The following is a 57168-nucleotide window of genomic DNA, read 5'->3' as shown; positions in this document are numbered from 1 at the left end:
GATCCCCGCCAAGGAGGAACCCGAGGTTCAACCCACACTCATGCCGCATATACCTCCAAATCCCGCGTGCAAGGAACAGCGCTGACTCAATGCCGCCCCGCCGTAACCCCACCATCCACCGGCAACACAACCCCGGTAATCCATGACGCCTCACTCGACGCCAAAAACAGAATCGCCTGAGCAATATCAGCCGGCTGACCATTACGCCCCAACGGATGAAACGCATTGAACGACGGTAAAACCTCCTTCACCTGCGACTCATCCATGAACGTCCCATAAACCGGCGTCTCCACCACCGCCGGAGCGACCGTGTTGATCCTAATATTGGACGCCGCCAACTCAATCGCCAGGTTGCGAGTCAACGCATGCACACCCGCATTGGCCGCCGAATAAGCCGCCGACGGCGTGGCACCGATTGCCTGAATCGCCCACAACGAACCGGTCTGCACAATGGCGCCACCGCCACGCAGCACCATCGCCTTGGCGGCAGCCTGCGCCATGAAAAACTTGCCCTTGAGAATAGTGTCGAGAAACCAGTCATATTCCTTGGCATCGACCTCGAGGAAAGGCTTCGGACGAAAAACCCCGGCGTTATTCACCAAAATATCGACACCTCCAAACGCCTTCACTGCTTCGTCGACCAGCGACTGAGCCGTCGCCGGATCGGCGATATCCCCGGCCAACGCACGCACATGGCGACCACTTGGATCGATCTGCTCGGCCGCCTGCTGCAACTTCACCGCGTCTCGGCCACCGATAACCACCGACGCACCCGCCTCGACAAAACGCCGGGCGACTTCTTTACCAATGCCCGATCCGCCACCGGTCACGATAACAACTTTGGAAGAAAAACTTTGCATAGCGATTGACTCCAGATGAGTGATCTACCAGCCTTGAATTAACGCATCGGACAAGCAGATTGCCTGCCGCTCTGCGTTTCGTACTGAACTGGTGGCCATTCTTCCCTTCCCGCCCGCGGCCAACAAATCAGATCTGCTTCGCGACCATTAAAGAAATTCTTTAACACATGAGCACACCGACCTACCTCAATGCCCTGCGCGCTTTTGAAGCGGCGGCCAGGCACCAAAGCTTCTCGGCCGCCGCCGAGGAGCTGAACGTAACCTCAGCCGCCGTTGGCCAACAGGTGCGCAGCCTCGAGTCATGGCTGGGCGTCACCCTGTTCACCCGCGCCAGCAGCGGCAACACCCGACTGGTGCTAACCGACGTCGCGCGCGCGGCCTTGCCCGACATCCGCGAAGGTTTTGATCGACTGCGAGTGGGTCTGGCGCGACTGCGCGAGGTGTCGGCCAGCGCCGAGCTGACGGTAACCGTTAGCCCGGCGTTCGCCGGCAAGTGGTTGTTGCCGCGCCTTGAGCGCTTTCAGCAGGCCTGTCCAGACATCGACGTACTGCTCAACACCAACCTCAAGACCCTGGATTTTCTCGCCGATAACATCGACATCGGCGTGCGCTACGGCGCCGGAAAATGGCAGGGGCTGACGGCGATCAAGTTAATGGAAGAGGAGCTGTTTCCGGTCTGCTCACCACAGCTCTCAACCTTGACGGCTGGGCAACTGAGTATGGACAGCCTTGCGCGCTGCACGCTCATCCACGATTTATCGATGGCTGGCGATCCGGGCTTCCCCACCTGGCGCACCTGGCTCGACGCCATGGGTCAGACGGCAATCGATGCCAGCCATGGCTTGCGCATCAACAACTCGGCGGCCGTGGTGCAGGCAGCGATCGAGGGCCAAGGCGTTGCGCTGGGCCGCAGTGTGATGGTGCGCGATGACTTGGCGTCGGGCCGGCTGATCCGGCCTTTTGCCCAGGTGAACAGCCCGTTGGCGCTGGCCTACTACGTGGTGTATCGGCCGGAATGTGAGGCGTTGGCCAAGGTCCGCGCGTTTCGCGACTGGCTGTTGCAGCAAGCAGCAACCGCCTAATGCCCGCTTAATCCATTCCTGCAAAATGGGTCAACAGTGTTTGTCCTGCGGGCCGCTATGTCTGAACGAGGCGGCTACTTACTATCTGTTTCACCCAGTGAGCAGATGAAAACCAACCCACCGGCTCTCAGGCAAACACACTTTTAACGATCCGGAGAACACCATGAAACTTTCAAACATCATGATGCTTGTTGCACTCAGTAGCGTTGGCATGCACGCCGTTGCCAGTGAGCACTCTTCAGCCGTCGCCACCACCAACGCAACAGTTGAAACCTACACCTACGATACAAAGCTGGATATTAAAAAGGTCATTGCCGTGACCGACACTTCCGATCAGTGCGGCCTGGTGCCGGTACAAATGACGTATGAAGATTCGCGAGGCCAGGCGCATATCATTCAGTACCAGGCCCTCGCCAGCGGTTGTTCCAACGGTTGAGTCGTGTGCGGACCGTGGAGGGTCGACACTCCATGCCTGCAAACCAGCGGCTTCACTCTTTGTTATTGTCTCTACGAGCATCGACAATCTTTTGATCCGCCGCCAACAACGCCGGAATCACTTGCTTGAGAAACTCGACCCAGGTTTTTATTTTCGCATCGACAAACTTGCGCGACGGATAAATTGCAAACAGGCTCAACTCTTCGAAATGATATTCCGGCAGTATGCGCACCAAGGTGCCTGCCCTTAGACCATCAACCGCCGACGCAACCGGTTGAATACCAATCCCCATTCCATTACTGATAGCCACGGTCATAGCGTCCGCCGTATTGACGTGAAAAGGCGATATTGGAATATTGATGGTCTCCTCCCCGTCCGGCCCCGCAAATACCCAATTCTCAACTGGCATCACTGTATTGACCAGCTTCAGACAGTCATGCGCGGCCAACTCGCCTGGCGACTCAGGTATTCCGCGCTTCTTCAGGTACGTGGGCGATGCGCAGAGAATACTGTAGGTAATGCCCAGACGTTGAGCGACAAAGCCCGAATCGGACAGGTCACGCGCCAACACAATCGACATGTCATAGCCTTCTTCCAGCAAGTCCGGAAGTCGGTTGGTGAGCGTCAAATCAAACATCACCGAGGGGTGCGCTTCCCGATAACGAGCAATGGCATCGATCACGTAATGATTGCCAATGGCCGACACCGAGTGAATTTTCAGCCTGCCGGAGGGCATGATCTGCGCAGTACCGGCTTCCTCATCGGCTTCACGAACCTCGCCCAGAATTTTTTCACAGCGCTGCAAATACCGCACACCGGCCTCGGTCAGCGCCAATCGCCGGGTAGTACGATTAATCAAGCGAGTTTGCAGCCTGCCTTCCAGACTGGAGATTACTTTGGAAACGTTAGTGGTGGTGGTTTCCAAGACCTCCGCCGCCGCTGTAAAAGTACCGCACTGAGCCACTGCAATGAAAAAACGCATGCCTTGGAAAATATCCATCGCTTCCGCCTCAGGGTTCAAGTGAAAATCAGATTAGCCGGTGCGCTATTTCAAGTCGGCGTTTGACAATAAAAAAAGGAGCGATCTTGCACACGATCGCTCCTTTTTTGACACGCCTTAGTTGTTGTGCGGAATAAACCCAAGCACACCGGTTTCGACGATCGAGTTAAATCGTACTCTCGTGCTGATACTTTCCCGAATCTCGTGCATGGCGCCGCCGGTCAGCGTGGAAATGTCGAAGTTTTCTTCGATATGTTGGCGTTTTACCGAGCTGGTCACAAACGCCACACCGCGCTGAACCGCCCAGGCCAGGGCAATTTGCGCCGGGGACTTTTTCCTGCGCTGAGCAATGCTGGTGATCACCGCGTCGTCCAGCACCTTGGGCTGCATACCATGCCCTAACGGGGCTAACGCAAGCACGACGATCCCATGTTCTTTACAGAAATCCAACAGATCCCATTCAGGAAGATAAGGGTGAGATTCGACCTGCACCACAGCAGGCTTGATCCGCGCCGCAGCGACGATTTCTTTGAGCGTATCCAACGAAATTTCAGACAGGCCAATCGACTTGCAGCGACCTTCATCCACCAGACGCTCCATTTCACGCCAGGTCTCAAGCAGGGTTACGCCGCCGTCATAGATGATGTGGCCCTGGAAATCCCGTGGGTCCTGATTTTCGCCAGCCCTGAAGGCGAAGGGTGTATGAATCAGGTAGCAATCGATGTAATCGACATGGAGTCGTTCGCAACTCGCTTCGAATGCGGGTTTCACCCGTTCGGGGCGATGGTTGGTATTCCACAGTTTGCTGGTAATGAACAGTTCTTCCCGACGCACCTTTCCGGCCGCGATGAAGGCCGAGAGTGCCGTCCCCACCTGCTCTTCATTGCCATAGCGCTCGGCACAATCGAAATGACGAAAGCCGACTTCCAGGGCATCGGTCACCGCTTGGGCAGTGGTGCCGAGATCGCGAACCCGCGTGCCAAATCCTACCGCCGGGATCTCACCCGATCCGTGTATAAGCGAAAATCGAGTATCGCGAAGTGTATCGTTGATGGTCATAACCTTACTCCACTACTTGCACTAATAACCGCCAACGCGGTCCGTCGTCACTCATTAACAGTCCGCACCTGAATAACAGCACTACTTTGTTCCACACCAACAAACAGACGCGCCACTCCCTGGCCAGAAACTCACATCACCCGATACTTTACGTCGCGGGATATCATGGAGTTTCGACTGACAACTGTAGGCAATCGTTAATTAACGGAGCGTGTACAACGGGCGCTGCTGCCCGTGACGTTGAAACACTGTCAACTTTTGCGCGCGTTAGCCCGTTGATCAAAGACACCGACCGAATTACCGCCCAGCACCACAAACAAGTGCACCGTATCCAGGTATTGCGCGGTCTTCACTTTGATTTGCCCGAGCAACGCCTGCTCGTAAGCGCGTTGTGCTTCCAGCACCTGCAGCACACTGTTTTCACCCTGGGTGTAGGCTTGCTGGTTCAAGCGCAAACTGGTTTGCGCCGCCTGCAATGCGTCGTTCTGCGCGAGGTTTCCTTCGGCGTCATGGTTGATCGCCTGCAACGTATCGGCCACTTGGCCGAACGAGCTGATGACCGTCTGCTGGTAGCCCGCATACGTCGCTTTGTAGCCCTCGACTGCAGCCTGGCGTTCCGCTTCAAGCGTGCCGCCGTTGAAGATTGGACCGGTCAGGCCGGCAGCGAAGCCCCACAGTGCCGCACCACCATTGCCCGACGCCGCTTGCGCCAACGAGGCCGAAAGCTCGATATGAGGGTAGAGATTCGCGGTCGCTACGCCTACTGCGGCGCTGGCAATGTGCATTTCCGACTCGGCTTGCAGAATATCCGGCCGGTCGTGGGCCATTTCCGACGGCAAACTGACCGGCACGTTCGACGGCAAGGCAAACTCGTCAAGGGTGAAGTCCGGCGGCACCCAGTCGCCCGGGCCTTTGCCGGTCAGAATCGACAGCGCGTGGCGTGCCGAATCGCGCTGCTGAGCCAAAGGTGGCAACAGCGTGCGGTCCTCGGCGAGCCGGGTCTCGGCCAACGAAACGTCGATCTGCGTGGTCGCGCCGCTGGCGTGCGCCCGGCGAACCAGGTCGAGGTTTTTCGCGTCATCGGCGAGCAGTCGTTGAACGGCTTCTATCTGCGCGTTTGCCGAGGCCATCAATATCGCCTGACTGGCGACGTTGCCGGTCAAGGTTAGGTAGGCAGCCTCGTATTTATGCTTCTGAAAGTCCGCGACCGCTTGTTGCTGTTCAATCTGGCGCTTGTTGCCGCCGAATACGTCAAGATCGAAGGCCACTCGTGGCCCAACCGCATAGAAATTATTGACGGTTGCCTGAGGCCCGTTTTTTACCCGCGTGCGGCCACCCGAGGCAGCAAAATCAACTTGCGGATACAGCACCCCTTCCGCCGCCGCGACCGAGGACGCCGCCTGGCGAATCGTGGCGTCGGCAGCTACCAATTCCAGGTTGCCGTCGATTGCGCGCTGTACCACTTTATCGAGCTTGGGCGAATGAAAGGCAGACCACCAATCACCGCTGACCTTTTTGCCCAGTTCAACGTGTTGCTCGCCGGGCTTGCCACCGGTCTGCCCAAGACGTTGCTCTGCTTGTTGGTCATAGTGTTCCGAGGTGCTGGCAGCGGGCTCTTTAAAGTCAGGGCCGACGGTGCAAGCAGACAAAAATACAGCAATGGACATTGCGCTGAGTGTGGTGAGCAATCGTTGTCTATTGATGTCGAAAGTATTGGATATCATTTGGCAGACTCCACGAAAACTAGTTGGCCGAAGCGGGTTTACGAAGAAAGACAACCAGTGGGCTCACCACTAGCATCACCACCAGCAAAATTTTGAACTGGTTGATCACTGCGACAAACGCCGCCTGACCGGTAACCATTTCATTCAGCCCCGCTAATGCTTGCAGGGATGGCGCGGCCGTCACGGCGTGAGCCGCGGCGCGATAAATCGTCAGGTTACTGGCCATTGCCTGGTGCATGGCTTGCGTATGGTTAAAGAAAAACAGTTGCACCACCGCCACACCGAGCATGCTGCCGTAGCCCCGGGTCAGGTTGAAAAAACCTGTTGCCTCAGGACGGAACTTGGGATCGAGGGTGCTGAACGCCATCTTCGGCACCGACGCCATCAACACCCCCAGACCCGCGCCCTGAATGAAGCCCGCAATGGCCACGGGCGTCCAATCCATCAAGGGCGAATAACCGAGCATTTGCCAATTGGCATACGCCACCAAGGCGATACCTGCCGCGACGAACAGTCGGACGTCGATCCGGCCGGAAACACGGCCCATCAACAGGAACGCACCGACCAACCCAACACCACGCGGAACCGTCATCAAGCCGGTAGTAATCGGTGGATAGCCGAGGATTTCATCCAGCATCGGCGAAGTCAGCGCCATGGTCGACAACAGCACGAAACCCACGGCAAAAAAGATGATCGTGGACAGCACGAAGTTGCGGTCGTTGAACAAGTCTTTGCTGAGAAAATGCGTCTTGCGGGTGAACATGTGGACGAAGAACAGATAGAACCCGCCGACACACATGATTGCTTCAGCCCAGATTGCCGGTGAGTCGAACCAATCGAGGCGCTCGCCGTTGTCGATCATCATCTGCAACCCGATCACGCCGAGAGTGAAGGTGCCAAACCCAAAGAAGTCGAACAACGGACGTTTCTCAGCCTTTTTTTCCGGGAGCAGAAGCATCATCACCAGGAAGATAAAGGCGGTCAGCGGAACGTCGGCGTAGTACATCGAATGCCAGCCGTAATACTCGCTGAGCAACGCGCCGATCGTCGGCCCTGTGGCAATGCCCAACAGCACCACGGCCGTCCACACTGCGCCAAATTTGACTCGCCGCTCAGGTGGCAATGTCTCCATGGTGATGCCCATCGACAACGGCCCCAATATGCCGCTTGCCGCGCCTTGTACAACGCGTGCGCCGACGAATTCCAATGGGGTCGTAGCCATCGCCAACAGCACTGAACTAAGGCCGAAGATAACCAGCGCGATTTGATACACCAACTTCAAGCCAAAGCGCCCGGCAAGCCACTGCGCCAAGGGCATCGTCAGCACACTGCCCGCGACGTAGGAGGTGAAGATCCAACCGGCTTCGTCATCGCTCATCGATAACCCGGCCTGAATAAACCGCAGTGACGAATTCGGTAACGGTAAGTTCGCAGACTGCATCCAGGTCGCCAGCAGAGCGGCGATCCTTAAACTGCGTGCGCCCCCTTCCCCCGGATTTCCCGCAACAGTCGCGTTCATTATGGGTTACCTGCAGTCATCAAGCTTTTGAGCGGCTGCCACCAAGGGCTGCGATGACCGGTATCCACCTTGACCGTGGCGCTGATGCCCGAGAACAAGGTCAATTCAGGGTCTACTTCGTCAAGCTCAAGCCGTACCGGTACCCGCTGTACAACCTTGACCCAGTTGCCCGTGGCGTTTTCCGGCGGCAACAAGGCGAAGTCGGAACCGGCGCCTGGGCTCATGCTGGTCACGTGCGCTTTGAAGACATGATCCGAATAGGTATCGAGTCTGATGGTTGCTTCCTGACCTGGACGCATATGCGTCACCTCGGTTTCACGGAAGTTGGCTTCGATCCAAATTCGGTGAGTGGACAGCAGTGAAAAGCCTGGAGTGCCGCTGTTGACGTAGTTGCCAACCTGCAAGTCGTCGACCTTGGCCACCACGCCGTCATCTGGCGCGTAAACCGTTGCATACGACAGGTAGAGCTGCGCTTCGTCGAGCTGAGTCTTGGCCTCGCGAACCGTCGGGTGGTTGTCGACGTTGATGTCCGGATTGCCGTTCAACGCAACCACGGTACTGGCGATCTGTTGCTCGACCGAGGCGATACGCTGACGAGAAACCTTGAGATCGGTATCTGCCCGATCGTAAGCGGCGCGTGAGACGAACTCGGTAGCAACCAACGCTTTCTTGCGGCCGAATTCCTTTTGATCGAAGTCGGCGGACTCTTTGGCCGATTGCAGATCAGCCAACTGCTGGCGGTAGGTTGCCTTGAGTCCGTCGATACGAAGGCGTGCAACGTTCAGTTGCGACTCCGCCCGATTGACCGCGATCTGGAACGGTTCCGGGTTGATCCGGTACAGGACATCGCCCTTGTGTACCTTCTGGTTGTCCTCGACGGCGATTTCAACGACTTGTCCGGAAACCCGTGCGTTGATCGATGTCTTGGCCACCCGGGCAAAGGCGTTATCAGTCGTCATGTAGGGTTCGCTCGCCAAATAGTGCGCCACGCCTACCGCTGCAAGAATAGCCGGGAAACCCACCATCAACAGCGGCCGCAACCGCTCTTTCATCGGTTTCCTGGCGCGCGTTTCACCGTCGGTCGGGCCTGGGTGCGCGGTGTTTTGTGTCGCTGTGCTATCGAACTGTTTAGTCATGATCCAATTCACCTTATTAGCCGGAAAATCGGGTCGACACCCGCGGAAATCGCCTGTCGCCCTATATGTCAATCATTGCTGTGAGGACTACAGCCCGGTGGGACAACACTTCGACTCCCAGCCAACCTTTCCCACAAAGAACAGCCACACGGTGCGCGGATCGGAGGGTGACTCCACCGCCTTGTTTCGTCGCCGCAACACTCAGTTCGAGGTACGTCGCAACAAAGCTGAAAAATTCGGAAATTCTGGTTCCTCATTTTTGTGCGATGGTGTAAGAATATACCTCGACCCAACCCTGATCAAGGATTTTATGCGAGATGGAACAAAATAAAGTTAGTGGTGCCACCCGTCGCGGCCGGCCCCGTGCGTATGACCCCCAAACCGCGCTGCAACAGGCGCTCGATGTGTTTTGGAACACCGGCTATTCAGGCGCTTCGCTAGACAGCATCGCCGCTGCAGCGGGCATGAATCGACCGAGCCTGTACGCCGCGTTTGGCGACAAACACGCGCTGTATATCAAGGCGCTTGAACGCTATTGGGAGATTGCCGCGGGCGCCATGCATGAGGCGTTGATGAACAAAGACCTGACGCTGGAACAGGCGTTGATGGGTTTTTACCAGGGACAGTTGTCGATCTATTTTTCCGGTGAAGGCCAACCACGCGGCTGCTTCACGATCGGCACCGCGCCGACTGAGGCCGTTGAAGATGCCGAGATACGCGAGGTGCTCGCGGACCGACTCAGTACGCTCGATGCCGATCTCGAAAAGCGTCTGCGGGTAGCAATCGATTCCGGCGAGCTGAAAACCGATGCCGATCCGTCGGCCCTTGCCGTACTTGCGTCAGCCTTGCTGCACAGCATCTCGATACGTGCGCGGGCAGGTGTATCCCGCCCTGAATTGACGGAGCTTGCACGCAAAGCAGTCAGCGTGATTTGCGGATGAGCGGACGGCTCGAAGACATCCTCAGCGAGCAGCTCGCCGTGATTTTTTGCGGGATCAATCCAGGGGTGATGGCGGCTACCCAAGGGCATCATTTTGCGGGGAGAGGCAATCGCTTTTGGCGCACGCTGCATCTCGCCGGTTTTACCCCGCATGAGGTCCGCCCGCAGGACGATCGAACGATCTTGCAGTATCAGTGTGGACTGACCGCAGTGGTAGAACGGCCTACGGCGAGTGCGGATCAGCTGTCGGCGGATGAGTTCAGCGCGGTTGCCGCAGATTTTGAACAAAAGATCGTGCGCCATGCGCCACGCTTCGTGGCGTTTCTCGGCAAGGCTGCGTATTGCGCGCTATCCGGCCAACAGCAGGTGCCGTGGGGGTTGCAAACAAAAACCTTTGGCGGGGCCTCGGTCTGGGTACTGCCCAACCCCAGCGGACGCAATCTTGCGTTCTCCCTGGAGCAACTGGTCGACGCGTATCGACAGCTTCACCTCGCTACCCGCGAGCGCGGGGATTCGAGCGCCCCGGACACCTCCGGCTGACCATAGATTATTTGCATCCTGCCGCCGATTTCATTGGGCAAAATCGTTCTAAAAACCACGGCCAGGACGTTGCCTGTTTTGCTATCCTGAAGCAGTAGGTGAAAACGCAGACTGATGCGCAAGTGGATAGCAAGGACACGTGGGGCGCGTTCCAAAGGGTACACGGTTAGAAAGATCTCCGCGCTGAGATCCAGCCCTTATGCCGTGTGAGGCAGAACAGTAAAATAATGCAAAACTGTAAAACTGTTTTGTGAGAGGCCTGATAAACCTTGTAAGCCGGAGACCAGCACCGGCCACCTACTAGAATTTCGAAGCCCGCCCTGTGCGGGCTTTTTCGTTTCTGCACGTCATGATCTGTAAACTGGCCGCCTCTACCCCTCCAATCATGAGTTTCTGATGGCCAACCACGACCTGACCTTCATCCCCGATCCCGATGCGCACTCCATTTCCTCCGACGTCGTCGGCTTCGCCGGTGTGCTGGTTTCCACCCAGATTCCGACCCGCGCCGACGGCAGCCTGGAGCTGGGCGATATCGTTGCGCAGAGCGAGTGCACGTTGCAGGCATTGAAAGTTGCGTTGGAGCGCGCCGGCAGTTCCATGGACCGCGTGATGCATCTGACCATCTACCTCACTGACATGGCCGACCGCGCGGCCTTCAACGAGGTGTACAAACGCTTCTTCGCCAAACCCTGGCCGGTTCGCGCCGCCGTGGGCGTGGCCGCACTGGCGGTGGAAGGCATGCGCGTGGAAGTCACCGCAATGGCGGCCAAGGGCTGAAATCGTCTCCCACAGTGATTTGTGGTTGGACAAAAATCCACGGTTGGCCCCCATTTTGTAGGAGCTGCCGCAGGCTGCGATAAGGTCGGAACGACCTTCGCGATGGCTATTGTTCGCAGCCTGCGGCAGCTTCTACAGGGATTGTGTGTTGCCTGGGAACATAGAATCTCCCACACAAATCTGAGCATGACGCAGAATCTGTGGTCGGCAGGGAACCCTGGGTATGACTCACGCACATAGGTAACAGTTTTTAACTGGCAGGGTCGGTTTTGCGAGGATCTGACCATGCCACGGCGTCAAACTGATCGATGCCGCGCTCGCCCCAACCCGACAAGTGGTAACCGTCTGTTTTAAAACAAAATTATCTGTTAGAAGGCTTCCAGAACACAGCAAAAGCTGGTAAATTCCCGCCCGTTCTTGCAGAGGCTCGCATAGGGTCTGTCGCGGTCAAACGCACGCTGCAAAAATCCACAATCGAGTGCCAGCCACTCGCAGCTACAGATACAGGGGCGTCGCCAAGCGGTAAGGCAGCAGGTTTTGATCCTGCCATGCGTTGGTTCGAATCCAGCCGCCCCTGCCATTCCCCCCCGGTTAACCCAGATCCGCAGCCTCATGTCGCTCCGGCACCTGGTTTGCTTCGTCGCCCCAGGTCCGGTTGACGCGCATTCCTCGCAGCACCGCAGGCCGGTTGGCGATTTCTTCCGCCCAGCGCTGTACATGGGTGTACTCATGCGCCGCAAGGAACTCGGCCGCCGAATACAAGCTGCCCCGCACCAGTTGGCCGTACCAGGCCCAGACCGCGATATCGGCGATGGTGTAGTTGTCGCCGGCCAGGTAGGGACTCTCGGCAAGGCGACGATCGAGAACGTCCAACTGACGCTTGGTTTCCATGGTGAAACGGTTGATCGGGTATTCCCACTTCTCCGGCGCGTAAGCGTAGAAATGCCCGAAACCACCGCCCAGATAAGGCGCCGAACCCATCTGCCAGAAAAGCCAGTTCAGGGTCTCCGTGCGCCCAGCCGAATCAGTGGGCAGGTAGTGACCAAATTTTTCCGCCAGGTACAGCAGGATCGAGCCGGACTCGAATACGCGAATCGCCGGCTCCACGCTACGGTCCAGCAATGCCGGAATCTTTGAGTTGGGATTGATCTCGACAAAGCCGCTGGAGAACTGATCGCCCTCGTTAATGCGGATAAGCCAGGCGTCGTACTCGGCGTCGCTGTGCCCGAGCGCCAGCAGCTCCTCGAGCAGGATGGTGACCTTCACCCCATTGGGCGTGGCCAGGGAGTATAGCTGAAAGGGATGTTTGCCGACCGGCAGCACCTTGTCATGGGTCGGCCCGGCAGTGGGTCGATTGATGCTGGCGAACGCCCCACCAGACGGCGCGTCGTTGCGCCAGACCGTCGGCGGAACATAAGGTGCTTTGCTCATTGGGTGACCTCTGGGTTGGACACTGCTTCAGGTCATGATGAGACCGACCCTCACGGAGGGCAGTTCAGGCAGGCCCGAGCTGACCTCGAATTTCGTCATCAAGGTACATGGGGGCACTGGCCTCGTGGCACAAGCAGGTTTGAGTTTTATTCTGGCGAAACCCACGGCAACAATGGATCTATCGATTCAGCTGGCAATGGATCTTCCCTGAAAACGCGACCGATCTAGACTTGATTTAAGCCTGCGTTGTTATCGACCAAAAAATCGCTGGTGGCGTATGACCTGCGCTCTGGAAAAACCATTGGCAGTTGCAGCTTTTACAGCTCACCAGACCTTGCGCACTTCGACGAGGTGTACTTTCACATTGCACCGGCCAATATCCGCACGCAAAAAGCCACGTTGAAACTGGGTGCGGTATTTTTGTATGACGCAGAGTTAAACCTTTCAACCGCCCCGGCCTTATGGAAGTGTTATTCGCTCAAGAAAACCGCGTGGGAGCCCGACGGTCGATTACGTCAGGAGCCGATTTAGGCCGGACTATACTGAGCAAGTGTCCATATTTGCGTGGCGAGTACTGCAAAACCCATTCTCGCTCGCCTGACAGGCAGAGGGCGGCACAACCAACGAGGTGGAAGGTACGTCTGAAGACACCAAAGAGGGCCCTGCAATGAAAATGCATTCGTTCCAACATTACTCTCACGCTGTGGAAATGACCGTTCACGATTCATGGATTACCGCCAAGGTGAAGTCAGCCTTGGCACTGGCCGATCCGACCCTTGGCCTGCATATCAACGTCAAAACCTACGCCGGCAGGGTCATATTGGGCGGCCGGGTCAATAGCCATAAAGAGCGTGATCACGCTATCAGTCTGGTCCGGGCGGTCCAGGGTGTCGCCGAAATCGACGCCAGCGACTTACTGACCCATGTGTTCAAGCCAGGGACTTTCCCGGAAGCTCCCAACGCGGAAGAAAATCCGGAAACCCGGCCACAATCGTCGACGAGGCTGGATGACAAATGACAAGAGCCATTGCGTGAAGAGGATCAAGGGGGCGGATTTATGTTCGTGTGATTATAAATTCGTCCCTTTTCTTTCTTTCTTTAAGACTGCAGCAGCCTTTCATGCCGGCTGAGCAATTTTACCTCCCGGTCGAGCACCTAATACCGCGCCTGCAATGCCCTTAACGCATTGAGCAAAGATCCGGCCTCAAAGTGCTTGCGATAGTCCACATCAATGAATGCCAGCGCTACGGTCCCATCGTGGTCCAGCAAATACGTTGCCGGCAACGGTACCAGCCAGGTGCCGGACTTTCGGGTCACTGGCGGCACATAACCCAGCGTTTGGTAGCGTGATCGCAAGCCCGCAGGCAGATCGAATGCCAGCCCATACGCCCGAGCCACTTTCATGTCGATGTCCAGCAACTCGCGCATCGGCGTACCGACGCCGTGCGTGCTGACAGTGCAAGGTGGCGCGATGGCAATGGCATTCGCGCCTAGGGCCAGCACCTGCTCATGGACGGCGGCAAACTCGGCGCGGCTTTCTTCGCCGAACGAGCACCAGGCGCCGCGAAAAAAATGCAGCACCACGGGGCCAGCGCTCAGCAGACTTTCAAGGGCGACGCGCTGCCCGTCTGCATCCGCGAGGGTGAATGTGGGCGCCCTTGCGCCGGCACGCAGCGCTCTGGAGGCCGCGCCCGAGGCAGCGGTCGCGGCCAATTCAGCATCGGCGTCCGACTGCTGGCGGGTAACCCCTGCTTGAATCGTATCCTCTGACATACGCACCTCCATCAGGTAAGCAAAACGCCGTGATGAGAACAATTTATCCATTCCACTGCGAGGGCGGAAGGCGCAAAATCGGATAGCGCTTATTCCAACGGGGAATCATTATGGACCGCCTCGCGGCATTCGAGATTTTCATCCGTGTCGTCGACACCGGCTCGTTCTCGGCCGCAGCCCGCCACTACAACGTTGGCCAGCCCGCCGTGTCGAAAGCCATCGCGCAACTGGAGGAATGGTTGGGCGTCAAGCTGCTGTTGCGCTCGACGCGGGCGCTGACAGCCACCGAGGCGGGGCAGAGTTTTTACCTGCGAGCCAAGCGCGCGGTCGAAGAAACCGACGAGGCAGTCCTGGCGGCGCGCGGCTCGGCGTCCGGGTTATCCGGCAAGCTTCGGGTGTCGGCGGCAGTGTGCTTTGCACGCTTGCATATCGTGCCGCGCTTGCCGCTGTTTCTGGAGGAGCACCCGAACCTGGAACTGGAGCTGATCCTCGACGATCGCAATATCGACCTGGTCAACGAAGGCGTCGACGTGGCCCTGCGCATGGGCGCCCTGCCCGACAGCAACATGACCGCACGGCGGATCGCCGAGGCGCGACGTCGGGTGATTGGCACCCCTGAGTATTTCAAGCGTTATGGCATCCCCCGCGAACCCGCCGACCTGCTCGCGCATCGGGCGGTGATTTACACGCGCGACGGTGGTGGCGAAGACTGGAAGTTCTGCAAGGATACGGCGGAGATTTCGGTCAAGGTGCAAGGCCCGATGAAGATCACCGCGACCGAAGGCATACGCGCAGCCGTGATTGCCGACATCGGGCTGACCATCGTCTCCGAATGGGCCTTTACCCCGGAGTTGAAATCCGGCGCAGTGATGTCGGTCATGGACGATTGGCTACTGCCCAATATCCACCTGTCAGCGGTGTACCCCACTGGACGGCTTGCCAGCACCAAGGCCAGACAGTTCGTGGCGTTTGTCGAAACTTGCCTGGCCGACTGAACAGGTGTTGAGTCAACAAGTTGGCCCCTACAGGGATTTGTGGCTAAACAAAAATCGACGGTTAGCCCTGATTTTGTAGGAGCTGCCGCAGGCTGCGATAAGGTCGGAACGACCTTCGCGATGGCTATTGATCGCAGCCTGCGGCAGCTCCTACAGAGGGCTTGCGTATTGCCTGGGAGCATAGAATCTCCCACAGAGTTCCTGGCCGAATTGGCCAGGACACCCTTCACACAGTGACGACGATCTTGCCGAACTGGCCGTTGTTCTCCAGATAACGGTGAACATCCACCATCTCGTCGAACCTGAACGTGTGATCAATGACCGGCTTGAGCGCGCCGCTTTCGAGGCCTTTCAAGACGTACTGCACCGCTGCCTTGCGGCGCGTTTCGTCGCCACTGGTGAGCCAGATGTTGTGGCCCTTGATCACCGGCATCTTGGCGATCATCTCGAGTACCGGCAGGGTGGTATCGCCCTCGGCCAGCGCGCCGTAGAGATAGGCCGTGCCCTGAAAACAGAGCACCGAGATCAGCTTGGCGAAGTTCGGTCCACCGACCGGGTCGAAGACCACGCGAGCGCCCTTCCCGTCGGTGATGCGCAGCACCTCTTGCACCAGATCGACTTCGTCCGTGGCGATCACATGGGCAGCGCCGGCTTCCAGCAACCGCTGTTTCTTGGCCGAGGTGCGGGTCAGCGCGATGGCGGTCGCGCCGGCATAGGCCGCGATCTGAATCGCCGCCAGCCCGACACTGCTGGACGCCGCGGGAATCACCACGAAGTCGCCTGGGCCAACCTTGGCGTCTTCAATCAGCGCCCCGTAGGCGGTGACGAACATCATCCATACCGAGGCAGCCTGTTCGAACGACAGCGAACTTGGGTGCTTCACCACCGCGTAGGCCGGCAGCGTGATGACCTCGCCGTAGGTGAAATACTGGTTCATCGAGAACGACGGGATCACGCTGACCGCATCCCCCACCGCAACCTCGGTGACCTCTGCGCCCACCGCATCGACGATGCCGGCGGCCTCATAGCCAAGACCGGCCGGAAACGTGACCGGCTCGATGTACACATCGGTGCGCCACATTGATTCGGCGCGGTTGATGCCGATAGCCTTGACCTTGATCCGGACTTCCTGCGCTCCGGGTGCCGGGACTGACGTCTCGACGAATTCAAGGACTTCCGGGCCACCGGCTTTTGCGAAGCTGATCATGCGTGACATAAGAATCTCCAAAGCGAAACGATTGTGTAGTCAGTCAAATGTGCAGGCGCCACCAGGGGCAGCCCCTGCAAGGGACCTCTGCCGGGCATCAGGCGATCTCGGCGGCTTCCAGCACCGGCGCAGACGCCAGGAAGTCAGAGTAGCCGGTCTCATCACCGCCCCAGAACGCGTCGCGCACATACGGGGTGAGCGGCAGCTTGTGCTTCAGACGGTATGGCAGGTCGGGGTTCGACGAGAAGTGCCGGCCGTAGGCGACTAGATCCGCATCACCCGAAGCGACAATTTCTTCGCCGCTGACACCGTCAAAACCACCTGCGGCAATGATCGGACCGCTGAAGTGCGGGCGCAGGTACTTCACGGCGACCGGTGGATGACCTTCGTGCAGCGTGGAGTCGCCAATGATGCGCGGTTCGATCACGTGCAGGTAGGCCAGCTTGTAACCGTCCAGCACTTTCGCCACGTAGCTGAAAGTCGCCTCGGGGTTGCTGTCCGAGATACCGCCCCACTGCCCCGACGGCGAGATGCGCACGCCAACCCGGTCAGCACCCCAGACCGAAATCAAGGCTTCGAGCGACTCACGCAGGAAACGCACGCGGTTCTCCAGTGGACCGCCATAGGCGTCGGTACGCTGGTTGGTGCCGTCCTGGATGAACTGGTCGACCAGGTAACCGTTCGCGCCGTGCAATTCAACACCATCGAAACCGGCTTCCAGTGCACGCTGAGCAGCAACCCGGAACTCTTCGACGATGCCCGGAATTTCTTCAATGTCGAGGGCACGGTGTGGCGATGCCGGAACGAAGCCATCTTTGGTCACTGCCACGCCTTCGAACGGCACCACCGAGGGTGCAACCGGCGCGACGCCGCCAGTCATTTCGACGTGGCTTTGACGACCGCCATGAATCAGTTGCATAAACGCCCGACCGCCCTTGGCATGGATGGCATCGGCGATGGCTTTCCAGCCTTCCAACTGACCGTCGTGGTAGAAGCTTGCAGCGCCCAGGTACGAACGCGCAGTGACCGAAATGCTGACGCCTTCGATGATTTCCAGACCACCTTGCGAAGCGCGCTGGCCGTAGAAGTCAGCCATCATCGGGCTTGGGATATCGCCAGGCTGAATCGTCCGCAGGCGAGTCATCGGTGCCAGAACGACGCGGTGCGAGAGGGTGTAGGCGCCGACCTGTTGGGTAGTGAACAAATGAGCCATGATCTTTTCCTCTGTCAGTAAAAGTGCCTGGCGGTCGTCTGGCCACCGAGGCGTTGAGAGGAAGTTATCCATTCCGTGGCGCTGCGATAAGATGGGGAAATGGGATATGAATCATTCCAAAAAAGGATTAGTGGTTGAACGGCGGGATGCGCGGCGCGGGTGAGTTCGCCAGCGCCGCGGCGATCCGACAAGCCTGGTCCCAGAGAAATGCGATCACCTGTGGCAGGCTTGCCTGCGAAGACTGACGCACAGCCGCTGACGATTTGCCAGCCGAAACAGGACCTCTCACATGCCGCCATACCCACCCTTCTCCGGCGCCAAGATTGCCGTGCTGTGCGAAGGCCAGTTGCTGACCTACCAACGCGACGACAAGCCGACCATTCCCTGGCCCGGCCTTTGGGATTTGCCCGGCGGTGGACGTGAAGGCAAAGAAACTCCCGAGCAGTGCGCGTTGCGCGAGACCGAGGAAGAGTTCGGCCTGACGCTGGACCCTGCCTGCATCGTCTGGACCCGGGTCTACCCCGGCCAAGGCATGCATGGCCTCGACACTTGGTTCTTTGTCGCCGAGGTGCCTGCGGGGTGTTTTGCCCAGGTGGTGTTCGGCGATGAGGGACAGCGCTGGCAGGTAATGAGCGTGGCGGCGTTTCTGGCGCTGACGGATGCCGTGGGTCCCTTGCAGCAACGCTTGTGTCAGTTTTTCGCCGAGGTCGAAGAGTGATCAGGCGATCACCTTTATATCCGCAGCTATTCCACTTAAAGAAACACTCTTCAAAAGCATTACTGATCGGCGCACTTTCAATCCAAGGCTTTGCTGCCCGCCGTGCTAACGTGCTTGCTCCAGCCCCTTCCGAAAACAACGCCCATGTCGATCACTGAAAGCCTGCTGGCCTTTACCCTCGCCGCCACCCTGCTGACGCTTACCCCTGGGCTCGACACCGCGCTGATTCTGCGAACCGCGACGGTAGAGGGCAAACAACACGCGGTGCGCGCAGCACTGGGTATCAATGCCGGCTGTCTGCTGTGGGGCGCTGCCGTGGCGTTTGGCCTGGGCGCTTTGATTGCTATGTCCGAGTTGGCCTTCAGCCTGTTGAAATACTGTGGCGCGGCTTACCTGTGCTGGCTGGGGCTGAATATGCTGGTGCGTCCACGCAGCGCGCTGTCGACCGTTGCGGCCGACGGCCAACAGCGCAGCAATTGGTTTCTCAAAGGTATGCTGGGCAATCTGCTCAATCCCAAAGTCGGTATTTTCTACGTCTCGTTTCTGCCGCAGTTCATTCCGCAGGGGCAGCCATTGGTGGCGTGGACCTTCGGCCTGGTCGCCATTCATGTGCTGCTCGGCCTGGTCTGGTCAATGCTGCTGATTGGCGCGACTCGCCCGCTTGCCGGGATCCTGCGCCGGGGCACAGTGATCGCCTGGATGGACCGTACAACAGGGGTCCTCTTCGTGCTGTTTGCCGCCCGTTTGGCCTTCAGTCGGCGCTAATATCGCCGTGCCAGCCGATTGGCTGGCGGGGAACGCTGGCTGTGCTAGCGTTTGAGGCTACCCCTTCATTTGCGAGCCTCAGCCATGGACCAGACCATCGTCAATGTGACCACGGAGAAGTTCGCCGCGTTAATCGCACTGATTCAGCAGTACGGTGCAGCCTTCGCGGTCAAGATTCTCTCCGCCGTCGCCTTCTGGATTGTCGGTCGCTGGCTGATCGGCTTTGCGGTCAGCATGGTGCAGCGCGCGCTGAGCCGGCAGAAGGTCGATCCGACCGTGCTGCGTTACGTCGGCTCGGCCATCACCGTGACGCTGAACATTATCCTGGTGATCGGCATCCTCGGTTACCTGGGCATGCAGACCACTACCTTCGCCGCCCTGCTCGCTGCGGTCGGCCTGGCCATCGGCATGGCCTGGTCGGGGTTGCTGGCGAATCTGGCCGCAGGCGCCTTTATTATCATCCTGCGTCCGTTCAAGGTCGGCGACTTCATCTGCGCCGGAGGGGTCACCGGCACGGTGACTGAAATCGGTTTGTTCGCCACCGCGATCAACACTCCGGATAACGTACTGACCTTGGTCGGCAACAACAAAATCTTCAGCGACAACATCCAGAACTTCACCCACAACCCATTCCGCCGGGTCGAACTGAAGGCACAGCTGTCAGGCGCGACTGACTGGAAGGCGGCCGCCGCCGTGCTCAAGCAACACATCGCCACCTTGCCCAATGTGCTCGCGGAACCACCCGTCGATGTGGAGATTCTGGAGTTCAATCTGGTCGGCCCGGTGCTGGCGGTACGTCCTTACTGCCACAACGAAAACTACTGGCAGGTTTATTTCGACACCAACCGCACCATCAAAGATGCCCTCGGCGAAGCCGGCTTCCCGGCGCCGATGCCAGCGCAGACCGTGATCATTCAGCAGAGCGCCGGATAACCCTGCCCTTTGCCTGCTCCTAACGGCCGCCGTGCATACGCTGGAGGCCGTGTCCGCAAGACGGTCCTGACTCGTTGCAACAGACATCGCGAACCGTTATAGCGATGCCTGCGCTCGCGGCTTGGTGTTAAATAGAGCCCTCAGGCCGTCAGTAAAGACCCTGCCGTGCAATACAGTGCAACGAGAACGGATATGAAAGCCCATTTTGCAGTAAGTGATATCCCTGCGTCCCATCAGCCGTGGGTGGCCACAGCATGATCGAAGTTACCGAAGTCTCTATCGCCCAATTGCGTGCCGCGCTCGAATCCGGCCAGACCACTGCGGTTGAACTGGTCCAGGCTTATCTTGCCCGAATCGATGCCTACGACGGGCCCGACACGCCCACTGCGCTCAATGCGGTGGTGGTTCGCAACCCCGATGCGCTCAAGGAAGCCCAGGCGTCCGACGCACGCCGGGCCAAAGGCGAGACCTTGGGGCCACTCGATGGCATCCCGTATACGGCCAAGGACAGCTATCTGGTGAAGGGGCTCACCGCCGCCTCCGGAAGCCCGGCTTTCGCTCATCTGATCGCCTATCGCGATGCCTTCACCATCGAACGCCTGCGTGCCACCGGCGCGATCTGCCTGGGCAAGACCAACATGCCGCCCATGGCCAACGGCGGCATGCAGCGCGGCGTGTATGGGCGTGCCGAAAGCCCGTATAACGCCGACTATCTCACCGCGCCTTTCGCCTCCGGTTCGTCGAACGGCGCCGGCACTGCCACCGCCGCCAGCTTCGCCGCCTTTGGCCTCGCCGAAGAAACCTGGTCCAGCGGACGCGGCCCGGCGTCGAACAATGGCTTGTGTGCCTACACGCCGTCGCGCGGGGTGATCTCGGTGCGCGGCAACTGGCCGTTGACCCCGACCATGGACGTGGTCGTGCCGTTCGCCAGAACCATGGCCGACCTGCTCGAAGTGCTCGACGTGGTGGTGGCGGACGACCCCGACACTCGCGGCGATCTGTGGCGGATGCAACCCTGGGTGCCGATCCCGAGCGTCGCTTCGGTGCGTCCGGCCTCCTACCCGCAGCTCGCCGCGAATAGCGATGCGCTCGCTGGAAAACGCTTCGGCATTCCGCGTATGTACATCAACGCCGACGCCGAGGCCGGCACCGCCGAAGCGCCTGGCATTGGTGGCCCGACGGGCCAACGAATCAATACCCGTGCTTCGGTGATCGACCTTTGGAATCAGGCTCGCCAGGCACTCGAAGCTGCCGGTGCCGAAGTGCTCGAAGTCGACTTTCCGCTGGTCTCCAACTGCGAGGGTGATCGTCCCGGCGCACCGACGGTGTTCAATCGCGGCATCGTCTCCAAGGAGTTCCTGCACCATGAGTTGTGGGACCTGACGGCATGGGCGTTCGATGACTTCCTGCGGGCCAACGGCGATCCACACTTGAACCGCCTGGTCGACGTCAACGGCGCGCTGATCTTCCCTCATGATCCAGGCACCCTGCCCAACCGCGAAGGCGATCTGGCCGCTGGTATGGATGAGTACGTGCGCATGGCCGAGCGCGGCATCACGCCGTGGGACCAGATCAGCACGGTGCCCGATGGCCTGCGCGGACTGGAACACACCCGTCGAATCGATCTTGAGGAGTGGATGGACCGACTGGGACTCGACGCAGTGCTGTTGCCGACGGTGGCCGACGTTGGCCCGGCGAATGCCGATGTCGACCCAGCGTCTGCGGATATCGCCTGGAGCAACGGCATCTGGGTGGCCAACGGCAACCTGGCGATACGGCACCTGGGCGTGCCCACGGTCACCGTACCGATGGGCGTGATGCCGGACATCGGCATGCCCGTCGGGCTGACCTTTGCCGGTCGGGCCTACGACGATTCGGCTCTGCTGCGTTTTGCTTCTGCCTTCGAGTCGATGGGCAACCAGCGCTTGATCCCGCCGCGGACCCCAGCGCTGGGGGCTGCTCACCAATAGCCCTCACCCACATCTGGGGGTTCCCCCCAGATGTAGGTCAGCAACAGCAAAAAAACCTCCCCGCCCTCTCCGCCACAGCCCGCTATCTCCAGTGTATTCAATCGCTTATCAACCCTTTGTGGAATCAGGCACGACACCTGCTTTGTGCGTTTCAGGTACAGACATATGTCGCTCGCGATTGATTAGGGAACCGGTCGGCCCATCCCCCATGAGCCCGTCGGTTGATCGGCAGCTGGCCTGGCATGATTTCGGAGAGAACCATGATCGTACTCAGAAGAACAACAACGCTGGATGCATCGCCGTTTAACCTGACGCTCGATGGCCGCATGGGGCGGCCAGCGCTGATCGCAGGTGCCGTAGCCCTCGCCCTCGCGTTTGCCGGCGCCAGCCCTGTCTGGGCAAAAAATGGCGCGGGCGGTGGTGGTGGCGGCGGCGGTGGGGGCGGCACTGCCAAACCACCGGTTGCCGGCGGCACCGCGCCCTTTATCACGCCGACCTTGCCTGACCCGGTATTCGCCAACCCGACTGCCGTGCATGGCTTCGATGTCACCGGTTTTATCCAGGACATGACCCTTGACGCCGGCAATGGCAATTGCCCTGGCACCACCAGCCCCAACCGCATTGGCGGCACGGTGGTAGTGAACGGCACGACGATTACCGTGCCGTGCAACTCGGTGATCCAGATGCCGGCCAACACCCTGACCTGGGCCGAGTTCGTGCATGGCGGGCAGTTAGGTTTAAACAGGCTTCCCCTCACCTACCCTTCGTTTGAAATTCATGTGGTGGGCAATAACGTCAGCGGCAAGCAAATCGCCGGCTTGATCTATGTCGCGCAGCAGTCGATTCAGACCGGCAGCGGTTATATCAGCCTGATCGACGCGACCACCGGCAACATCGAGGTCAGCAGCGCCAACTCGACGAACCCGACCGTACTACAGATCAACGACCCCAACGGCCGCTTTGGTCGGGCGCAGAGCCCTGACCCACGTTTCTCGGTGGATGACGCCAACCCGACCATCCGCTCAGCCACCGGCTACCCGATGTGCGTGCCACGCACCAGCAACGATGCGCTCTGCCCACAGAAAAACCGGCCAAAGGCGGTCACCACGACCTCCACCAATAACTGCCGCAACTTCTCCCAGGCCGGCGTGACACTGCCCGCCGCTGGAGAGTTGGCGCCACCGGTGGCAGGCCAGACCTATTGCAGCCAGTACGTCATGAAGCGCTTCGGCGACCCGAGCCGTTTGGCCACCGATCCCGATCCGACCCAGCAAGTGCCGTTCGAAGTCGGTGACTTCATTACCTACTCCGGCACCCTGTTCAAGTCGACGACCCTCGGTAAACCGGACTACATCTCGGCGCACACCATTCAAGCCAACCTCGGCGTCTACACCCAGCCCGGCACACAGCCCAGCTACGTGTCCATCGGCGATTTTGGTATCGGCACCGCTGACCCCAGCCTGACGGCCATCGGCGGCGAAGGTCAGGAAACTCAGAACCGGATTTTCCTCGAAGCCTCCACCACCGACGTCAAGACCCCCGTGGACATCTACCTGATCGACGTCGACCCTTCCACCGGCGTGGAACACCAGCGCTGGGCGACGCCCTTTGAAATGACCGGCGAGTGCAACCCGGCAGCGACCCTCGCGGCCAATTGCTTCGGTGCTTCAGGGGGGATAACCACGCAAAACACCGGTGCTCAACCGCAACGGGCGAGGCTGCGGGCAACCAAGGCACCGCTCGGGCTGCTCAGCCAGCCAACACGCACCCTGCGGGTGATCCAGCGTTCGCTGTGCGTTCCGCAGAATTCCCTCGCGCAAACAGCGGTGGACAGTTGCCTGCAAAACGCCGGTCGGCAAACCGTGGCCAACGGTCTGGTGGCGGGACAATACCTGGCGCCGGTCTTTGGGTTCATCTTTCCGGAAAACCTCACCGCAGGCACTGCCATCGTCCCCAACGACTTCTGGCACCTGCCGTTCCTGCGCAATGGCGAAGGCAAAAACACCGCATCAGGCGTCGGCCCGTTGGAGCCAACACCCTGGTGAGCAAGCTGCGTGTGTCGGCTGTCAGTGCAAAAAGTGGGATCGGCCGTTGCCCAAATCCTGTAGGAGCTGCCGAAGGCTGCGATAACGTCAGAACGTTCACCGCGTTTTAAGACCAATCGCAGCCTTCGGCAGCTCCTACAGCTGAACGGTGTCATCTCTGAGCCATTCGCCAACGAGTTACACCTCGACCACACACTCCGAATCAAACCCTAAGTTCTCGCCGCTGCCATCGCGCTTTCTGTAGCCACGCGGGTTACACACCACCCGACAATCGCCGATGCGGTAATCAAACGAGTCGTGCATGTGCCCATGAATCCACAGATCGGCCTGGCCCACCAGCTCATCCAGGTGTGAGGCAAAGGCCGCGGATGAAAGCTCGTTGGCATAACGTTCGGCTACCGAGCGCATGGACGGCGCCATGTGGGTAATGACCACGGTCTTGCCGGCAAATGGCTGACTGAGTTTTTCGCGCAGCCAGGCTTTGTGCCGCGCATGAAATTGCGCTGTGTCTTCGGGGGTCAATAAGCGCTCGTCGTCGGCTGCGACGCGAATGCGTTGGTAATCCAGGGCTATCGCTACGGCGGCATCCATCGCCGCATCCCGTTGCGCCTGACCAAACAACAGAAAGTCGGTCCACAGCGTCGCGCCTAAAAAGCGCACGGGGCCGATGCAGCACTCATCAGCGTTCAAAAAACGGACGTTGGCGCTGGCGGCGCACGTGCTCTGGATTTCGTCGTACACCCGTTCCAGGGTGCTGCCGTAGGCCTCATGATTGCCTGGCACATAGAGCACCGGCAGCTCGGCGAATACCTCGGTGGCCCACTGCACGGCCTTGGCACCGTTGTCGATGTCGCCGGCCAGGACCACCACGTCCGGCTGGCTGAGGGAACCATCGATCAGCGGCGCGTGCTCGCGCCACTGTTCGCGATGAAGGTCGGACAAAACAAGGATGCGCATGATTAAGGTCTCTGGCTTGCCAGAAGAGTACCCCGGCCAGCGGGGTTCAGTCAGGCCTTTTGCCAGGCAGGTACAGCCCTTATTTCGAAAACCGCCTCGCCCCCGCCACACACAGAATCACTGCCAGCGTCACGCCCAGCATGCCGAGACTGACCTGTTCATGCAGCAGTGTCGCCGCCAGCGCCAGGCCGAAAAACGGCTGCAACAATTGCAGTTGGCCGACCGCCGCTATCCCGCCCTGGGCCAGGCCGCGAGACCAGAATACAAAACCAATCAGCATGCTGAAGATCGAAACGTACGCCAGGCTGAGCCACGCCGAAGGGGTCACGCCGGAAAACGAACGCGGCGCGCTGTACCCGGTCAGCAAGAGCATGACCGGCAGCGACAAGACCAATGCCCAGCAGATCACCTGCCAACCGCCCAGCGTTCGCGAAAGCTTCGCCCCTTCGGCATAACCGAGCCCGCAGACGAGGATCGCCAGCAACATCAAGATATCGCCCATCGGTGACGCGCTCAGGCCTTGGGCGATAGCAAATCCCACCACCAGCAGACTGCCCAGCACCGAGAACAACCAAAACACCGGCCGTGGTCGCTCACCTCCACGCAGCACGCCGAATGCCGCAGTGGCGAGCGGCAGCATTCCGAGGAACACGATGGAATGTGCAGAGGTCACGTACTGCAACGCCAACGCCGTGAGCAGCGGAAAGCCCAAGACCACGCCAATGGCAACGATGACCAACGACCACACCTGATGCCGCGCAGGGTGTGGTTGCTTGAACAGCACCAGCATGCACAGGGCCAGCACACCGGCGATGCTGGCTCGGGCTACGGTGAGGAACAACGGATCGAATTGCAAAACCGCGACCCGGGTCGCCGGCAGCGAACCGCTGAAGATCAGCACGCCGATAAAACCATTGAGCCAACCGCTGGTAGTGCTTTCGCTGATCGGGTGTTGCAGGTTAGATGTCCGTTCCATTGCGGGTCACACTCAAGGTAATTGGCGGGTGCTCAGGCGCATCGTATGATCGACAATCAATACAATCAAAATATTGTCATGGATACACCTCGACATGCCTCGCTCTCGCTACAAGTCATTGGTCGATGCTTTCGCCGCAGACATTCGCGCGGGTCGGTTGCTGCCCGGCACCCGCTTGCCGACTCACCGGCAACTGGCAGCGACCGAAGGGCTGGCGCTGGTGACCGCCACCCGGGTCTACGCCGAGCTTGAAGCCATGGGCCTGGTCAGCGGCGAAACGGGGCGCGGCACCTTCGTCAGGGAAACCTCGCTGCCGCCGGGTCTGGGTATCGATCAGCCGGACGTCACTGAGGGCATGGCCGACCTGAACTTCAACTACCCGGCGCTGCCAGGCCAGGCCGAGTTATTGCGCAACGCACTGCGCCAACTTGCCTCAGCCGGTGACCTGGAGTCCTTGCTGCGCTATCAACCCCACGCCGGACGGCTGCACGAGCGCGCCTCGGTGGCGCGCCACCTGCGTGTTCGCGGGCTGACGGCGCAGGCCGGGCAAGTATTGATGGTCAGCGGGGCTCAGCACGGGTTGACGGTGACCTTGATGGCCTTGCTGCAACCGGGGGACGTGATTGCCGCCGATGCACTGACTTATTCAGGGTTCAAGGTACTGGCCGATGCCTTGCACCTTGAAATCGTGGCGATTCCCGTACTCGAACACGGCCCTGATCTGCAGGCGATGGACACCCTGTGTCGCAGCCGTCGAGTACGGGCGGTGTACACGATGCCGACCTTGCACAACCCACTGGGTTGGGTGATGACCGCCGAACAACGCCAATCCCTGGTGGCCCTGGCCCGCGAGCACGAGTTACTGATCATCGAAGACGCCGCCTATGCGTTCCTCGCCGAAAACCCGCCACCACCGCTGGCCGAGTTGGCCCCGGAAAGGACGGTCTACGTGTCCGGGCTGTCCAAGAGCGTCGCCACCGGATTGCGCGTGGGCTTCGTCGTCGCCCCCATCGACAAAGTCCCGGCGCTGGAGCGAACCATCCGCGCCACCACCTGGAACACCCCCGGCGTTTTGACGGCGATCGCCAGCACCTGGCTCGACGACGGCACGGTCATGCAACTGGAAGCCGAAAAACGCCAGGACGCCCAAGCCCGGCAAGCCCTGGCCGGCGAGGTGTTGGCGGGACTGCGCTGCATTCGCCACCCCTCCTCCTACTTCCTGTGGCTGCCACTGTCCGACGACGCCCGCGCTGACCAGATAGCCAAGGCACTCATCGACGAAAACGTCTCGGTCTCGACCGCCGAGCCCTTTGCAACCACCCCTCACGTCCCCCACGCATTGCGACTGGCGCTGGGTTCGGTAGACATGGCCACGCTTCGCATTGCGCTGGAAAAAGTACAGTGGATTGTCAGTGCCTATGGGTAGCAGCCGGGGTGGATCGAGCGGGGACCGGTCGTCGGGATTGGGATGTTGAAGGTCAAGACGGTATCTACAGGATTTGCGCAACGTCCGATTCCCCCACCCTACACCCCAGCTGTTTTTCATCTACGCTCAATCCGCAAGCCGGTGCAACCCACTCAGGAGAGCGGATGGATGAACGACAAGCCCTTTCTGGCCTTCAATAGCGCCCACGAACTGCTGGACGTACTGATCCGTGCCGGACTGATCACCGTACTGGTGATCTCCTGCTACGAAATCTTCCGCCCCTTCCTGAACCTGGTGCTGTGGTCAATTATCCTGGCCATCACCCTGTACCCCCTCAACCAACGGCTCGCCGCCCACCTCGGCAACCGCTCTGGCTGGGCCGCGATAGTTCTGGTCATCCTTGGCCTGCTGTGCCTGATGGTCCCGCTGAGCCTGCTCGGCGGCTCGATCGTGGATTCGGTGCAGGCCGGGATACAGTCGGCGGAGGCCGGTCAATTCGAAATCCCCGCGCCACCGGCCAGCGTCGAGAGTTGGCCCTTGATCGGTTCGCCGCTCTATCAAATCTGGTTGCACGCCTCTCAGGATCTGAGCTGGGCGTTCCAACAGTTGCTGCCGCACCTCAAAGACTGGAGCAAAATCGCGTTGCAACAAGCCGCCGGGATCACTGCCGGGATTGTCATCTTTGTGCTGGCACTGATCGTCGCCGGGGTGATCATGGCCCATGGTGCGGCTGGGCAGCGCACGGCGGTGAACATTGCTTCACGGATTTCCACCCCGACAAAAGGCCCGCACATGGCCACGCTGTGTACCGCGACCATCCGTGCAGTGGCCCAGGGGGTGGTGGGCATCGCCTTTATTCAGATGCTGTTGATTGGCATCGGTCTGGTGGTCATGGGCGTCCCCGCTGCCGGGGTGATTTCACTGGTCGTATTGCTGCTGGGGATCATGCAATTGCCGGTATTACTGGTGACGATACCGGTGGTTATTTATGTCTTTGCTCAATTTGGGGTGAGCGCAAGCACCATCATCTTTGCGATCTGGACGATGATCGCCGGGTTATCGGATAACGTGCTCAAGCCCTTGTTGCTCGGTCGTGGCGTGGCGGTGCCGATGCCGGTGGTGCTGATCGGCGCGCTGGGCGGCATGGTCACTAGCGGGATCATCGGGCTGTTCATCGGACCGGTGATTCTGGCCGTCGGTTACGAGCTGTTCATGAACTGGGTGTATCCATCGGCAAGAGAACCGGAGATTCCGGCCGAACTGCTGCCGGGCGATTGAGCGCAAGCGCTGGGTACGGCATTCAGTCCTGAACGGTCACCACCGCAATGATGCTCGCGGCGTCGGACTCGATCGAACCGGCTCCGCCTTTTTTATCCCGGCGCTCGCTCATCCAGTTATTCACCCCTGCGGTAAATTCCGGTGGCGTGACACGTACCACGCGCCTTGCCAGATCGAGAACAGTCTGCTGGGCCAGCGCTTCCTCCATGCGTTTCTGCGCAGTCAACATGACGCCATGCACCGAACAGGTCCCCGCCAGCGCCCACGGCGGTGGCGCGCCGTCAAACAACGTGCAACGACCCCTGATCTCGCGACAATCGAAAATCTGCTTGCGGCCATCGATGGCGACCGCGATGTCCAGAACAGTGATTTCATCGGCAGGCTTGCCCAAACGAAAGCCACCGCGCAGACCTTCCGTGGCGATTACCAGTTTGGCCTTGGCCAGTTTGGTGAAAATCTTCGCCAGGTAATCGAGCGGCACGCCCTGCAATTCCGCCAGATCGCGCACGCTGGCGTCACGGCTTTCGCCTTTTTCATCCACCAGGAATATGAGGCAGTGGATCCCGTACTCGACCCCTGCGCTGTAGAACGACATACATACTCTCCAAATCGTAGTAACTGAAAAGCGGCGACATCGCTGTCACCGCTTTTCACATGCCGACTCGAACCTTATGCGATAGGGATCATAGGGTCCGCAGCGGCCAGTGCGACGTCACGGTCAGCGACCGGTGGGTAGATCCACACGGTGTTGATCTGAGTCTTGAGCTGCTTGGCTTCTTCCTTGATCAGCTTGACCTGACGGTCCCAACCTTCGGTATAGACTGCGCCCCAGGCGCCAAGGTCCAGGCAGGTCACGTATTTCGGCTGACTGTAGGTGACCGGTGCAACCCCCAGCACCTGTGCGGCGACATTGTTACCGGCATGACGGCCCAACACAATGGCGTGTTGGCAGGTCATCAGGGCGAAGTTGCCGATGTCATCGCTGGCGGCGTAAGCCACATCGCCGGTGGCAAAGATATCCTCCTGGCCAATCACCTTCAGATGGCCGTCCACGTGCAAACGACCGGCTTTGTCACGCTCGCCAGGAATCTGCTCGGTCAACGAACTGGCGCGAACACCGGTGGTCCAGATCACGGTTTTGGCATCGATGCGCTGGCCGTCTTCCAAAGTGACACCGTCGGCATCGACCTGAGCAACCGACGCTTTGACGCGCCATTCCACACCCAGCTCATGACTGGCGGCGATGATCGACTCGCTGATTTCGCTGCCCAACGCGGCACCGATTTTTTCGCCACGGTCGACGACGATCACCTTGACGTTAGCGTCCTTGCCCAGAATCGCACGCAGACGGCTTGGCATCTCAGTCGCCGTTTCAATCCCGGTAAAACCACCACCTGCCACCACCACCGTGTTGCGCGCAGTGGATTCAGGCTGATCTTTGAGCGCATGCAAGTGCGCTTCAAGACGGGTCGCCTCTTCGATTTCATCGACATCGAACGCGTGCTCGATACCGGCCATCGCCGGACGGGCGACGCGGCTACCGGTGGCTAGGACCAGCTTGTCGTAGGTGCGGACCGCCTTCTCGCCTTGGGCAGAGGTGAACTCGACACGTTTGCCGGCAACGTCGATCTGATCCACCGCGCCCTGCAGAAACTCAACACCCACGGCCTTGAACAAATCACCCAGTGGCGCCTTCAGCTGCGCAGCATTGGGCTCATAAAAGCGCGGGCGAACCCGTAGCTCGGCCTGTGGCGCAAGAACGGTGACGGCAACATCGGAACGGCCGTGCATCTCAAGCAAACGCGTGGCGCTCAACGCACTCCACAGCCCACCGAAACCCGCGCCGATAATCAGAATTTGCTGTTTCATTTCTAAGCTCCGAATGTGAAAACCAAAGGTGTCTGCCCAAGGGTACCGCTTGCCCCTGATAACTACGACTATACTTGTCGTAGTTATCAGGGGCAAGCGTGTTGTCTTCATGGACCGGACTAGCAGCGCGTCTAATTTTATTTAATCTTTTAAAATCAATAGGTTAATTTTTTAATGACTAAAAAAATCGACAGACTGTCGACGCCAGTGGCTTTTAAACGAAGGAGATATACTTGGAATTAGCTTAAATCTACGAATCAATTAGTCGTAGATTTAATAGAGTAACGAGCCGTAGCAGTCCGGCTTGCCGGCGTCAGCGCCCATAGGATCGCCTTCGCCAACAAGATCAATACCTTTGCTGGCGGCGATCCTGCAAATACCCAATGACCGCCTGATGATCTCCGGCAAACTCGATTCGCGGCCCTTTGCTGTCGCGCTGGAAGGCGTACATCGGGTCGTAGTACTCGCTGAGCATGCCGCTGATCCAGCCGCGATGCAGATCCACCGCACCCGACCTTTCCTGCTCTTCCAGCGCGCTGTCCATGATTGCCGACAAACGCTTGTAACGCTCCCCGCCCAACCGTTTGACGATGCTCGCCAGGCTCTGGCGCAATTGCGCGGCAAATACCGTAAAGCCCTGTTCCACGCCGTGCACCGCAATAAACTCGGCGCACAGGTCGACCACGTAATCCTTGAGAATCCGTTCCACGCGGTTGTCGAACGACTCTTCGAGCCAGACCAGCGGGTACTGCTGCATGCCCTGGAACAAGGTCAACGGCACCGCCCGGCTGCCAATCGCCCGCCCTTCGTCTTCCAGTACGAACTGGCTGACACCGGCCGCACGTTTTTTCAGGATGTCGATGGACAAGGCGTTTTCAAAACTGATTTGCGCCGGTTGCGCCGTGGCGTGTTTGCCAAAGCTGGAACCCCGGTGATGGGCGTGGCCTTCCAGGTCCAGTGCATTGCGCAACTGCGCCAGGACCTCAGTCTTGCCCGAGCCGGTCAAACCACCGACCAGCACGAAATCACACTCCGCCACCGCACTTTCGGTGACTTCGATCAGGTAATGCCGTAGCGCTTTATAACCATCGAGTACCCGTGGGTATTCGATTCCGGCGTCGAACTTCAACCACTGCTGGGTCAGTTGCGAGCGCAGCCCGCCACGGAAGCAATACAAATAACCTTGAGGCTGGTTGCTGACAAACTCCAGCCAGGCGTCGATCCGCGCCTGCTTGATTGGCCCGGACACCAATTCATGACCCAGTTCTATGGCCGCCTGCTGCCCGCGCTGTTTGTAGCAAGTGCCGACCTTTTCCCGCTCCAGGTCATTCATCAACGGCCGGTTCACGGCTAACGGAAAGGCGCCCTTATCAAACTCGACCGGCGCCCGAACGTCCATCAGCGGAATGTCGTTGAGAAAAATGTCGCGGTAGTCGGCGCTGTTCTCGCGCATCAGAACACCTCGACCGCGTGACTCTGTCGGCCGACCAGTTCACCAATGGCCGACAGGTTCAGGCCCAGCTCAGCGGCCTTGGCCAGAAATGCCGCCTCGCCCGCCGGTTCGACCGCCACTAGCAGACCACCACTGGTTTGCGGATCACACAGCAGCAGTTTCTGCATTTGGGTTACCGGTGTCAGGCGCTTGCTGTAGCTGTCGAAGTTGCGATGAGTGCCACCGGGCACGCAGTTGTGTTCCAGGTAGTATTCAACACTCGATATCCGCGGCACGGCGGCGAAGTCAACACGCGCCGTCAGTTGCGCGCCGTCGGCCATTTCCACCAAATGCCCGAGCAGGCCAAAACCGGTGACGTCGGTCATCGCCTTGACCCCGTCGAGCTTGCCGAAATGGCTGCCCGGCTTGTTCAAGGTGCACATCAAATCGCGGGCCACGCCTTGATCGGCGGCGCGCAATACGCCCTTCTTCTCTGCGGTGGTGAGAATGCCGATGCCCAGCGGTTTGGTCAGGTACAGCTTGCAGCCAACGGTGCCGGTGTCGTTGCGCTTCATGAAGCGCTTCTCCACCAGACCGGTGACCGCCAGGCCGAAAATCGGCTCCGGGGCGTCGATCGAATGGCCGCCTGCCAACGGAATACCGGCTTCGTCACACACCGCACGACCGCCGCGTACCACTTCACGGGCAACCTCCGGCGCCAGCAGGTTCACCGGCCAGCCGAGGATCGCAATCGCCATCAACGGCGTACCGCCCATGGCATAGATGTCGCTGATGGCATTAGTGGCGGCGATGCGTCCGAAGTCGTAGGGATCATCGACGATTGGCATAAAGAAGTCAGTGGTCGAAACCACGCCGCGCTCTTCATCGATGGCATACACCGCCGCATCGTCGCGCGAGGTGTTGCCGACCCACAGCTTGGGATCGAGGTTCTGCGCGCCGCTGCCGGCCAGGATCACTTCCAGCACTTCGGGGGAAATCTTGCAGCCACAACCGGCACCGTGACTGTACTGGGTAAGACGAATCGGCTCGCTCATGGGGGCACCTGTAAATTTCTAGTGCGCGGATATTACCAGAGCGGTTGGGGGTGGACGTGATTGTGGGGCGAGTGGTGTGTCGAGTGTTACGCGTTTACTGTAGGAGCTGCCGCAGGCTGCGATAAAGCCGGAACGGCTTTCTGGCCGTTGGTTCGCAGCCTTCGGCAGCTCCTACAGGATTGGTGTCACTTATAAAGGGTGTTTAGGCTCAAAGCCTGCTCTTGATCACCCGGCACGCTGCCAGGTCCCAAGCCCCGGTACCCACGGTCTTGAACAGGATAGGTTTGGAAAGGTCCGGCTGTTCACTGAACGCCGAGGCCAGTGACTTGACCCGCGACCAATCGATTTTAGCCTGGATCAAATCGCCTGCCTCATGGGGCGCACCCAGAAGGTCGTCGACGTAGACCGTACTGGCATCCACCACCGCCGGCGCGATTTCGCACATCTCAGGGGTAAACGCGCCGACACCAATCACCAGCCGGCCCGGTTTGGCCAGTTCGCTGTAAACCGGCGATCGGGCGGTGGTCACGGTGATCACCACGTCGTAATCCACATCAGCGCTGGCGTCTTCGACCTGCAGCTTCGGCGCGATGGCTTTCAGTTGATCAACGAACATTTGCGCGCCGTGCGCCGAGCGGCCACGCATATGAATCGTCGCCTCCGGGAATACCTCGGCGATGGCTTCGACATGGTTCAGCGCCTGTTTGCCCACGCCGATGATCAACACTGACTTCGGCGGCTGTGGCAGCAAGCGACTGATTCCCAGCATGCTCACCGCCGCCGTGCGACGCCCGGTCACCGTCGGGCCGTCGACCTGGAACAGCATCACGCCGCTCAGCGCGTTCATCGCCACCACCTGGCCGTGGATGGTCGGCAGGCCTTCCTTGTTGTTACGCGGGTTGACGTTGACCAGCTTATGAATCGCAATGTCATCCGCCGTTGCCGGCATCGACAGCATGATCCCGCCCTCTTTCAGCGCCACAACCATGCGCTCCGGGCTGACGATCTTGCCCTCGACACACTCTTGCGCGGCAGTGCGCAGCGCTTCCATCAATTCACGCATCGGCAACAGCGCTGCCGTTTCACTCTCGTTGAACACTTTCATGTCGTTACCAGCACGCCGTAAGGTAGGGAAATCGCAACAGGGCCTTTTTCTACGCTGGACCTCTGGCTTCGTCAACCGCTGCCGGTCAGCGCGCCGTTTGTAGCGCATAACGACGGCAATGCTGCAAATAACCCTCCTCGTGATTGCCCACCAACTGCACCACGCTGGTCCATAACCAAGACGGCGCATCCAGGGTTTTCGAGCGATTGAGCTGCAAGTCCGCCAGCCAGCTTTTTCGCGTGTCGGCGTCCATCTGCCGGGCATGCGCCATTCCGACGATGCGCGCCAGGTAGCCGGCGGCGCGGGTCGCGTCCTTTTCGCTCAGCGTGTCCAGCTCCAGTTTTATGTCTTGCGGCAACAGTTCACGAATGAACACGCCATGCTCGAGAAAGCGTGTCGCCAACATCCGCTCGCCGAGCGCCGGCGACAGTTGCTTCGCCCCTTCGACCACCCGCTGCGCATTGTCCCTCGGCATGTGCGCACGGGCCGCTCGGGGCGCCGCGGCGGCGATGGCTTCCTTGACGTCGATCAGGCAGTACTCCTGCTCATCGCCCTCACCGACCCCGAGTAACACCGCATAACGCATCAACCCCAGCGAACTGCAGCCCTTGACCCAATACGCCGAATCGAGCAATTCAACCTGGGCATCGTTCGGTCGACCTTTCAGCGCCGTGACCAACGAGTGCAATTCCGGTGTCGCACACAGCGCCTTGATCGCGGATTTTTCGGCGCGAGACAGCGGCCAGAAATTCTTGCCCGGCGGAATGGTCGGGCGCTCATTCTCGATACGCTCCCGGGCCAGGTGCTTCCAGGTTCGCTGAACCGCGCTGCGCATGCTGCCTTTGACCTGGCTGGGGCGCTCCGGCTTTTCGTCCGAGCCTTTGACGAACGCTTGTTCGTAGCCCTTCATCATCTCCTCCAGCATCAATGCTGTCGTCACTCCAGGCAAGTCCGAGCCGCGTGCCGCCATCGCCAACGACAACGCCAGACGCACCAGGTCATGGACCGGGTTACCGACAACGGTCTGATCCAGGTCACGAATATTGATGTCGATGCGACCCCGCAAATCACCGGTTGGCCCCAGATTACCCACATGGCAATCGCCACAAATCCAGACATTCGGCCCGTGGGGCAAGCGGCGACCGCGCTGACTGTGCAGCCATTCATAAAACTGCACGGTATTGCCCCGCACGTAGGCATGGGCCGAGCGGGCCATTTTCTCATTGCGCAACGTGTCGAGAATCTCGAGCCGTTGTGGCGGGCGCGGTAATTTCATGGTTCGTTCTTTCTGAGACCCGTGGAATTCAATAGACTTGTGTCTTGAGGCTTTGGTTTCAATTTGCCATTAACGAGAGCGGGTCATGAGCAGCGAGTTGCAGGTGGTAGACATCCAGTTGGGCGATGGCAAGGCAGTGGTCAAGGGCGCCTTGATCACCACCCAGTACAGCGGTTTCCTGGAAGATGGCACGACATTCGACTCGTCCTGGGAACGCGGCAAGCCTTTCCAGTGCGTGATTGGCACCGGTCGCGTCATCAAAGGCTGGGACATCGGCCTGATCGGCATGCAAGTCGGCGGCAAGCGCAAGCTGTTCGTCCCGGCGCACCTGGCGTACGGCGAGCGACAGATGGGTGCCCACATCAAACCCAATTCGAACCTGATCTTCGAAGTCGAATTACTGGAAGTACTGACCCGGGATGAGTGAACGACCATGAGTGCCAACCCCCTTGAAATCAGCCTGACGGGCAACACCGTGCAACTGCTGCCGTTGCAACACGAACACGTGCCGCAATTGCTGGAAGCCGCCGCCGACGGTGAGTTGTGGAACATGACGCTGACCACGGTACCGGGTGCCGACAACGTCGAACACTACGTGGCCAACGCCCTCGCGGGCCGTTATGCCGGAACGGTGATGCCCTTCTCCATCGTCCAGAGCGAGACTGGCAAGATTGTCGGCAGCACGCGCTTCTGGAAGATCGACCGCAACAACCGCAAGCTGGAAATCGGCCACACGTGGTTGAGCCAATCGGTACAGCGCTCGGGGATCAACACCGAGGTGAAATATTTGCTGTTGTGCCATGCGTTCGAGGTGATGAATTGCGTGCGGGTGCAGTTCACCACTGATGAACTGAACGAAAAATCCCGGGCGGCGATCCTGCGTATCGGCGCCACTCAGGAAGGCATCGTGCGCCACGAGCGGATCATGCCCGACGGACGCAAGCGCAACTCGGTGCGCTTCAGCATCATTGATACGGAATGGCCAGAGGTGAAGAAGCTGTTGCGGGCGAAGATGGCGCGGTAACGAATGCGCGCCTACAAAAATCACGCTCACACTACTACTGTATGCCCATACAGATAAAGCTTGCCTGATCGATCATCTATGCGCATGCTGCACGGCATCGACGCACCACGAAAGATGATCACCATGCAGCTGTTCCTGTGCGAAAAACCCTCTCAGGCCAAAGACATCGCCAAAGTGCTCGGCGCCAGCCGGCGTGGCGATGGCTGCTGGGTGGGTGCCAACGTCACGGTGACCTGGTGCATCGGCCATCTGCTGGAAGCCGCCCCGCCGGACGCTTATGACGCGCGCTACAAGCGCTGGGTGCTGGCGGATCTGCCGATCGTGCCGGAAAAGTGGAAGATGCTGGTCAAGCCCAAGACCGCCAGCCAGTTCAAGGCGGTCAAGCGCTTGCTGGGCGAAGCGCAGGAACTGGTGATCGCCACCGATGCCGACCGTGAGGGCGAGATGATCGCCCGCGAGTTGGTCGAGCATTGCAAGTATCGCGGGCCGATCCAGCGCCTGTGGCTGTCGGCGCTCGACGACGCATCGATCCGCAAGGCGCTGGCCAGCCTCAAGCCCGGCGCCGAGACCTTCAACCTGTACCACTCGGCACTCGGTCGCTCCCGCGCTGACTGGCTGATTGGCATGAACATGAGCCGTTTGTTTACCTTGCTCGGCCGCCAATCCGGCTATCAAGGGGTGTTGCCAGTCGGCCGGGTACAAACGCCGACTCTGCGCCTGGTCGTAGATCGCGACCGCAGCATTGCCGATTTCGTGCCGGTGCCGTTTTGGGCAATTGACGTGCAGTTGTTCAGCGGCGAAACCTCCTTTACCGCCCAATGGTGCCCACCGGATGACGTCTGTGACGATCAGGGTCGCTGTCTGAATCAAACCTTGGCCAGTGAAGCGGCCACGGCGTTGAGAACGGCCGCCAGCGCCCGGGTGATCCAGTTGAAAACCGAGCGCGTGCGTGAGGCTGCGCCGCTGCTGTTTGACTTGGGGACACTGCAGGAAGTCTGCTCGAAGAAGCTCGGGCTTGGCGCCCAGGAAACCCTGGATATCGCCCAGTCCCTTTATGAGCAATACAAAGCCATCACCTACCCACGTAGCGATTGCGGCTACCTGCCGTTGAGCCAACATGGCGAGGCGGCGTCGATCATTGCTGGTTTGGGGCGCGCCGATCCTACTCTGGCCGAGTTGATGACGCACCTCGACCCACAACGCCGCTCCCGGGCCTGGAACGACGCCAAGGTCAGCGCCCACCACGGCATCATTCCGACTGCCGCCACCATCGACCTCGGGCGTTTACCGAGCAAACAACGGGCGGTCTACACCCTGATCCGCGCGCGCTATCTGGCGCAGTTCCTGCCCAATCATGAGTTCGATCGCACCCAGGCGGATTTCGACTGCGCCGGCCAGGCCTTGCGCGCCGTAGGTAAACGCATCGTCGAACCGGGCTGGAAACGCGCCCTGCCCCAGGCTCTGGCGCCGAGCAAGGGCAATGAACCTGCGCCGCCACAGGCATTGCCCGCACTGAGCAAAGGTCAGGACTGTGCGGTTGAAACCGTCACCCTCAAAGATCTCTGGACCCAGCCGCCCAAGCCGTTCACCGAGGGTGACTTGATCAAGGCGATGAAAAACGTCGCCAAACTGGTCAGCGATCCGCGCCTCAAGCAAAAGCTCAAGGACACCACCGGCATCGGCACTGAAGCGACCCGCGCCGGGATCATTCAAGGCTTGCTGGATCGAGGCTACCTGAGCAAAAACGGCAAGGCCCTCGCCGCGACGCCAGCCGCCTTCAGCCTGATCGACGCCGTACCACGAGCCATTGCCGACCCCGGCACCACAGCAATCTGGGAACAGGCGCTGGACATGGTGCAGAGCGGTGAGATGAGCCTGGAAGAATTCGTGGCCAAGCAATCCAGCTGGATGAGCAAACAAGTGGCGCGCTGTACCGGCTTGAGCCTGACCATCAGCGGACCGGCCACTCCGGCGGGTCGCGGTGGCGCGCCGTGGAAAAAGAAACGCAAGCCGACCGCGCGTAAAGCTGCGACCGGTAGTAAGCGCGCGTAAAGCCTTTCGCAGGCAAGCCTGCCACAGAGGTTCTGCGCCAGGCACTGTGTGTGAGCCAGGCTTGCCCTGACAACAAGAATCCCAAGTCATGAAAGCGACCGTTCAGTCACCCTCCCCAGCCCCGCCCCAGAGCCACTTGGCCGCCAGTAATTCCCACAAAATATTTATGTAGTGTACAAAAAATAACACTACATAAGTATTGACGCCCCCCTCGTTTCCCTTGCATGATGGCCCCGTCTCCCCGATCGGGAGCACTGGCAAAGGTGTTCTGAGCACGTCGACAAGCAGTCGAACGGTTCCCGGATGTGTACTGCCCACAAGGCAGATTGATGAAGCTGACCGGCATGATCGACCCGTAAGGGCGTGAAGCGCTGGCGAGACATTCTCATGAAGCTTGTGGTCGACTTTACAAGTGTCGCCAACAAAACTCTGAGCACTCGCCATTACTTCTCGGTGAACAGCTGTAGCCGTTTTCGATCAGCGCTACCTTCATCAAATCCCAAGCCAGATGTGCACTCGCTGCAGTGCCATATTTGAGCTAACCAACTTATACAGATCAACACATGGTAAAGGGGCATAACGATGAACTTGAACAAACAACCCACTATCGACGAATTGGCTCAACTGTTCGCATCGAAAAAAGACAGCCTCGATAACCATATTCTCTGGGTATGCGAAGAAGGCGATGTACACATCGATCGCCTGTCGACCAACGCCGGGGAAAGCGAGTTCGAGAAGTCCAACCCCAAGATGCGCGCCCGCCTCAGGATGTACCGCCGTGGCCAAGGCTATGTCGGCAAGAAGGCTGCCGCCGACAAAGAGTTCATGGGTAAGGTGCTGCAGACGCTCAAAGTTGAATGGAGCAATGCTCAGGGCAAGTCTGAAGTGTCGGTAGTCGACAAGTACTGCTGATTAACGCAAGCAACTACAGGTCACCCGGACATTGTGCCGGGTGACCTGTTAGTTGAACATCCTCGTTCACCAGGCCTGTCCATCCGCTCGCTCGATCAAGCCGTTACGATCGAGACGTTGTTCAATACGTCCCTGTTTGATCACTACCCCTCTGTCGCACAAATGCGCCACCGTGTGTATATCGTGGCTGACCACAATCATGGTCATTCCGGTGTCCTGACGGCGCGCCTGAAGCAGGTTGAGAATCTCTGCCTGGACGGTCATGTCCAGCGCCGACGTGGGTTCATCCAGCAACAACAATTTCGGCTGCAATTGCAGGGCGCGGACGATGGCCACCCGTTGGCGTTGCCCACCTGACAGTTGATGCGGAAAACGATCGAGCACCTCACCAGGCAACCCCACTTGATCCAAAGACGCGATCAAACTGCGCTCATCAAATGGCAGCCCGTTGATTTGTCTTGGCTCGCGCAAGCTACGGCGAATTCGGTGCAAGGGATGCAACGAGGCATAGGGGTCCTGAAACACCATTTGTACCTCGCGTCGCAGGCTGCCGGTAAAGGCCCGCTTCACTTCCAGTGAGCGCCCAAGCAAACGCACACCACCCGACCAATCGCGCTGCAGCCCGGCGAGCACGCGCAACAGCGTCGACTTGCCGGAACCCGAGCCGCCGATCAGACCGAAGCACTCACCCTCCTCGACTCGCAGGTCTTCCAGGTCCAGCGCAGAGAACGGGCTGGCTCCGCGTTTGAAGTTCACCGCCAGGCTGCCGATGTCGACCGCGTTCATGCAATTTCCTCCAACAGCTGACGGCTCAGGGTTGGCAATAACTGCCCGTGACTGGCCGCCGACGGTCGACAACTCCACAAGGTTCGGGTGTAGGGATGGCTGGCGGCTGCCAGTTCGACGGCGTGACAACGATCGACAATCTGCCCGCGGTACATCACCAACACGCGATCGCAGTACTTGGCAACTAACGGCAGGTCGTGACTGATGAGCAGCAATCCCATGCCGCGCTGCTCCACCAGGTCCATGATCAGCTCGAGCATTTGATCTCGCAGGTGGCTGTCCAACGCCGAAGTCGGTTCATCGGCGATTAACAGACGCGGATCATTGATCAGCATCGCCGCCAACATCACCCGCTGCCCCATGCCGCCGGACAGTTCGTGAGGGTAGGTATCGTAGAGAGCACTCGGGTTCGGCAAGCCCACCGCGTCCAGCATTTCCAGGACTTTTTCGCGTCTTTCACGCCGCCCCAGACGCGTGTGCAACACCAGCACCTCTTCGACCTGCTTGCCGACTTTGAGCACCGGGTTCAGCGAGTATTTGGGGTCCTGCAATACCAGAGACAAGCGCGTGCCGCGCAAGGCTTGCCACTGCCGGGCGCTCAGCCCAAGCAAGTCGCTGTCGCCCAGACGCAGGTGCTCGGCACTGACCTGCGCCGGACGCGGAATCAGCCCCAGCAACGCCCGCGCCGTCAGGGATTTCCCGGAACCCGACTCACCGACCAGCGCGACTTTCTCGGTGCCGACACTGAAATCAATCCCTTTGACCACCTCAACCGAGGTGCCGTCATACCCCGGAAAACCTATCCGCAGGCCCCGTACATCCAGCAACCCATCATTCAGCGCCATGTCGAGGATCCAGAACGTCACGCAGGCCGTCGCCCAACAGGTTAAAGGCCAGGCTCGCCAGCAGGATCGCGATGCCCGGTGCCGCCGCCACCCACCATTGATCGAAGATGACACGACTGCCATCCGCCACCATCGAACCCCATTCGGCGGTCGGCGGTTGCACGCCCAAGCCCAAAAAGCCAAGCCCGGCGGCGGCCAGGATAATCCCGCCGAGATTCAGCGCTACACGCACGATCACCGACGGCAGGCACAGCGGCAACACATGCCCAAATAGCAGGCGCGCACCGCGAATGCCTTGCAAATGCGCGGCGGCCAGGTAGTCACTGTCGCGCAATACGTTGGTCTCGGCCCGCGCCTGACGGGCATACGCCGGCCACGCCGTCAGCGACAGGGCCAGCGCACCATTGAGCAATCCGGGACCGAGAATCGCGACGAACGCCAACGCCAGCACCAACTGTGGAAAAGCCATGACCACATCGGTCAAACGCATCAAGATTCGCTCCGGCCACCCCCCATAAAATCCGGCCGTCACACCGACCAGTACCCCCAAAGGCAAGGTCAACACCAAGACCAGTAACACCAATAACAGGGTCGGCCGTGCGCCATATAACAAACGCGTGAACAGGTCTCGACCAAAGCCATCGGTGCCCAACCAATGACTGGCCGAAGGCGCCAATAACCGCTCGGGAATGTTTTGCGCATTGGGATTGAACGCGCTCAGCCAAGGGGCGAACAACGCCACTACGATCAACAATGCAATCAGCAAAAGGCCGAGGGTCAACGCCGGAGAACGACGCCACACACCACGGACAGAAACGGCCTCGACCGCTACGGCAAGACTCATAACAACCCCCGAGTGCGTGGATCGATCAGACCGGCCAGCACGTCGGCAACACCATTGACCACCACAAAGCACAGACCAATCAACAAGGTGCTGCCGAGAATTGCCGGCACATCCCCGGCAAACAGCGCCGTGGTCAGGTAACGACCGATGCCCGGCCAGGCAAATACCGTTTCAGTCAGAATCGACCCTTCGAGCAAACCGGCGTAGGCCAACGCAACCACCACGACCAGGGTCCCGGCGACATTGGGCAGCACATGATGGAACAACACCCGACCACGCCCGGCACCTTTGGCCAGCGCGGTGATCACGTATTCCTTGCCCATTTCGCCGAGGACGGCAGAACGGGTCAGGCGACAAATGCCGGCCATCGCGTAGAACGCCAGCACCAACACCGGCAAAATCAAATGGCTGAAGGCGTTGATCACGGCGCCGTCTTCCCCAGAGCGCCAGGTGTCCCACAACATCCAGCCACTGGGTAAATCAAGGCTGTACAGCAACCCATCGTCAAGCCGCCCCGGCCCGCTCGCCCACTGCAATTTCGCGTAGAACAGCAGCAGCATCAGCAGTCCGAGCCAGAACACCGGCACCGAATAACCGATCAGCGAAAACAGTCGCACCAGCGCATCCACCCAGCTACCGGGTCGCCAGGCCGCGAGCAGCCCGAGACCCAGCCCCAGACTGCCGCCCAACACGATTGCCAGGGTCGCCAACTCCAGCGTGGCCGGTATCGCACTGTGCAGGTCATCCAGCACGGGCTGATGCGAGGTATTGGAAACACCCAGATCGCCGTGGGCCAGACCGCCCAGGTAATGACCGAAACGCACCGGCCAAGGCTGATCCAGCCCCAGCTCGGTGCGCACCTGTGCCAGCGATGAGTCGCTGGCGTGGTCACCGGCAATGCGCAACGCCGGGTCTATCGGTGACAAGGTGGTCAACAGGAAGGTGAAAAACAGCAAGCCGCCCAAGGTGACGAGCAAGGTCAACAACCCCGTGCCCGCTACCTGGACTCGTCGGGATAGGCCTGCCCTCACTTGGTTTTGCTCACCAGATCAAAATAGGGCAATGACACCGCGATATTTTGCTGCACACCCTTGACCCCGTCATGCACTGCGACCTGATTCTGCCCTTGCAAGGCCACTACAAACGGCGAGTCGTTACGCACGGCTTGCTGCAATTGCCGGTACAAGGCGATGCGTTTCTGCGGGTCTTTTTCCGAGGCGGCGGCACGGGTGTCCAGGCTCAATTGAGGGATGTCCCACTGAGTGCGCCAGGCCAGGGTTTTCGGACCGTTAGCCACGTTATAAGTGAAGGTGCTGGCGTTGGAGTTAGGGTCCAGATAATCCATGCCCCAGTACGTGAAGATCAGTTGATAATCACGACTGCGCATCTTGGCTAACAACTCGCTTTCGACCAAGGGACGCACGGCGATGTCGATACCGGCCTTGGCAAAACTGGCTTGTAGTGCCTGGGCGATATCGGTGTACGGTGGTTGATTGAAGACGTTCAGCTCGAGGTGCGTACCCTCGGCGATCCCGCCTTTTTTCAGGATGGCTTTGGCTTTTTCCACGTCCAGCTTGAACGGTGTATCGCTCAGCGACCCAGCCAGCCCGGTAGGTAAAAACGATTGATGGACGCTGTACTGGCCCTTGAGCAGGTCCTTGGAAATGCTTTGATAATCCACCAGCCAACGGGACGCCTCCCAGAACGCTGGGTTCTTCAAGGCGGGCACCTGGGTGTTACCACTGTTGATCGCCAGGTAATAAATCATCGACGACGGGAAACGCTGCACCGTCAGGCCCTTCTGTTGCTCCAGCGCACTGAATTGGTCGGCGCCCAAGTCATACGCGAGGTCGGCATCGCCCTGCACTACCAGCAGGCGGCGCGTCGCAGGGTCGGTTACGTTCTTGATCACCACGGTTTTCAACTTCGGCGCCAATGCCGCATGCGGGTTAGCCTGCAACACCACCGCCTCGTGCGGCGTATAACTGCGCAACGCATAGGCCCCAGTGCCGGCCGAATGGTTTTTCAGCCAACCGTTACCCAGGTCGTCGCCTTGCACATGTTTTTGTACTTCCACGGCATCGACGATAGAACCCACCGGCGTCGCCGAAAGAATGCTCAGCGCGAAGACATTCCCAACGGCTGCCGGCCAGGAAATTCGCACGTGATGCTCATCCACCTTGGTCAGCAGACCATCGATGTTTTGCGGTGTCCAGCCCAGCTCACCGAGGATGAAGGACGGGGTTTTGTTGAGTTTGACCACGCGGCTCAACGAGTAGATCACGTCTTCGGGGCGCACCGGATTGCCCGAGGCGAACGTCGCGCCGGGGCGCAGTTCAAAGGTCAGGCTTTTATCGTCGCTGCCCGCCTGCCATTGCGTGGCCAGCACCGGCACTTGCTTCGACGGGTCGAAGCGATCCGGTTCAAGCAAGCGCTGGTAGAAATTAATCAGTGTGTTGGTGCCGGAGATTTCGAAACTTTCTGCGGGGTCGAGACTGACGATGTCGTCGATCGAACGCGCCACTATCAGGCTATCCGGCGGAGTCGCAGCCCATGCTGAACCGCTGATTGCCATTGCCATTGCCAAAGCTGAAAGACGCCGCATCGTGTAGCCCTCAAGGTAGAGTCACCGTTCCTGGAAGGCGCCACGTTATATTCCATTTGGAAATTAAAAAAATAACCTTTAGTCATTACCTTAGAGCTTTTACTGACCCAAAACGCCATCAGCCATCAGCCGACGGCCCGCCGCAGAATGGTCTGCGGCGAGCCTGGGTCTTGTTCAATCCGGCAAGGTGATCAACGCACTTACGGTGTGATATCCGTCTTGAACCACTTATGCGACAGCGTCTTCACCGTGCCATCGGCCAACGCCGAGCGTAATGCATCGTCGAACCTGGCTTTTAATTCGGGATCACTCTGACGGAAGGCCAACGCTTCACCCGGCCCCCAGATCGAGCCGCCAATCTTGGGGCCGACGATCGCCAGTGACTGGTTCTCCGGTTTATCCATGATCGAGCTGAAGAACGTCACGTCATCGAAGGCGTAATCGATTCGACCGGCGACTAAGTCCATGACGTGCTCACCGGATTTTTTATACTCGCGCACGGTGGCGATATCACTGAAGTTGGCCTGGATGAACTGGGTGTACGCCGTACCTGAGGCAATGCCGATGGATTTACCCTTCAGCAACGCGCGCATCGCATCCACGGTGGGTTTGTCGTGGGCCGCGTCGCCGGTAAGTTTGACGACCTGACCCGACGGCCCGGCCGCCGCGATCAAGCCCTTGTCGGCCGCGACCAACACCCCGGGGGTCACCGCGTAAGGCGCAGAAAAGGCAATCACCTGCTGGCGCTCTGGGGTGATCATGATTGCATCCATCAACATGTCGAACTTGCCGACCTGCAAGCCGGCAATCATGCCGTCCCAGTCTTGCGCCTGGAGCTTGCAGTGCAGCTTGATCCGGTTGCACAAATCTGCAATCAACTCGGGCTCGAAACCACCAATGGCGCCACCCGGCAGCGTCATGTTCCACGGCTCATACGCCGCTTCGGTGGCGATCGTCACGCTGCTCCACTCCTTGGCCTGGGTGGCCCCGGAACACAAGGTGGCGATGGTCAGCAAAGACAGGGTCGCCGGTTTTACCAATGCTTTCAGGTAACGGGTCATAGGAGTTCCCACTGCAAGTAAAAGTTGATTGGCATGGGTACAAAACTCGCGTCAGGGACGCAGTCAGCATGGGTTTATTATTGTTATGGGCACATCGCCAAGATGGCGCGGCTCACGCCGTACGACCGTAAAAGCCGAGCCGCTCTTCGGCGCTGAACAGCACGCCCGGCTTCTCGTAGTAGGAAAACACCGCAATCATCCGGTCACGCTGCCCCTGCACCGGGGTGACCCGGTGGGCGGTGTGTTTGCCGCGAAACACGTTCAATGTTCCCGCTTCCAGCGACAGGCTGTGAACCTGCGAATCCTCGCCTTGCAAAAGTTTTGCTACACCGTCGTAGTTGGGGTTGTCGTCCGAACGCAAATCGCTGCGGTACTGGAATTCGCCACCCGCCTCGGGCGCCTGTAACAACAACGTGGTGGTGAATTCGGCACGATCGAAGTGCCAGTTCAGCGCTTCGCTTTCGCGATAACTCATGACATTGGCCCGGGCCAACGGATCCTCCATGACATGCAACTCAGGCTTGTCCATGGTCGCGGCGATGAAGCGAATCAACGGCTGGTACTGATAAATGCGCAACACGATGCTGTCATCGATCTGGTCGGCGCACAGGGTGTGGCTGACGGTCTCGACTTTGCGCAATGCAGGATGGTCGGGGGCCAGCTCCGGGATCTCCGGTTTGAAATAGATATTGTGCAGGCGCTTGTGCACGTGGGACTGGCTGTCCATCACCGATTGCAAGGCCAGCGCCGCCTGCTGCGCCGCGTGCGGGCGAAGCAGTTGCCGCAGGTTGAACATGCCGTTGGCCTGCAGTTCGGCGCGTGCGCTATCTACCAACGCCTGCCACTCGGCGCTGCCTTCCTGGTCTAGAGGATAGCGTTGCAAATCAAGGATCTCGTGCATAGGCACCTCGCGTCTGTGATGACCCAAACTAGCGCGGCACAGGCTTCCCAACAACGGCACAAATTGTTAGCGTTGCCCAAGAAAAACTTTCGAAGGCTGACACTGCATGAATCGATTGCCGCCGCTCAATGCCGTCAAGGCCTTCGAAGTCACGGCCCGCGTCGGCAGCTTTGTGCTGGCCGCCGCGGAACTGGGTGTGACGTCGGCTGCAGTCAGCCAACAGGTGCGCCACCTCGAAGACTTTCTCGGCCGACAGCTGTTTGTGCGCACGGGTAATCGCCTGACGCTGACCGATGCCGGGCACGGCGTGTACACGCAAACCGCAAGGGCCCTCGGTGACCTCGCCAACATGACCACGCGGATGCTGGAAGGCGATTTACACGCCCGGCGTCTGGTGGTCAGCGTGCCGTACTCCTTGGCGGAAAACTGGCTGGCGCCGAAGCTCTCGGGACTGCTGGATTTCTACCCGCAACTGTCCATCGACATCCGCGTGGAAGACGACCCGGTCGACCTCGCGCGCAGCGACATTGACCTGCGCATCGCCTACGGTGACTACCACTACCCCGGCCTAACCGGCACGCTGCTGGTCCAGGATCAGGTACTGCCGATGTGCGCCCCCGACTTCTGGTATCGCCATGGCAATCAGGAGTTCAACCTGGTACCCGTGCAGCAGAACCTGTTCATCCACACCCACTGGGGCGTGAACTACGCCTCGCACCCGACCTGGGGCGACTGGTTCAACGAAGCTGGCAGCCGCTATCGACCCGACCCCACCCAAGGGCGGCGCAGTGGGTTATCCAGCCTGTCGATTTCCATGGCGCGATTGGGGCTGGGAATTGCCCTGGGGCAGAAAACCGTCGCCCACAGCGATCTGGAGGCCGGGCGCTTGATCATCCTGTCGCCGGTGGCGTTGCGTTTGGGTCACGCTTATTACGCGTTTGTGCCGGTGGCCAAAGCTGCGCGGGCGGATATCAAGCGGTTGGTGACGATGCTGGAGGGCGACACTTAAGCGTTTTAGCGCAAAGTCGACTTCGAACGCGGACGCTTTCGGACTAGGCTGCTTATTAAAGACCGCACCCTATCCCAAGAGTCTGCCGATCATGCACACCTGCCTCGACCTGCCCGCCCTCACCCACCTTGCCCAACGCTCCGCCGCCGTCACCCAACCCTGCACCTGCACCCCGAAATCGCTGGCGGGTTGGGAAGGCATGCCGGTGTCGCTGAAGGAAGCGCAGTTGCGGGAAATTGCCACGCTGGTGTTCGCCGATGAAGAAGAGTCGACCCTCGATGAATACCATCCGCAGGGCACCTATTACTGGTCGCTCGACGCACCGATTGCGCCGATGTATTTCCCCTACAACCGTTGCGGCGTCTGGGAGTGCATCCATTGCCAACGGTGCTTCCTGCGTTACGCCGAAGCCGGGGCTTATCATTTAGAGAGTCGGATTCGCAGCCTGAATCCCGCGCTGATCGTCGACGCCCCGCATGCCGACAACGGTCGCGCGAAGCGTGCGGAGGTCTCCCACTGACGCATTCCATACAGGAATGCACTGCATAAAAAACATGAATTTTATTTATGAGAGTCGAAGGGTTAGCGTGGGCGCACTCCATCCCTTGGTAACTCCCCATGACCGCCGCCCAGGAAACCATCCCCGCCGCTGAACTGCACTGGAAACGTAACCTGGTGGTCTGCGTGCTGGGATCGTTCACCACCATCATCGCCATGACCTTGCTGTTGCCGTTTCTGCCGTTGTATGTCGAACATTTGGGCGTCAGCGATCAGGCAGCGATTGTGCAGTGGTCGGGCATCGCGTTTGGTGCGACCTTTCTTTCTGCAGCGTTTACCGCGCCGTTGTGGGGCCGGCTGGGTGATCGCTACGGGCGCAAGTTGATGCTGATTCGCGCCAGCCTCGGTATGGCGGTGGCGATGTCGTTGATCGGGCTGGCAGAGAATATCTGGCAACTGGTGCTGTTGCGCCTGCTGGCCGGTTTGCTCGGTGGTTATGCCTCGGGAGCGACAATCCTCGTCGCCACACAAACCCCCAAGGCGCGCTCGGGCTGGGCGTTGGGCGTGCTGTCCTCCGGGATCATGGCCGGCAGTCTGGTGGGACCCTTGATTGGTGGCTTGCTGCCGCCGCTGATCGGTATCCGCAACACCTTCTTCCTCGCCGGTGCGGTGATCTTCGTGACCTTCCTCGCGACGCTGTTCCTGATGAAGGAAGCCCCTCGCCCACGGCGCGACGTCAACCAGGTCAAGACGCCGACTGTGCGCCCATGGTCGGTGATCGTCGATAAAAAACCGGTGATCACCATGTTCGTGATCGCCAGCATGTTGATGTTCGCCACCATGTCCATCGAGCCGATTATCACCGTCTACCTGATGCAGTTGCACACCGAGCACCTGACGTTCATGGCCGGCATGGTGATGTCGGCGGCCGCCCTGGGCAGCATCGTCTCGGCGGCCAACCTCGGCAAACTGGCGGACAGAATCGGTCACTGGACCGTGGTGACTTTTTGCTTGTCGGCCGCTGCCATTTTGTTGATCCCGCAAGCATTCGTCACCGACGGCTGGCAACTGGTGGGGCTGCGCTTTCTGATGGGACTGGCGTTGGGCGGATTGCTGCCGTGCATTTCCAGCATCGTGCGCCACTCGGTGCCGGAACAGGTTGCGGGGCGGATGCTCGGTTATTCCACCTCCAGCCAATACATCGGCCAGGTCCTCGGCCCGCTGACCGGCGGCTACCTCGGGGGTCACTACGGCATGCGCGTGGTGTTTATCGGCACCTTCGGTCTGATGGCGGCTTGCGCGGTGGCGACCGGAATGTTGCGGCCGGTGAAGCCTTTGGCGGTGGCGGGCAAAGGCTGACCAGGATTTACGCAACGCTCAAGAATGTTGTTTGAGACTTCCCAGAATCGGACAGGTCGCATCCTGTTTCGGGCCACCTATACTTAAGACACCGTACTTGGTGGTTGGGGGGCCGCCGCTGTCGAACTATCCAATGGACCACGATCGTGAACCTGCGCGCCCTGATCGTCGCCGTGATGCTGGTGTTGGCGGGATGTGCCACGCCGCACCCTGTCGTTGAACAACCCCCGGCCGTCGTGGTTCCGGGAGATACGTGGCGCAAGGTCGATCGGGACATTATTAGCGCCTCGCAGGACGCCTCCGTGCGGGTCAGGCAGTACGCCCACGACTCCATGGAAAGCTGGAGAAACCTGGTTCGCCAGCGCACCGAATCTGACTTCATTCCGTGGTTCAGCAGCTACTGGACCGAGCAATGGCTGACCATGAAAGTCACCTGGTACAAAGTCAGTAATGGTCAGGCCGGCGAGACACCCGAGCAGCGTCTGTCGATCTATTTGCAAGAGCAGTATCACGACCGGGTGCTGACGCCCGTCGCCAGCCAGGTTGACCCTGACCTGATCACGAGCCGAGCAATTACCTTTTATATCCAGGCGTTGGGTATGCAGTTGCAGAGCATTCCGCAACGCTACGGTATTCCCACGGACCAATTCGACCGCCGACTCAACGAAGTCCCGGCGATTACCCTGGCGCCACCCGCCACGCGTAGCGCTTCGCTGTACGACATGATCCACACCGACCCCGCGACCCTGCCCGCCTATGCGGCGCTGGTGGAGCACATTCGCCAGGCTTCCACTGACGTGAAAGGCAGGCCCTCGGACTCGGATATTTCGACGGCAGCGATTCGCTCCAGCAAGAAACTCGAAGCGCAGCTCGCGCCCCGGGGCGTTGCCAGCGCGGTGGCCGCTGCCGTCGGCCGCGCAGCCGGCGTCATGATTTCGGTCGGCATGGCGGGTTTCGGCGCCATTGCCCACGAACGCGATCGGCCGGAAATGGAAGCCCTACTGCGCCAAAATCTGCAAGGCGCACTGGACGCGGAATGGCGCGCGTTGATGGAAAACCCCAACACAGGGGTATTGGCCGGCGTGAATCACCTGTCAGGCAACATCGAAGGTGAACTGGGCAAAACGGCCGCGTTGCCGGATGAGTTTCAGCCAGGCACGCCGCAAACGCCGCAGACCGATGATCAGGCTGCCGAGCGATAATGCCTCCGCAGCCTGGCTCACAGTTCTTTAGAACTTGGCGAAATTCAAGGCATCGACCAGAACCGATCCGCCAATACCGGTCAATGACAACAACAACGCACGCACCAGTGGCTCCTCTGAATAACGGGAAAACGCCCCCGTATTCAGTGCCGCGATGCGCTCGCGGATGATCTTGAACTTCTCGTAGCCCACCTCATCGGCTGGCGCTTTCAACAGGTAATTATCGATACGTTGCAAGGCTGCGCTACGCGCCTTTTCTGCCGCTCGCCGTAGGGACAACGCCGACACAAGCAACAGCAGCGCCGTCAGCAGAAAGGTGATCACCAGACTGGGTGGCGTCTGCCAATTGTCGAACACACTGCTGCGCGACGCCAACAGGATCAGCATGACCACGGTCGGGGCGTAGATCAGGCGATTGACCGCCGCACTCCGCTTGGCGATCAGCAGAATATCCACCCAATCATCGATACACGGGTGCAAGCCGGTGCCGAATATTTTCTCGTGTTCGCGGCGCAACGTTTTTGGCCAGATCGCGTAATGCTCGCTCAGGTGGCGGATAAACCGCGTCAACAGCAAGTTGGCATCCACCACCCAGAACACCAGGAATTGGAACAGCACCGTGGGCAGCAACCAGCTCAGTAACCAGATCGGCGACTCGCCGCGCACCGGGGTGCCCTCCATCGGCCAGAATACATACAGCACACTGGTGATCACGATGAAGATCCAGGTGGCCAGCACCGCGCGCAACATACGGGCACCGAACGTTCCGCACACACAATGCTCTCGCCAGAATCGTGTGACGAAAATGATCGTGCGTTGATCCTCGGCAAACTCAACGGGGGGCGCGACCAGTTTCTGGTGTCGTGTCCACTCCAGGCTGAGGGTCGACAGCGGAAACAGAATCAGAAACAGACAACTGCCCAGTGCGCGCCGCCACTCACGCAGGGTTCGCCTGGTTTTATGCGGCAGGAACCGCGGAAACTGCCCCCACAGCGTCATGGGGTATTTGCCCATGTACGCCCCTAAATGAAAGCTTGATTCAATCTCTTGGCGATTGACCCGCAAGTTACGCCAGCCCCAGCCCAGTGCCGAAATCGAAATAAGCGCAGCGAGCAAACGCAGCGCCACCGTCGGCCAAGCACTGATGCCCTCGAAGAGAAACATCGGTTCACCCAACCCTTCGTCCGTCAGCACTTCGCGATTCTGGTACGCCAACAACAGCGCAAGCACAAACACCACCAGCGGCACGGCGAGGTACCAGGCCGAAGAGTCGAACAAGCCACGATTGGCCATGGCCGGCATGACGTTGGCTTTTCGATCGTCACGGCGAATAAGGCCGGTGCAAATGATGCCCAACAGAATCAGCACGAAGGTAAACCACATGAAGCCGACCCGCCAGGTATGCGCGGCGGCGATGGCGGAGAATCCAGCCACGACATACAGCGCCAACGGCACGCCCCGGTAATAGCGGGACGGTTGGTCAATCAAGCGCCAACCGAGAAAAATCCCCACTATCAGCAAAATAATCAGCAGCGGCCTGGCCAGGAAAAACGACTGACTTTGGTCGAACTGCGCGCGAATCGATTTCGACGGTTCGGGGTACGGCGGTGGTGACGGGTCTTGCAGACAACGCAAGGCCATGATGTCGTGTGGACGAACGCCCCGCGCCGATTGTGTGCGGACCGGCGCAGCGCAGTCCTCGGGGCGCGCGGCGGTGAACTGGCTCGCCAGCGGAATAAAACCGCTGATGCCGACCTCATAAATGCCCGGCGACAGCAACTCCGATTTGGAGTAATCGAACTTCGCCCGTTTCTCCTCGAATCTCTGCGGCGCCTGCGCGGCCAGTACCGAGATAAACACCGAGCTTTGCAGGCTGTCGCGAAACGGCGGGACGTCCTGTTGCAAGGCACGCGTCAAGGTCAGTCCGTAGGGCGCGGCCAACACCAGATTTCGGGTGGTCTGCGCCTGCCCGCGCTCCAGCATGCGCGCATCCAGGTCCGTGGAGAAAAACACCTTGCTCGGCATCTGGCTCTTCAGCGCCTGCAACACCAGCAGCTTGTCGTAGGTGTCCTCGCCCAACACCCCGATCGCGCCAATCCCGCTTTTACCCTCCCGACGGTAGGCTTCATCTTCGCGCATGATGTGGTCGGCAAGACGACGCAAGTAATCCAGTTGAGAGTTGCCATCGGATTTCTCCAGCGAGCCAAGGTCCAACTTGCCATCGTCGGGGTTACTTTTGCTGGCGTCCGCGGCCGTGGCTTTATCGGCCTTCGCCGCTTCTTCTGGTAAACGGCCGTCCAGACCTCGTAAATAGCTGAAGCGCAGGATCCATTTATCAACGACAGCCCTATCCTTTTCAGGTATCTGGGCGTCTTCGACGACCTGTGATTTGAAGCTCTCGATTAACGCGCGACTGTAGAAACTGTCCCATTCCGAGACCAGCGCAATACGATTGGCATCCGCCCAGACCACTGGCGCACAGGGTGTTCCAATGTGCTGCGTAGCGCCTCTACTGCATTGCACACCGGTAACCGGATCCACCCGGCGGAGTTTCATTTCCCCTAATAACAACTTCGCCATCGTTCCGTCATCGCTGACAGTGCGCAGCAGCTTCATGGTTTCTTTGGGCGGCGATGTTAGTTCCGGGTGTTTGGGATCTTTGTCAAAGCCTTGCTTCAGTGTGTCGTAATCCGCGGTGGCCAGCGGTGAGTAAATCTCGATCGCCGGATCGGCATAATTGTTGTGCTCGTCCCAATACATATTACGCAGAACCGCAGATGTAGAGGGACCGATGACTTTCATGACCTCAGTCCTGGGCAGCATATTGCACTCAGGGGCGTCGCCACACGAGGCTACCAGTTTATCCAACAACAAGCCGCGTAACGCCGTGAGTTGCTGCAACGGGTACGCGCCAAGGTAATCCTGCTTGACCCAAAACAGCAGAGTCCGGGCCGTTGGGTGTGCCTTTCCGTTAATGTCCAACGGCGGATCGAAGGGGTTGGCGATGAAGGTTTCATAAGGAATGGCTTCCTGCTCCATCGTTGTTGCTGACTGCGCGTCCTCCTTTGTTTTTTTGTTTGACAAGTCTTTGGGCGCAAAAAAACAACGGATGTGCTGCTCATCCTCTGGAACCATTTGCGAATTCTTGAAGCCGGCCAATACCGCATAACGAATGCGCCGACGTTGTTCTACTTCATCGGCATACGCTCCGCCCTCTACCAAGGCAACCATGATTTCAGGGCGTTCGCCTACTACCGGTTCGGTACCAGGAGCGGAAACGGTCAATGTAGGAAAGCCAGGACTGCATTCCTTCCCGGCATCGGACTCTTTATTATCCTTGAGCTTCTTGCGAAAGCGCTCAAGTGCATCGAACGGGTCCTGCCACAAGCGCGCCTCTATTGGCGTCTCACTATGAAATTGCGCACCCAACGGCCGAGGTTCAAGAAAGGGCGCGCGCGTCAGTGCGAAGGTTGATACCACGAGGCTGAGGATAACGGCACTGCCCGGCAGCCAAAAAGCAAAGTTAGTTCCTGACCCCTTGTTAGCGTCCATGGTCTTTCCCTTAGTTATTGGGCTGACCGCTACGCATAAGGTATAGACCCATCCAGGGAACTTGCCGAACACTTATATTACACTAAGCAATGCACCACCACAGGTGACCACCTGATAATGGATGATACCCCTAAAACTTAACGAAGTTATCTACAACCAGTATCAGTAAGCCATCATTGTAATTTCAATGAGGGTTACTCACTACAACTTCACCGCGCAGTCGTCGGCAGCAAAAACGTAACCCCATACTGTTCAGCAATTTCCAGTATTCGCGGCAGATCCTCAGGCACTTTAAGTTGATCGACCGCCGCAAAGAACTGTCCACCTCGCGGGTCGGACACTACGCCGATCATTTTCGCCGTCGCACTGATGTTTTTGTACGCATGCACGGTGCCACCCGGAATGTGCACATACCCTCCGCGCGTCACTCGACTGGCTTTGCCCTCGACCGTCACCTCGACTTCGCCATCAATAACGTAGAACGCCTCGTCCCAGGCATGAAAGTGCGGCGGCGGCCCGCCATCGCGCACACCTTCCTGAAGGTGCATCTCAAAGGGTTTGCTCATATCGCCACCCGCCAGAATGGTGATGGCTTCGCCCACTACGTTGACGGGGGTTGGTGTGTTATCAGCTTCGATCACATGAACCGGTCTCATGATTCGGCTCCCAGGCTGAAATCAGCCTTATCCAGTATAGGTAGCCGATGGTTCGGCCTGAGCGCCGTTAGTCAAAAACGCGGGCCTGTGGGCGATCTATGTCGTCAGACAATACACAATACGCGTGAACATAGAATCCTGTTCAAAGTGGCCCGTCCCAGCGTTTCCCTCTAATATCCCCGCCCCTTGGGCAGGCTTTGCGTTTAAATCGAAGGTAGGACATGCAACTCGCGGGTATACGAAATAACGTTCTGGCAGGGCTGACTTCGTCGTTTGCACTGGTGCCGGAGTGCATCGCCTTTGCCCTGGTGGCGCAGGTCAACCCGTTGATGGGGCTGTACGGTGCCTTCATCATTTGCACCCTGACGGCCATATTCGGCGGCCGGCCGGGCATGATTTCCGGTGCTGCGGGGTCGATGGCCGTGGTGATTGTCGCGCTGGTGGTGCAGCACGGCGCGCAATACTTGCTGGCCACTGTGATCCTCAGCGGCGCGCTGATGCTGCTGTTTGGCGTGTTGCGACTCGCCAAGTTGATCCGCATGGTGCCGCACCCGGTGATGCTGGGCTTCGTCAACGGCCTGGCGATCATCATTGCCATGGCGCAGCTGGAGCACTTCAAGCAAGATCAACAGTGGCTACAAGGCACGCCGTTGCTGGTGATGAGTGCGCTGGTCGCGCTGACGATGTTGATCGTTTACCTGCTGCCACGCCTGACCAAAGCCGTGCCGCCCGCGTTGGCGGCGATTCTCGGCGTGGGCCTGCTCAGTCAGTTGCTGCACCTGCCGACACGTACCCTTGGCGATATGGCGGCCATTGCCGGCGAACTGCCGGCCCTGCATCTGCCAGACGTGCCGTTCAACCTCGACACCCTGCTGATCATCCTGCCTTACGCGGCGTTGATGGCGGTGGTCGGCCTGCTGGAAACCCTGCTCACGCTGAACTTGACCGATGACATCACCGAAACCCGTGGTCAGCCGGATAAAGAGTGCGTGGCACTGGGCGCCGCCAACATCGTTTCGGGCCTGTTCGGCGGCATGGGGGGCTGCGCGATGATCGGCCAGACCATGATCAACCTGAGCTCCGGCGGTCGCAGTCGCCTGTCCGGCATCACCAGCGGCGTGATGATCCTGCTGTTCATCCTGTTCCTGTCGCCGTGGATCGAGCGTATTCCGCTGGCCGCGCTGGTCGGCGTGATGTTCGTCGTCGCGCAACAGACCTTCGCCTGGGGTTCGCTGCGGGTGCTGGGCAAAGTGCCGCGCAACGATGCGCTGGTGATCATCGCCGTGACCGTGATCACCGTGTTCACCGACCTGGCGGTTGCCGTGCTCTGCGGCATTGTGATCGCGGCACTGAACTTTGCCTGGCAACATGCCCGCGAAATCCGCGCCGAACAGCGGCTCGGCAGCGCCGGCGAGAACATTTACACCCCGCACGGCACGCTGTTTTTCGCCTCGACCATGAATTTCCAGGCATTGTTCGATCCGTTGAACGACCCTGAGCATTCGGTGCTGGACTGCCAACACCTACACTTTTCAGATCACTCGGCGATTGCTGCCCTGGAGGCGCTTTACCTGCGTTACGAAAAGGCCGGCAAGCAGCTGGAGGTGATTAATCTCTCTCAGCGCAATCGCACCCTGCTGCGCCGCGCCAACCTGGCAGTCCCGCAGACCTGAGCCGCCGCACGACGAGGCAAGACACCCATGACCCCGCGCTACACGCACACCGCGATCGCCTTGCACTGGCTTATGGCGCTGGGCTTGATCGGTACTTTCGCCCTCGGTTTCTACATGACCGATCTGTCGTTGTCGCCGACCAAACTGAAGCTGTTTTCCTGGCATAAATGGGCCGGGGTCACGCTGTTCATCGTGCTGTGGCTGCGCCTCGCCTGGCGCTTGCGCCATCCCGCGCCGCCGCTACCGGCGAGCATGCCGTCACTGTTGCGCCAGATTGCCCATGGCCTGCACTGGCTGATGTATGGGTTGATGATCGCGATTCCGCTGAGTGGCTGGCTGGCAAGTTCAGCAAAGGGGTTTCAGACCTCGTGGTTCGGCGTCTTGCCCTTGCCGGACCTGCTGGCGAAAGACGCTGCCCTGGGTGATCGCCTGACGCAGCTGCACCACACGCTCAATTTCATCTTGCTGGGACTGGTGATCGTCCATACTGGCGCTGCGCTGAAGCACCATTTCATCGATCGCGATGGCATACTCGGGCGCATGCTGCCCTGGCAACGCAAAGGCTGAACCCATTATCACGCTCGTCCCCGGCCGGAGAGTTTCATGAGCTATCGCTTTTTGAGTTCTGCCGCATTGATCGCCACCCTCAGCGTCGGCGCCCTGCCCGATGCGTTCGCCGTCGAATACCGCCA

The 57168-nt window shown here is 59.4% G+C and carries 52 protein-coding genes and 1 tRNA gene (1 of these 53 only partly in view); 26 read left to right on the top strand and 27 right to left on the bottom strand.

The window, feature by feature from the left end; genetic code table 11:
* Window positions 1-86 precede the first annotated feature (86 nt).
* Window positions 87-860, bottom strand: a complete 774-nt coding sequence (locus ACF0H7_RS11945; protein WP_397452955.1) for an SDR family NAD(P)-dependent oxidoreductase — start codon at window positions 858-860, stop codon at window positions 87-89.
* A gap of 167 nt (window positions 861-1027) precedes the next feature.
* Between ACF0H7_RS11945 and gcvA the strand changes: the two genes are divergently transcribed.
* A complete protein-coding gene (gene gcvA, locus ACF0H7_RS11940) occupies window positions 1028-1942 on the top strand; it encodes a transcriptional regulator GcvA (protein ID WP_397452954.1) in 915 nt (304 codons plus the stop codon).
* A gap of 163 nt (window positions 1943-2105) precedes the next feature.
* Window positions 2106-2378, top strand: coding sequence for a DUF2790 domain-containing protein (locus ACF0H7_RS11935; RefSeq protein WP_397452953.1), 273 nt, complete (start codon window positions 2106-2108; stop codon window positions 2376-2378).
* A 52-nt stretch (window positions 2379-2430) separates the two neighbouring features.
* Here the strand turns inward: ACF0H7_RS11935 and ACF0H7_RS11930 are convergent, their stop codons facing one another.
* The 5 genes from ACF0H7_RS11930 to ACF0H7_RS11910 form a co-directional block, all read right to left on the bottom strand.
* A complete protein-coding gene (locus ACF0H7_RS11930) occupies window positions 2431-3378 on the bottom strand; it encodes a LysR family transcriptional regulator (protein ID WP_397452952.1) in 948 nt (315 codons plus the stop codon).
* Window positions 3379-3495: 117 nt separating this feature from the next.
* Window positions 3496-4437: an aldo/keto reductase gene (locus ACF0H7_RS11925; protein ID WP_397452951.1), complete on the bottom strand. Its 942-nt coding sequence runs from the start codon at window positions 4435-4437 to the stop codon at window positions 3496-3498.
* A gap of 251 nt (window positions 4438-4688) precedes the next feature.
* Window positions 4689-6161, bottom strand: a complete 1473-nt coding sequence (locus tag ACF0H7_RS11920; RefSeq protein ID WP_397452950.1) for an efflux transporter outer membrane subunit — start codon at window positions 6159-6161, stop codon at window positions 4689-4691.
* 19 nt (window positions 6162-6180) lie between these two features.
* Complete coding sequence (locus ACF0H7_RS11915) at window positions 6181-7680, bottom strand: DHA2 family efflux MFS transporter permease subunit (RefSeq protein WP_397452949.1); 1500 nt, start codon at window positions 7678-7680, stop codon at window positions 6181-6183.
* The gene (locus ACF0H7_RS11910; protein ID WP_397452948.1) at window positions 7680-8816 is read right to left on the bottom strand and encodes an HlyD family secretion protein; all 1137 of its coding nucleotides are present in this window, start codon (window positions 8814-8816) and stop codon (window positions 7680-7682) included. The genes ACF0H7_RS11915 and ACF0H7_RS11910 overlap by 1 nt, the downstream gene beginning before the upstream one ends.
* A gap of 317 nt (window positions 8817-9133) precedes the next feature.
* Here ACF0H7_RS11910 and ACF0H7_RS11905 point away from each other — a divergent pair, with 317 nt between their 5' ends.
* The 4 genes from ACF0H7_RS11905 (at window position 9134) to ACF0H7_RS11890 (ending at window position 11653) form a co-directional block, all read left to right on the top strand.
* Window positions 9134-9757 carry a TetR/AcrR family transcriptional regulator gene (locus ACF0H7_RS11905; RefSeq protein ID WP_397452947.1) on the top strand — a complete coding sequence of 208 codons (624 nt, stop codon included), beginning with the start codon at window positions 9134-9136 and terminating at the stop codon, window positions 9755-9757.
* Complete coding sequence (gene mug / locus ACF0H7_RS11900) at window positions 9754-10296, top strand: G/U mismatch-specific DNA glycosylase (RefSeq protein ID WP_397452946.1); 543 nt, start codon at window positions 9754-9756, stop codon at window positions 10294-10296. Before ACF0H7_RS11905 ends, mug begins: the two co-directional genes overlap by 4 nt.
* Before the next feature lie 396 nt (window positions 10297-10692).
* The gene (locus tag ACF0H7_RS11895) at window positions 10693-11073 is read left to right on the top strand and encodes a RidA family protein (protein WP_397452945.1); all 381 of its coding nucleotides are present in this window, start codon (window positions 10693-10695) and stop codon (window positions 11071-11073) included.
* A gap of 505 nt (window positions 11074-11578) precedes the next feature.
* Window positions 11579-11653: transfer RNA gene (locus ACF0H7_RS11890), tRNA-Gln, on the top strand.
* An 11-nt stretch (window positions 11654-11664) separates the two neighbouring features.
* Here the strand turns inward: ACF0H7_RS11890 and yghU are convergent.
* The gene (yghU, locus tag ACF0H7_RS11885) at window positions 11665-12504 is read right to left on the bottom strand and encodes a glutathione-dependent disulfide-bond oxidoreductase (RefSeq protein WP_397452944.1); all 840 of its coding nucleotides are present in this window, start codon (window positions 12502-12504) and stop codon (window positions 11665-11667) included.
* Between the two features lie 667 nt (window positions 12505-13171).
* Here yghU and ACF0H7_RS11880 point away from each other — a divergent pair.
* The gene (locus tag ACF0H7_RS11880) at window positions 13172-13522 is read left to right on the top strand and encodes a BON domain-containing protein (protein WP_397452943.1); all 351 of its coding nucleotides are present in this window, start codon (window positions 13172-13174) and stop codon (window positions 13520-13522) included.
* A 137-nt stretch (window positions 13523-13659) separates the two neighbouring features.
* On the opposite strand, the gene ACF0H7_RS11875 is transcribed toward ACF0H7_RS11880, so the two are convergent.
* Window positions 13660-14277, bottom strand: coding sequence for a peroxiredoxin-like family protein (locus ACF0H7_RS11875; protein WP_397452942.1), 618 nt, complete (start codon window positions 14275-14277; stop codon window positions 13660-13662).
* A 110-nt stretch (window positions 14278-14387) separates the two neighbouring features.
* Here ACF0H7_RS11875 and ACF0H7_RS11870 point away from each other — a divergent pair, with 110 nt between their 5' ends.
* Complete coding sequence (locus ACF0H7_RS11870; protein ID WP_397452941.1) at window positions 14388-15272, top strand: LysR family transcriptional regulator; 885 nt, start codon at window positions 14388-14390, stop codon at window positions 15270-15272.
* A 226-nt stretch (window positions 15273-15498) separates the two neighbouring features.
* Here ACF0H7_RS11870 and ACF0H7_RS11865 read toward each other — a convergent pair whose 3' ends face one another.
* Both ACF0H7_RS11865 and ACF0H7_RS11860 read right to left on the bottom strand, forming a co-directional pair.
* Window positions 15499-16488 (bottom strand): zinc-dependent alcohol dehydrogenase family protein, encoded by a 990-nt coding sequence (locus tag ACF0H7_RS11865; RefSeq protein ID WP_397452940.1) that lies wholly within the window; start codon window positions 16486-16488, stop codon window positions 15499-15501.
* 88 nt (window positions 16489-16576) lie between these two features.
* Complete coding sequence (locus ACF0H7_RS11860; RefSeq protein ID WP_397452939.1) at window positions 16577-17692, bottom strand: alkene reductase; 1116 nt, start codon at window positions 17690-17692, stop codon at window positions 16577-16579.
* A 289-nt stretch (window positions 17693-17981) separates the two neighbouring features.
* Here ACF0H7_RS11860 and ACF0H7_RS11855 point away from each other — a divergent pair, with 289 nt between their 5' ends.
* The 5 genes from ACF0H7_RS11855 to ACF0H7_RS11835 all read left to right on the top strand — a co-directional run bounded on the left by ACF0H7_RS11855 (window position 17982) and on the right by ACF0H7_RS11835 (window position 24123).
* On the top strand, window positions 17982-18410 hold the full coding sequence (locus ACF0H7_RS11855) for an NUDIX hydrolase (protein ID WP_397452938.1): 429 nt from the start codon (window positions 17982-17984) through the stop codon (window positions 18408-18410).
* A gap of 144 nt (window positions 18411-18554) precedes the next feature.
* Entirely contained in the window at window positions 18555-19175 is a 621-nt protein-coding gene (locus ACF0H7_RS11850; protein ID WP_397452937.1) for a LysE family translocator, read from the top strand.
* 84 nt (window positions 19176-19259) lie between these two features.
* A complete protein-coding gene (locus tag ACF0H7_RS11845) occupies window positions 19260-20108 on the top strand; it encodes a mechanosensitive ion channel family protein (protein WP_397452936.1) in 849 nt (282 codons plus the stop codon).
* Window positions 20109-20362: 254 nt separating this feature from the next.
* A complete protein-coding gene (locus tag ACF0H7_RS11840; RefSeq protein WP_397452935.1) occupies window positions 20363-22078 on the top strand; it encodes an amidase in 1716 nt (571 codons plus the stop codon).
* A gap of 260 nt (window positions 22079-22338) precedes the next feature.
* Window positions 22339-24123 (top strand): hypothetical protein, encoded by a 1785-nt coding sequence (locus ACF0H7_RS11835; RefSeq protein ID WP_397452934.1) that lies wholly within the window; start codon window positions 22339-22341, stop codon window positions 24121-24123.
* A 177-nt stretch (window positions 24124-24300) separates the two neighbouring features.
* Here ACF0H7_RS11835 and ACF0H7_RS11830 read toward each other — a convergent pair whose 3' ends face one another.
* Together ACF0H7_RS11830 and ACF0H7_RS11825 are read right to left on the bottom strand one after the other, a co-directional pair.
* Entirely contained in the window at window positions 24301-25080 is a 780-nt protein-coding gene (locus ACF0H7_RS11830) for a metallophosphoesterase (RefSeq protein WP_397452933.1), read from the bottom strand.
* Window positions 25081-25159: 79 nt separating this feature from the next.
* On the bottom strand, window positions 25160-26056 hold the full coding sequence (locus tag ACF0H7_RS11825; RefSeq protein ID WP_397452932.1) for a DMT family transporter: 897 nt from the start codon (window positions 26054-26056) through the stop codon (window positions 25160-25162).
* A 94-nt stretch (window positions 26057-26150) separates the two neighbouring features.
* Between ACF0H7_RS11825 and ACF0H7_RS11820 the strand changes: the two genes are divergently transcribed.
* Together ACF0H7_RS11820 and ACF0H7_RS11815 are read left to right on the top strand one after the other, a co-directional pair.
* Window positions 26151-27482 (top strand): PLP-dependent aminotransferase family protein, encoded by a 1332-nt coding sequence (locus ACF0H7_RS11820; protein ID WP_397452931.1) that lies wholly within the window; start codon window positions 26151-26153, stop codon window positions 27480-27482.
* Window positions 27483-27650: 168 nt separating this feature from the next.
* Entirely contained in the window at window positions 27651-28760 is a 1110-nt protein-coding gene (locus ACF0H7_RS11815) for an AI-2E family transporter (RefSeq protein ID WP_397452930.1), read from the top strand.
* 22 nt (window positions 28761-28782) lie between these two features.
* Here the strand turns inward: ACF0H7_RS11815 and ACF0H7_RS11810 are convergent, their stop codons facing one another.
* From ACF0H7_RS11810 to ACF0H7_RS11785, 6 genes are all read right to left on the bottom strand, one after another.
* Window positions 28783-29355, bottom strand: coding sequence for an RrF2 family transcriptional regulator (locus tag ACF0H7_RS11810; protein ID WP_397452929.1), 573 nt, complete (start codon window positions 29353-29355; stop codon window positions 28783-28785).
* A gap of 74 nt (window positions 29356-29429) precedes the next feature.
* A complete protein-coding gene (locus ACF0H7_RS11805; RefSeq protein ID WP_397452928.1) occupies window positions 29430-30629 on the bottom strand; it encodes an NAD(P)/FAD-dependent oxidoreductase in 1200 nt (399 codons plus the stop codon).
* 346 nt (window positions 30630-30975) lie between these two features.
* The gene (mnmH, locus tag ACF0H7_RS11800) at window positions 30976-32082 is read right to left on the bottom strand and encodes a tRNA 2-selenouridine(34) synthase MnmH (RefSeq protein WP_397452927.1); all 1107 of its coding nucleotides are present in this window, start codon (window positions 32080-32082) and stop codon (window positions 30976-30978) included.
* Window positions 32082-33116 (bottom strand): selenide, water dikinase SelD, encoded by a 1035-nt coding sequence (selD, locus tag ACF0H7_RS11795; RefSeq protein ID WP_397452926.1) that lies wholly within the window; start codon window positions 33114-33116, stop codon window positions 32082-32084. The genes mnmH and selD overlap by 1 nt, the downstream gene beginning before the upstream one ends.
* 208 nt (window positions 33117-33324) lie before the next feature.
* Window positions 33325-34221 (bottom strand): bifunctional Delta(1)-pyrroline-2-carboxylate/Delta(1)-piperideine-2-carboxylate reductase, encoded by an 897-nt coding sequence (gene lhpI / locus ACF0H7_RS11790; RefSeq protein WP_397452925.1) that lies wholly within the window; start codon window positions 34219-34221, stop codon window positions 33325-33327.
* Window positions 34222-34306: 85 nt separating this feature from the next.
* Window positions 34307-35497: a DUF2252 family protein gene (locus ACF0H7_RS11785; protein ID WP_397452924.1), complete on the bottom strand. Its 1191-nt coding sequence runs from the start codon at window positions 35495-35497 to the stop codon at window positions 34307-34309.
* An 85-nt stretch (window positions 35498-35582) separates the two neighbouring features.
* Here ACF0H7_RS11785 and ACF0H7_RS11780 point away from each other — a divergent pair, with 85 nt between their 5' ends.
* The 4 genes from ACF0H7_RS11780 (at window position 35583) to ACF0H7_RS11765 (ending at window position 39485) form a co-directional block, all read left to right on the top strand.
* On the top strand, window positions 35583-35924 hold the full coding sequence (locus ACF0H7_RS11780) for an FKBP-type peptidyl-prolyl cis-trans isomerase (RefSeq protein WP_397452923.1): 342 nt from the start codon (window positions 35583-35585) through the stop codon (window positions 35922-35924).
* Between the two features lie 6 nt (window positions 35925-35930).
* Window positions 35931-36521 carry a GNAT family N-acetyltransferase gene (locus ACF0H7_RS11775; protein WP_397452922.1) on the top strand — a complete coding sequence of 197 codons (591 nt, stop codon included), beginning with the start codon at window positions 35931-35933 and terminating at the stop codon, window positions 36519-36521.
* 123 nt (window positions 36522-36644) lie between these two features.
* The gene (locus ACF0H7_RS11770) at window positions 36645-38573 is read left to right on the top strand and encodes a DNA topoisomerase III (protein WP_397453882.1); all 1929 of its coding nucleotides are present in this window, start codon (window positions 36645-36647) and stop codon (window positions 38571-38573) included.
* Between the two features lie 582 nt (window positions 38574-39155).
* Window positions 39156-39485 (top strand): hypothetical protein, encoded by a 330-nt coding sequence (locus ACF0H7_RS11765; protein ID WP_397452921.1) that lies wholly within the window; start codon window positions 39156-39158, stop codon window positions 39483-39485.
* A 66-nt stretch (window positions 39486-39551) separates the two neighbouring features.
* On the opposite strand, the gene ACF0H7_RS11760 is transcribed toward ACF0H7_RS11765, so the two are convergent.
* From ACF0H7_RS11760 to ACF0H7_RS11730, 7 genes are all read right to left on the bottom strand, one after another.
* Complete coding sequence (locus ACF0H7_RS11760; RefSeq protein ID WP_397452920.1) at window positions 39552-40271, bottom strand: ABC transporter ATP-binding protein; 720 nt, start codon at window positions 40269-40271, stop codon at window positions 39552-39554.
* Window positions 40268-41116 carry an ABC transporter ATP-binding protein gene (locus tag ACF0H7_RS11755; RefSeq protein WP_397452919.1) on the bottom strand — a complete coding sequence of 283 codons (849 nt, stop codon included), beginning with the start codon at window positions 41114-41116 and terminating at the stop codon, window positions 40268-40270. Before ACF0H7_RS11755 ends, ACF0H7_RS11760 begins: the two co-directional genes overlap by 4 nt.
* A complete protein-coding gene (locus tag ACF0H7_RS11750; RefSeq protein WP_397452918.1) occupies window positions 41103-41960 on the bottom strand; it encodes an ABC transporter permease in 858 nt (285 codons plus the stop codon). The genes ACF0H7_RS11755 and ACF0H7_RS11750 overlap by 14 nt, the downstream gene beginning before the upstream one ends.
* Window positions 41957-42991 (bottom strand): ABC transporter permease, encoded by a 1035-nt coding sequence (locus ACF0H7_RS11745; protein WP_397452917.1) that lies wholly within the window; start codon window positions 42989-42991, stop codon window positions 41957-41959. The genes ACF0H7_RS11750 and ACF0H7_RS11745 overlap by 4 nt, the downstream gene beginning before the upstream one ends.
* Window positions 42988-44565: an ABC transporter substrate-binding protein gene (locus tag ACF0H7_RS11740; protein WP_397452916.1), complete on the bottom strand. Its 1578-nt coding sequence runs from the start codon at window positions 44563-44565 to the stop codon at window positions 42988-42990. Before ACF0H7_RS11740 ends, ACF0H7_RS11745 begins: the two co-directional genes overlap by 4 nt.
* Before the next feature lie 200 nt (window positions 44566-44765).
* Window positions 44766-45524, bottom strand: a complete 759-nt coding sequence (locus tag ACF0H7_RS11735; protein WP_397453881.1) for a transporter substrate-binding domain-containing protein — start codon at window positions 45522-45524, stop codon at window positions 44766-44768.
* Window positions 45525-45738: 214 nt separating this feature from the next.
* Window positions 45739-46527 carry a 2OG-Fe(II) oxygenase gene (locus ACF0H7_RS11730; protein WP_397452915.1) on the bottom strand — a complete coding sequence of 263 codons (789 nt, stop codon included), beginning with the start codon at window positions 46525-46527 and terminating at the stop codon, window positions 45739-45741.
* A 106-nt stretch (window positions 46528-46633) separates the two neighbouring features.
* Between ACF0H7_RS11730 and ACF0H7_RS11725 the strand changes: the two genes are divergently transcribed.
* The 4 genes from ACF0H7_RS11725 to ACF0H7_RS11710 all read left to right on the top strand — a co-directional run bounded on the left by ACF0H7_RS11725 (window position 46634) and on the right by ACF0H7_RS11710 (window position 50595).
* Window positions 46634-47536 (top strand): LysR substrate-binding domain-containing protein, encoded by a 903-nt coding sequence (locus tag ACF0H7_RS11725; RefSeq protein WP_397452914.1) that lies wholly within the window; start codon window positions 46634-46636, stop codon window positions 47534-47536.
* A 91-nt stretch (window positions 47537-47627) separates the two neighbouring features.
* The gene (locus ACF0H7_RS11720; protein WP_397452913.1) at window positions 47628-48056 is read left to right on the top strand and encodes a hypothetical protein; all 429 of its coding nucleotides are present in this window, start codon (window positions 47628-47630) and stop codon (window positions 48054-48056) included.
* Window positions 48057-48154: 98 nt separating this feature from the next.
* Window positions 48155-49393 (top strand): MFS transporter, encoded by a 1239-nt coding sequence (locus ACF0H7_RS11715; RefSeq protein WP_397452912.1) that lies wholly within the window; start codon window positions 48155-48157, stop codon window positions 49391-49393.
* Window positions 49394-49539: 146 nt separating this feature from the next.
* Window positions 49540-50595 carry a hypothetical protein gene (locus ACF0H7_RS11710; protein ID WP_397452911.1) on the top strand — a complete coding sequence of 352 codons (1056 nt, stop codon included), beginning with the start codon at window positions 49540-49542 and terminating at the stop codon, window positions 50593-50595.
* A 27-nt stretch (window positions 50596-50622) separates the two neighbouring features.
* Here ACF0H7_RS11710 and ACF0H7_RS11705 read toward each other — a convergent pair whose 3' ends face one another.
* Together ACF0H7_RS11705 and ACF0H7_RS11700 are read right to left on the bottom strand one after the other, a co-directional pair.
* Entirely contained in the window at window positions 50623-54147 is a 3525-nt protein-coding gene (locus ACF0H7_RS11705; RefSeq protein ID WP_397452910.1) for a hypothetical protein, read from the bottom strand.
* 209 nt (window positions 54148-54356) lie between these two features.
* Complete coding sequence (locus tag ACF0H7_RS11700; RefSeq protein WP_397452909.1) at window positions 54357-54803, bottom strand: cupin domain-containing protein; 447 nt, start codon at window positions 54801-54803, stop codon at window positions 54357-54359.
* Between the two features lie 221 nt (window positions 54804-55024).
* On the opposite strand from ACF0H7_RS11700, the gene ACF0H7_RS11695 reads away from it, so the two are divergent.
* The 3 genes in view from ACF0H7_RS11695 to ACF0H7_RS11685 are tightly spaced (at most 36 nt apart) and all read left to right on the top strand, a layout consistent with a single transcriptional unit that may run on beyond the window.
* Window positions 55025-56476: a SulP family inorganic anion transporter gene (locus tag ACF0H7_RS11695; RefSeq protein ID WP_397452908.1), complete on the top strand. Its 1452-nt coding sequence runs from the start codon at window positions 55025-55027 to the stop codon at window positions 56474-56476.
* 27 nt (window positions 56477-56503) lie between these two features.
* Entirely contained in the window at window positions 56504-57043 is a 540-nt protein-coding gene (locus ACF0H7_RS11690; protein WP_397452907.1) for a cytochrome b, read from the top strand.
* 36 nt (window positions 57044-57079) lie between these two features.
* Window positions 57080-57168: the beginning of a YceI family protein gene (locus tag ACF0H7_RS11685; RefSeq protein WP_397452906.1), read on the top strand. It continues 484 nt past the right edge of the window; the window shows 89 of its 573 coding nt (coding positions 1-89); it begins with the start codon at window positions 57080-57082; its stop codon lies beyond the right edge, outside the window.

The sequence above is a fragment of the Pseudomonas sp. NA-150 genome, assembly GCF_044336365.1.
Classification (GTDB): Bacteria; Pseudomonadota; Gammaproteobacteria; order Pseudomonadales; family Pseudomonadaceae; genus Aquipseudomonas.
Note: the sequence above shows the minus strand (reverse complement) of the source record. Positions and strands in the feature narration are given on the sequence as shown.

Bases quoted from the DNA above. Each gene is read 5' to 3' on its own strand.
- mnmH (WP_397452927.1), bottom strand. From the start codon at position 32,082: ATGCGCGAGAACAGCGCCGACTACCGCGACATTTTTCTCAACGACATT.
- ACF0H7_RS11695 (WP_397452908.1), top strand. From the start codon at position 55,025: ATGCAACTCGCGGGTATACGAAATAACGTTCTGGCAGGGCTGACTTCG.
- lhpI (WP_397452925.1), bottom strand. From the start codon at position 34,221: ATGAAAGTGTTCAACGAGAGTGAAACGGCAGCGCTGTTGCCGATGCGT.
- ACF0H7_RS11935 (WP_397452953.1), top strand. From the start codon at position 2,106: ATGAAACTTTCAAACATCATGATGCTTGTTGCACTCAGTAGCGTTGGC.
- ACF0H7_RS11945 (WP_397452955.1), bottom strand. From the start codon at position 860: ATGCAAAGTTTTTCTTCCAAAGTTGTTATCGTGACCGGTGGCGGATCG.
- ACF0H7_RS11700 (WP_397452909.1), bottom strand. From the start codon at position 54,803: ATGAGACCGGTTCATGTGATCGAAGCTGATAACACACCAACCCCCGTC.
- ACF0H7_RS11855 (WP_397452938.1), top strand. From the start codon at position 17,982: ATGCCGCCATACCCACCCTTCTCCGGCGCCAAGATTGCCGTGCTGTGC.
- ACF0H7_RS11785 (WP_397452924.1), bottom strand. From the start codon at position 35,497: ATGAAATTACCGCGCCCGCCACAACGGCTCGAGATTCTCGACACGTTG.
- ACF0H7_RS11775 (WP_397452922.1), top strand. From the start codon at position 35,931: ATGAGTGCCAACCCCCTTGAAATCAGCCTGACGGGCAACACCGTGCAA.
- ACF0H7_RS11860 (WP_397452939.1), bottom strand. From the start codon at position 17,692: ATGGCTCATTTGTTCACTACCCAACAGGTCGGCGCCTACACCCTCTCG.
- gcvA (WP_397452954.1), top strand. From the start codon at position 1,028: ATGAGCACACCGACCTACCTCAATGCCCTGCGCGCTTTTGAAGCGGCG.
- ACF0H7_RS11930 (WP_397452952.1), bottom strand. From the start codon at position 3,378: ATGGATATTTTCCAAGGCATGCGTTTTTTCATTGCAGTGGCTCAGTGC.
- ACF0H7_RS11840 (WP_397452935.1), top strand. From the start codon at position 20,363: ATGATCGAAGTTACCGAAGTCTCTATCGCCCAATTGCGTGCCGCGCTC.
- ACF0H7_RS11830 (WP_397452933.1), bottom strand. From the start codon at position 25,080: ATGCGCATCCTTGTTTTGTCCGACCTTCATCGCGAACAGTGGCGCGAG.
- ACF0H7_RS11915 (WP_397452949.1), bottom strand. From the start codon at position 7,680: ATGAACGCGACTGTTGCGGGAAATCCGGGGGAAGGGGGCGCACGCAGT.
- yghU (WP_397452944.1), bottom strand. From the start codon at position 12,504: ATGAGCAAAGCACCTTATGTTCCGCCGACGGTCTGGCGCAACGACGCG.
- selD (WP_397452926.1), bottom strand. From the start codon at position 33,116: ATGAGCGAGCCGATTCGTCTTACCCAGTACAGTCACGGTGCCGGTTGT.
- ACF0H7_RS11750 (WP_397452918.1), bottom strand. From the start codon at position 41,960: ATGAGTCTTGCCGTAGCGGTCGAGGCCGTTTCTGTCCGTGGTGTGTGG.
- ACF0H7_RS11720 (WP_397452913.1), top strand. From the start codon at position 47,628: ATGCACACCTGCCTCGACCTGCCCGCCCTCACCCACCTTGCCCAACGC.
- ACF0H7_RS11920 (WP_397452950.1), bottom strand. From the start codon at position 6,161: ATGATATCCAATACTTTCGACATCAATAGACAACGATTGCTCACCACA.
- ACF0H7_RS11825 (WP_397452932.1), bottom strand. From the start codon at position 26,056: ATGGAACGGACATCTAACCTGCAACACCCGATCAGCGAAAGCACTACC.
- ACF0H7_RS11815 (WP_397452930.1), top strand. From the start codon at position 27,651: ATGAACGACAAGCCCTTTCTGGCCTTCAATAGCGCCCACGAACTGCTG.
- ACF0H7_RS11895 (WP_397452945.1), top strand. From the start codon at position 10,693: ATGGCCAACCACGACCTGACCTTCATCCCCGATCCCGATGCGCACTCC.
- ACF0H7_RS11835 (WP_397452934.1), top strand. From the start codon at position 22,339: ATGATCGTACTCAGAAGAACAACAACGCTGGATGCATCGCCGTTTAAC.
- ACF0H7_RS11780 (WP_397452923.1), top strand. From the start codon at position 35,583: ATGAGCAGCGAGTTGCAGGTGGTAGACATCCAGTTGGGCGATGGCAAG.
- ACF0H7_RS11865 (WP_397452940.1), bottom strand. From the start codon at position 16,488: ATGTCACGCATGATCAGCTTCGCAAAAGCCGGTGGCCCGGAAGTCCTT.
- ACF0H7_RS11690 (WP_397452907.1), top strand. From the start codon at position 56,504: ATGACCCCGCGCTACACGCACACCGCGATCGCCTTGCACTGGCTTATG.
- ACF0H7_RS11925 (WP_397452951.1), bottom strand. From the start codon at position 4,437: ATGACCATCAACGATACACTTCGCGATACTCGATTTTCGCTTATACAC.
- ACF0H7_RS11820 (WP_397452931.1), top strand. From the start codon at position 26,151: ATGCCTCGCTCTCGCTACAAGTCATTGGTCGATGCTTTCGCCGCAGAC.
- ACF0H7_RS11770 (WP_397453882.1), top strand. From the start codon at position 36,645: ATGCAGCTGTTCCTGTGCGAAAAACCCTCTCAGGCCAAAGACATCGCC.
- ACF0H7_RS11725 (WP_397452914.1), top strand. From the start codon at position 46,634: ATGAATCGATTGCCGCCGCTCAATGCCGTCAAGGCCTTCGAAGTCACG.
- ACF0H7_RS11765 (WP_397452921.1), top strand. From the start codon at position 39,156: ATGAACTTGAACAAACAACCCACTATCGACGAATTGGCTCAACTGTTC.
- ACF0H7_RS11880 (WP_397452943.1), top strand. From the start codon at position 13,172: ATGAAAATGCATTCGTTCCAACATTACTCTCACGCTGTGGAAATGACC.
- mug (WP_397452946.1), top strand. From the start codon at position 9,754: ATGAGCGGACGGCTCGAAGACATCCTCAGCGAGCAGCTCGCCGTGATT.
- ACF0H7_RS11910 (WP_397452948.1), bottom strand. From the start codon at position 8,816: ATGACTAAACAGTTCGATAGCACAGCGACACAAAACACCGCGCACCCA.
- ACF0H7_RS11845 (WP_397452936.1), top strand. From the start codon at position 19,260: ATGGACCAGACCATCGTCAATGTGACCACGGAGAAGTTCGCCGCGTTA.
- ACF0H7_RS11870 (WP_397452941.1), top strand. From the start codon at position 14,388: ATGGACCGCCTCGCGGCATTCGAGATTTTCATCCGTGTCGTCGACACC.
- ACF0H7_RS11760 (WP_397452920.1), bottom strand. From the start codon at position 40,271: ATGAACGCGGTCGACATCGGCAGCCTGGCGGTGAACTTCAAACGCGGA.
- ACF0H7_RS11905 (WP_397452947.1), top strand. From the start codon at position 9,134: ATGGAACAAAATAAAGTTAGTGGTGCCACCCGTCGCGGCCGGCCCCGT.
- ACF0H7_RS11875 (WP_397452942.1), bottom strand. From the start codon at position 14,277: ATGTCAGAGGATACGATTCAAGCAGGGGTTACCCGCCAGCAGTCGGAC.
- ACF0H7_RS11810 (WP_397452929.1), bottom strand. From the start codon at position 29,355: ATGTCGTTCTACAGCGCAGGGGTCGAGTACGGGATCCACTGCCTCATA.
- ACF0H7_RS11755 (WP_397452919.1), bottom strand. From the start codon at position 41,116: ATGGCGCTGAATGATGGGTTGCTGGATGTACGGGGCCTGCGGATAGGT.
- ACF0H7_RS11730 (WP_397452915.1), bottom strand. From the start codon at position 46,527: ATGCACGAGATCCTTGATTTGCAACGCTATCCTCTAGACCAGGAAGGC.
- ACF0H7_RS11850 (WP_397452937.1), top strand. From the start codon at position 18,555: ATGTCGATCACTGAAAGCCTGCTGGCCTTTACCCTCGCCGCCACCCTG.
- ACF0H7_RS11705 (WP_397452910.1), bottom strand. From the start codon at position 54,147: ATGGACGCTAACAAGGGGTCAGGAACTAACTTTGCTTTTTGGCTGCCG.
- ACF0H7_RS11740 (WP_397452916.1), bottom strand. From the start codon at position 44,565: ATGCGGCGTCTTTCAGCTTTGGCAATGGCAATGGCAATCAGCGGTTCA.
- ACF0H7_RS11805 (WP_397452928.1), bottom strand. From the start codon at position 30,629: ATGAAACAGCAAATTCTGATTATCGGCGCGGGTTTCGGTGGGCTGTGG.
- ACF0H7_RS11715 (WP_397452912.1), top strand. From the start codon at position 48,155: ATGACCGCCGCCCAGGAAACCATCCCCGCCGCTGAACTGCACTGGAAA.